The 57671-nt window shown below is 67.9% G+C and carries 39 protein-coding genes (2 of these 39 running past the window's edge); 19 read left to right on the top strand and 20 right to left on the bottom strand.

Features of this window, described 5'->3' with window-relative positions:
* Both GII31_RS00925 and GII31_RS00920 read left to right on the top strand, forming a co-directional pair.
* A protein-coding gene (locus GII31_RS00925) for a PD-(D/E)XK nuclease family protein (RefSeq protein WP_213245950.1) crosses the window boundary here: on the top strand, positions 1-626 show its end. Its footprint begins 2236 nt before the window's first position; 626 of the gene's 2862 nt are visible here — the last part of the coding sequence; its start codon lies off the left edge, out of view; the stop codon is at positions 624-626.
* Positions 623-3880, top strand: a complete 3258-nt coding sequence (locus GII31_RS00920; protein WP_213245948.1) for a UvrD-helicase domain-containing protein — start codon at positions 623-625, stop codon at positions 3878-3880. The genes GII31_RS00925 and GII31_RS00920 overlap by 4 nt, the downstream gene beginning before the upstream one ends.
* Positions 3881-4231: 351 nt before the next feature.
* On the opposite strand, the gene GII31_RS00915 is transcribed toward GII31_RS00920, so the two are convergent.
* The gene (locus GII31_RS00915) at positions 4232-5989 is read right to left on the bottom strand and encodes an ABC transporter ATP-binding protein (protein ID WP_213245946.1); all 1758 of its coding nucleotides are present in this window, start codon (positions 5987-5989) and stop codon (positions 4232-4234) included.
* Positions 5986-8679, bottom strand: a complete 2694-nt coding sequence (locus tag GII31_RS00910; RefSeq protein WP_213245944.1) for an ABC transporter ATP-binding protein/permease — start codon at positions 8677-8679, stop codon at positions 5986-5988. Before GII31_RS00910 ends, GII31_RS00915 begins: the two co-directional genes overlap by 4 nt.
* 245 nt (positions 8680-8924) lie before the next feature.
* On the opposite strand from GII31_RS00910, the gene GII31_RS00905 reads away from it, so the two are divergent.
* From GII31_RS00905 to GII31_RS00885, 5 genes are all read left to right on the top strand, one after another.
* Positions 8925-9530 (top strand): hypothetical protein, encoded by a 606-nt coding sequence (locus GII31_RS00905; protein WP_213245942.1) that lies wholly within the window; start codon positions 8925-8927, stop codon positions 9528-9530.
* Between the two features lie 98 nt (positions 9531-9628).
* A complete protein-coding gene (locus tag GII31_RS00900; protein WP_260839994.1) occupies positions 9629-10633 on the top strand; it encodes an IS481 family transposase in 1005 nt (334 codons plus the stop codon).
* A 94-nt stretch (positions 10634-10727) separates the two neighbouring features.
* Positions 10728-12050, top strand: a complete 1323-nt coding sequence (locus tag GII31_RS00895; RefSeq protein WP_213245940.1) for a competence/damage-inducible protein A — start codon at positions 10728-10730, stop codon at positions 12048-12050.
* A gap of 112 nt (positions 12051-12162) precedes the next feature.
* Entirely contained in the window at positions 12163-14292 is a 2130-nt protein-coding gene (helR, locus tag GII31_RS00890) for an RNA polymerase recycling motor ATPase HelR (protein ID WP_213245938.1), read from the top strand.
* Between the two features lie 136 nt (positions 14293-14428).
* Positions 14429-15472, top strand: a complete 1044-nt coding sequence (locus tag GII31_RS00885) for an NAD(P)-dependent alcohol dehydrogenase (protein ID WP_213249633.1) — start codon at positions 14429-14431, stop codon at positions 15470-15472.
* A gap of 52 nt (positions 15473-15524) precedes the next feature.
* Here GII31_RS00885 and GII31_RS00880 read toward each other — a convergent pair whose 3' ends face one another.
* The 3 genes from GII31_RS00880 to GII31_RS00870 form a co-directional block, all read right to left on the bottom strand.
* Complete coding sequence (locus tag GII31_RS00880; RefSeq protein WP_246222041.1) at positions 15525-15989, bottom strand: MarR family winged helix-turn-helix transcriptional regulator; 465 nt, start codon at positions 15987-15989, stop codon at positions 15525-15527.
* A 157-nt stretch (positions 15990-16146) separates the two neighbouring features.
* Positions 16147-18195, bottom strand: a complete 2049-nt coding sequence (locus GII31_RS00875) for a CocE/NonD family hydrolase (protein WP_213245936.1) — start codon at positions 18193-18195, stop codon at positions 16147-16149.
* A gap of 111 nt (positions 18196-18306) precedes the next feature.
* On the bottom strand, positions 18307-19572 hold the full coding sequence (locus GII31_RS00870) for a GmrSD restriction endonuclease domain-containing protein (protein WP_260840224.1): 1266 nt from the start codon (positions 19570-19572) through the stop codon (positions 18307-18309).
* A 240-nt stretch (positions 19573-19812) separates the two neighbouring features.
* Here GII31_RS00870 and GII31_RS00865 point away from each other — a divergent pair, with 240 nt between their 5' ends.
* A complete protein-coding gene (locus GII31_RS00865) occupies positions 19813-20388 on the top strand; it encodes a TerD family protein (RefSeq protein ID WP_213245933.1) in 576 nt (191 codons plus the stop codon).
* 170 nt (positions 20389-20558) lie between these two features.
* Positions 20559-21683, top strand: a complete 1125-nt coding sequence (locus GII31_RS00860; RefSeq protein WP_213245931.1) for a DUF475 domain-containing protein — start codon at positions 20559-20561, stop codon at positions 21681-21683.
* Positions 21684-21756: 73 nt separating this feature from the next.
* Here GII31_RS00860 and GII31_RS00855 read toward each other — a convergent pair whose 3' ends face one another.
* The 12 genes from GII31_RS00855 to GII31_RS00800 form a co-directional block, all read right to left on the bottom strand.
* The gene (locus GII31_RS00855; RefSeq protein ID WP_213245929.1) at positions 21757-22272 is read right to left on the bottom strand and encodes a TerD family protein; all 516 of its coding nucleotides are present in this window, start codon (positions 22270-22272) and stop codon (positions 21757-21759) included.
* A 37-nt stretch (positions 22273-22309) separates the two neighbouring features.
* A complete protein-coding gene (locus tag GII31_RS00850; RefSeq protein WP_213245927.1) occupies positions 22310-23476 on the bottom strand; it encodes a hypothetical protein in 1167 nt (388 codons plus the stop codon).
* Positions 23473-24522: a hypothetical protein gene (locus GII31_RS00845; protein WP_213245925.1), complete on the bottom strand. Its 1050-nt coding sequence runs from the start codon at positions 24520-24522 to the stop codon at positions 23473-23475. Before GII31_RS00845 ends, GII31_RS00850 begins: the two co-directional genes overlap by 4 nt.
* Positions 24522-27221: a GAP1-N2 domain-containing protein gene (locus GII31_RS00840; RefSeq protein ID WP_260840223.1), complete on the bottom strand. Its 2700-nt coding sequence runs from the start codon at positions 27219-27221 to the stop codon at positions 24522-24524. Before GII31_RS00840 ends, GII31_RS00845 begins: the two co-directional genes overlap by 1 nt.
* 5 nt (positions 27222-27226) lie before the next feature.
* The gene (locus GII31_RS00835) at positions 27227-29710 is read right to left on the bottom strand and encodes a hypothetical protein (protein WP_213245921.1); all 2484 of its coding nucleotides are present in this window, start codon (positions 29708-29710) and stop codon (positions 27227-27229) included.
* 1 nt (position 29711) lies between these two features.
* Positions 29712-32456, bottom strand: a complete 2745-nt coding sequence (locus GII31_RS00830) for a hypothetical protein (protein ID WP_213245919.1) — start codon at positions 32454-32456, stop codon at positions 29712-29714.
* Positions 32456-36082 (bottom strand): tubulin-like doman-containing protein, encoded by a 3627-nt coding sequence (locus GII31_RS00825; protein WP_213245917.1) that lies wholly within the window; start codon positions 36080-36082, stop codon positions 32456-32458. Before GII31_RS00825 ends, GII31_RS00830 begins: the two co-directional genes overlap by 1 nt.
* A gap of 63 nt (positions 36083-36145) precedes the next feature.
* Positions 36146-39028, bottom strand: coding sequence for a vWA domain-containing protein (locus GII31_RS00820; RefSeq protein ID WP_213245915.1), 2883 nt, complete (start codon positions 39026-39028; stop codon positions 36146-36148).
* A gap of 65 nt (positions 39029-39093) precedes the next feature.
* Positions 39094-39417, bottom strand: coding sequence for a hypothetical protein (locus GII31_RS00815; protein ID WP_213245913.1), 324 nt, complete (start codon positions 39415-39417; stop codon positions 39094-39096).
* A 350-nt stretch (positions 39418-39767) separates the two neighbouring features.
* Positions 39768-40529 (bottom strand): AIM24 family protein, encoded by a 762-nt coding sequence (locus tag GII31_RS00810; RefSeq protein ID WP_213245911.1) that lies wholly within the window; start codon positions 40527-40529, stop codon positions 39768-39770.
* Positions 40530-40543: 14 nt separating this feature from the next.
* A complete protein-coding gene (locus GII31_RS00805; RefSeq protein ID WP_213249627.1) occupies positions 40544-41263 on the bottom strand; it encodes an AIM24 family protein in 720 nt (239 codons plus the stop codon).
* A gap of 11 nt (positions 41264-41274) precedes the next feature.
* Positions 41275-41895 (bottom strand): AIM24 family protein, encoded by a 621-nt coding sequence (locus GII31_RS00800; protein ID WP_213245909.1) that lies wholly within the window; start codon positions 41893-41895, stop codon positions 41275-41277.
* Positions 41896-42031: 136 nt separating this feature from the next.
* Here GII31_RS00800 and GII31_RS00795 point away from each other — a divergent pair, with 136 nt between their 5' ends.
* The 6 genes from GII31_RS00795 to GII31_RS00770 all read left to right on the top strand — a co-directional run bounded on the left by GII31_RS00795 (position 42032) and on the right by GII31_RS00770 (position 49033).
* Positions 42032-43243, top strand: a complete 1212-nt coding sequence (locus GII31_RS00795) for a hypothetical protein (protein WP_260840222.1) — start codon at positions 42032-42034, stop codon at positions 43241-43243.
* Positions 43240-44412 (top strand): HpcH/HpaI aldolase/citrate lyase family protein, encoded by a 1173-nt coding sequence (locus GII31_RS00790; protein ID WP_260840221.1) that lies wholly within the window; start codon positions 43240-43242, stop codon positions 44410-44412. The genes GII31_RS00795 and GII31_RS00790 overlap by 4 nt, the downstream gene beginning before the upstream one ends.
* Entirely contained in the window at positions 44409-45710 is a 1302-nt protein-coding gene (locus tag GII31_RS00785; RefSeq protein WP_407649867.1) for a phosphoribosyltransferase family protein, read from the top strand. Before GII31_RS00790 ends, GII31_RS00785 begins: the two co-directional genes overlap by 4 nt.
* Positions 45707-46831 (top strand): cysteine protease StiP family protein, encoded by a 1125-nt coding sequence (locus tag GII31_RS00780; protein WP_213245905.1) that lies wholly within the window; start codon positions 45707-45709, stop codon positions 46829-46831. The genes GII31_RS00785 and GII31_RS00780 overlap by 4 nt, the downstream gene beginning before the upstream one ends.
* 35 nt (positions 46832-46866) lie before the next feature.
* Positions 46867-47664, top strand: a complete 798-nt coding sequence (locus tag GII31_RS00775) for an HAD family hydrolase (RefSeq protein WP_246222232.1) — start codon at positions 46867-46869, stop codon at positions 47662-47664.
* Between the two features lie 94 nt (positions 47665-47758).
* Complete coding sequence (locus GII31_RS00770) at positions 47759-49033, top strand: TerD family protein (protein WP_260840465.1); 1275 nt, start codon at positions 47759-47761, stop codon at positions 49031-49033.
* Positions 49034-49326: 293 nt separating this feature from the next.
* Here GII31_RS00770 and GII31_RS00765 read toward each other — a convergent pair whose 3' ends face one another.
* Both GII31_RS00765 and GII31_RS00760 read right to left on the bottom strand, forming a co-directional pair.
* Positions 49327-50529 (bottom strand): serine hydrolase domain-containing protein, encoded by a 1203-nt coding sequence (locus tag GII31_RS00765; protein ID WP_213245901.1) that lies wholly within the window; start codon positions 50527-50529, stop codon positions 49327-49329.
* A gap of 34 nt (positions 50530-50563) precedes the next feature.
* On the bottom strand, positions 50564-52165 hold the full coding sequence (locus GII31_RS00760) for a flavin-containing monooxygenase (RefSeq protein ID WP_213245899.1): 1602 nt from the start codon (positions 52163-52165) through the stop codon (positions 50564-50566).
* Positions 52166-52400: 235 nt separating this feature from the next.
* On the opposite strand from GII31_RS00760, the gene GII31_RS00755 reads away from it, so the two are divergent.
* Both GII31_RS00755 and GII31_RS00750 read left to right on the top strand, forming a co-directional pair.
* Positions 52401-54233 carry a sigma-54-dependent Fis family transcriptional regulator gene (locus GII31_RS00755; protein WP_213245897.1) on the top strand — a complete coding sequence of 611 codons (1833 nt, stop codon included), beginning with the start codon at positions 52401-52403 and terminating at the stop codon, positions 54231-54233.
* A 231-nt stretch (positions 54234-54464) separates the two neighbouring features.
* Positions 54465-56237 carry a flavin-containing monooxygenase gene (locus tag GII31_RS00750; RefSeq protein WP_213245895.1) on the top strand — a complete coding sequence of 591 codons (1773 nt, stop codon included), beginning with the start codon at positions 54465-54467 and terminating at the stop codon, positions 56235-56237.
* 15 nt (positions 56238-56252) lie between these two features.
* Here the strand turns inward: GII31_RS00750 and GII31_RS00745 are convergent, their stop codons facing one another.
* Positions 56253-56705 (bottom strand): MarR family winged helix-turn-helix transcriptional regulator, encoded by a 453-nt coding sequence (locus GII31_RS00745; RefSeq protein WP_213245893.1) that lies wholly within the window; start codon positions 56703-56705, stop codon positions 56253-56255.
* Between the two features lie 76 nt (positions 56706-56781).
* Between GII31_RS00745 and GII31_RS00740 the strand changes: the two genes are divergently transcribed.
* Together GII31_RS00740 and GII31_RS00735 are read left to right on the top strand one after the other, a co-directional pair.
* Positions 56782-57156, top strand: coding sequence for a cupin domain-containing protein (locus tag GII31_RS00740; protein WP_260840220.1), 375 nt, complete (start codon positions 56782-56784; stop codon positions 57154-57156).
* A gap of 166 nt (positions 57157-57322) precedes the next feature.
* Positions 57323-57671, top strand: the 5' portion of a protein-coding gene (locus GII31_RS00735) for an LGFP repeat-containing protein (RefSeq protein WP_213245889.1). It continues 266 nt past the right edge of the window; 349 of the gene's 615 nt are visible here — the first part of the coding sequence; it begins with the start codon at positions 57323-57325; the stop codon falls past the right edge of the window.

Raw genomic sequence — 57671 nt, 5'->3', positions numbered from 1 at the left:
TCGTCCGGGACCTGCGGCGCTGGTTCGAGGAGGACAGCGCCGACCATGCGGCAGGCTGGACCCCGACGCATGTGGAACGAACCTTCGGGATGCCACCGCACGGACTTCCCTACTCCGAACCACCCGAGAATCCCGTTGTCCGTTTCGATCTCGGCACCACCACCATCGAGTTCCGCGGATCCGTCGACCGGATCGACGCCCGCCGCGACGGACGTATCCGCGTCACCGACTACAAGTCGGGACAGAAGAACCGGTACAAGAACATCACGATCGACAGTCCCACACACGGCGGAACCCACTTTCAGCTCCCCGTCTACGGCCTGCTGGCACAGGAGTTCGGATCCACGGTCAGTGCCCGATACTGGTTCGTCACCGAGAAGGGCAACTTCGACGAGGTCGGCTACGTCGTCACCGATGAGGTGATCGACATCCTCAGAGACGATCTGCGGCTGGTACACCAAATGATCAGCGGCGGCTATTTCCCGCCTCGTACCCCCGACACCCGGTGGCCCGACGCCATCCTCGACCTCGTCGGCAAGGTCGGACTGCAGCGTTCGTGGTCACACCTCGGAAACGTGCCCGAGATCGCCGATTTCGTCGCGAAATACGGAGCAGAACAAGCATGATCGACCCGAAACTCGCCGACGCCGCAGCCCGTGTCCGCATCACCGAGGACACCGCCACCACACTGTTCGTGGAGGCCGGGGCCGGCAGCGGCAAGACCCATTCGCTGGTGCAGCGCATCTGCCGTCTGGTCCTGCACGACGGCATCGAACTCGACCGGATCGCCGCCATCACCTTCACCGAGAAGGCCGCCGCCGAACTCCGCGAACGGATCCGCACCGAGCTCGCCAAGGTCGACTCACCGGCGGCGCATTCCGCTCTGCGGCAACTCGATACCTCCGCGATCGGCACCCTGCATTCGTTTGCCGGACGCATTATCGGCGAGCATCCGCTCGAAGCGGGGGTGCCGCCGCGCATCACCGTCGTCGACTCGATGGGATCGCAACTGTCGTTCCAGCGCCGGTGGCACCGGATGCAGCAGCAGTTGTTCACCGACAACGCCCCGGCCGAGGTCGTCGACGCCATGCATGCTCTGATCGCCGTCGGTGTGTCGGTGGATCAGATACGCAATCTCGCAGATGCTCTCGACCGCAACTGGGACCGTCTGACAGCCCTCGATGCCCCGCGTGGCGTCGCCGTCGCCGACGCCGACATCGACACCATCCTGTGGGAGGCGGAGTCGATCTGCGGCCACCTCACCGACTGCACCGATCAGGAAGACAAACTCGCCATCCAGTTGTATCGGCTCACAGACTGGCTCGCACTGCTACGCGCGGAGAAGAATCCCACCGGCTGGCTCCCCATCGTCGAGGATTGCCCGGGCCCCGGCAGCGGCGGCAGAGGCGGCAACTGGTCGGGCGGCTCCGCACAGGTCAAGCAGATCAAGAGTCACATCAAATCCCTTCGGGACGACACTATTTCGAGGATCCGCAACACATATCTCGACGGAGCGCTGCGGGTTGTCGTACACCATATGGCAACACTGATCGTGGATGAGGCCGACGAGCGTCGGCGCACCGGGCAACTGGAGTTTCACGACCTGCTGGTCCACGCCGCGGAAGTGCTGAAGAACCCGATGGTGGCCGCCGCCACCCACGATCGGTACCGGCGGGTGCTGCTCGACGAATTCCAGGACACCGATCCACTGCAACTTGAGCTGGCGCGGCGGATCGTGGCGGGCGCGGGTGCCGCGAGTATCGCGGGCCGGTTGTTCACCGTCGGCGATCCCAAGCAATCCATCTATCGGTTCCGCCGCGCCGACATCGCCGCCTATATGGGCGCGCGTGAACGACTTCCGGCCGACGACGTGGTGCAGCTGACCACCAACTTCCGCTCCACTCGTGCCGTCATCGACTGGGTGAACAGTGTTTTCGGAGTACTCGTACAGGCGCAGGGACACGTTCAGCCCGGATACGTGAAGCTCACCCCACGACCCGACCGCCCCTTGCCCGCAGCCGGCTGCGGCCCGGGCCCGTTCGTGTTCTCCGATGCCGGCGAGCCCTCCGCCGACGAGTCGGGTTTGAGCAAGGCCGAGCTGTCACGCACCCGCGAAGCCCGCGACGTCGCGCGCATCATCGCCACCGCAACCGAAAATGGTTGGTGCCATGAGAAGTACCGCGGCGACAGCGACTACGACCAGGTGCCGCTTCGCTGGAGCGACATCTGCATCCTCATCCCGTCGCGGGCGGTGCTGCCCCTCCTGGAGCGGAGCCTGGACGCGGCGGGTATCGAGTTCCGTTCCGAGGCATCAAGTCTGGTGTATTCGACACAAGAAGTGCATGACCTGCTGGTCACCTGCCGGGCGCTGGCCGACACCGCCGACTCCGCGGCCGTGGTCGCCGCGCTGCGCACCCCGCTGTTCGGGTGCGGCGACGACGACCTGCTGCGCTGGCGGAACGCGAACGGACACTGGATCATCCACAAAGATCCGCCGGACGGTCAGGACGATTCGCCGGTGGCCCGCGCGTTCAGCTACCTGAAGGCACTCTCCCACGAGATCGGCGATATGAACCCGGGAGCGTTGCTGTCGCGGCTGGCGGCGGATCGGCGCGTGTTCGAGGTGTCGATGGACTCGCCCCGGCACCGCGACGTGTGGCGGCGGCTGCGGTTCGTCATCGACCAGGCCCATGCCTGGTACGCCGAGGATCGCGGCAGCCTGCGCGACTACCTGGACTGGGCCGCCACCCAGGCCGACGAGAACGCCCGCGTCGCCGAAGCGGTACTCCCCGAGATCGGGGTGAACGCGGTGCGTATTATGACGATTCACGCGGCCAAGGGGTTGCAGTTCCCGATGGTGATCGTCGCGGGGATGAGCGGCGGCTTCCGCAACGACTTCGAACCCGTGCTCTGGGATTCGTCGGGAACGTTGCAGGTGCGCGCGGCCAAGTCGGTGCAGACCGCGGGCTACGAGGCGGCCTCGGTCATCGAGGACGCGCACATCGCCGCGGAGCGGATACGGCTGCTGTACGTGGCCTGCACCCGAGCCGAAAGCCATCTCGCCGTGTCCGGCCATTCCGGGCCCTCCCGCTGCTGGACCGCGGTCCTCGCCGACGGGATCGCCGACGTCGCCGATCAGGTTCCCGATCTCATCGAGGCACGCCGTCGGGACGAAGAATCACCGGCCGCGACCGGACATCAGAGCTGGGACGATTGGCGGGCCGAGACCGAACTGATCGCCGGCATGTCCGCGCGCCGTGCGTCGTACGCCTCCACACACATCGCCCATCCCGAAACCGAGAGCGCGGCGACGCTGCTCGCGTCCTACCGGACAAAAGGACTCATCGCCGACGGCATCTACGCACCGATCGCCGACGACGAGGAACGCACCGAGAGCGGACGGCTGCTCGGCATCGCCCTGCACACCGTTCTCGAAGCGGTACCGCTGGCCGACGGTGCCGATGAGACGTTCCGCGACACCGCCCGCAACATCGCGATCGCCGCGGGCATCAAGGACTCCGACTTCTTCGTGGCGCTGGCCTGCTCGGCGATCACCGCCGCACCCGTGCAGCGGGCGGCGGTCCGTCAGCACTGGCAGGAGATGCAACTCGCCGGGCTCGGCCCGGATGGTGTGACCGTCGTCGAAGGCATCGCCGACCTGGTGTACCGCGAGGACGACAACACGCTGGTGATCGTCGACTACAAGACCGACAGGAGGGTGCGGCGGGAAACGCTGGAGGCGTACTGGGCACAGCTGTCGATCTACGCCGATCTGATCGGGCAGGCGACCGGCGAACGGGTCGGCCGACTCGAACTGGTGTTCTGCCGGCCGGGCGGCGCGGCCGTCGTCGACCGGCCGTTGTCCGACCGAAGTAGGTAACGATTGTGGCCCAAGGGTGGACAACCCCTGTGGCATCGGGGTTTAATGCGGTCGGATCGGTCTCGCGGCAGCGAATGCTGCAGTCGGTGGTATCGGGTGCCCGGGTGCCGACCAACGGGGAAGTCGCGGAGTGGGCACGCGCGGGCGTCTCGCCCGCACGTGCCCACTCCGCGGTCGATTCGCGATCAGCCCGCTTGCCGAGGCCTCCGTGCGGGACCCACGCGCGGCCGGGGCCGACATCGACTACCGCAGGTCGACGGTCGGGCACGACGTGGACGGGGCCACCGAGACGGCGGCCGCGACGTGGGCGCGACGGCGGTACCTCGCCCGGCGCCGACGCGGACCGGGTCGTCAGCGGTCGGTGAGCTTCCAGCCGGCACCGGCCTCCTGATGCTCCCAGAACCGGGCGAACAGTCCGCCCGCGGCGAGCAGTTCGGCGGGTGCGCCCTGTTCGGCGATCCGGCCGTCATCGATCACGATCACCTGATCGGCGCGGCGGATACCGGCCTTGCGGTGGGCGACGATGATCCGGGTTCGCGGGATGCCGCCCGTCGACAACGCGTCGACGACGGCCCGCTCGTTCTCGTTGTCGAGGGCGCTGGTGGCCTCGTCGATCAGCAGGACCGGTGCCGGTTTCAGCAGGGCCCGGGCGATGCTGATGCGTTGTCGCTCACCACCGGAGAGCACCGAACCGCCCTCCCCCACCGGCGCCCTGAGTCCGTCCGGCAGTCGGCTGACGATCTCGTCGACCCGGGCCAGCCGCGTCGCGGCGGCGACCCGGTCGGGCCCGGCGGACGGATCTCCGGCCAGCACGTTCTCCTCGATGGTGCCCTGGATCAGGTACGGCTCCTGGAACACCACACTCGACAATGCCCGGCGCGCCGGCAGTTCGAGCTTCGCCACGTCCACGCCGTCGAACAGGATGCGCCCGGCCCGTGGCTCGTGCAGTCCCGCGATCAGACCCAGGATCGTGGACTTGCCCGATCCGGATGCGCCGACGATCGCCGTCGCCGAACCGGCCTCGATGGTCAGGTTCAGGTTCTCCAGGATCGGGTGGTCCCGACCGTAACCGAATGTGACGTTCTCGAACTCGATCCGGGGTGCCCCGACGGGATTGGATGCGACGAGGTTCGAGGTGAGCGCCGAACCCTCTTGCGGACCATCGGTTTCCGCGTCGAGTACCGACCCGATCCGGCGCAGGGTCAGCCGTGTGGTCTCCAGGCCCGCGCCGAGTTCGGCCAGCACCGTGAACGGTTCGAGGTAACGCACGGCCACCACGATCAGCGCCACCGACTCGGCCGGCGACAGGTCACCGCGCACCGTCAGCCACGCCGCGGTCCCGGCGAGCGCGAACAACGCCACTTGGCTTGCCAGACTGAACAACACCTGACCCGGGATCTGGTACATCAACAGCTTGGTCAGCGCGCCGTGCTGACGGTCCAGCGCGTCACCGACCAGACTCCGTTCCGGTTCGGCCCGCCGGGACACCCGCAACGCCTCCTGGGTGCGGGCGAACTCGATGACCCGGCCGTTGAGCTCGGCGTTGGCCTCGTCGGCGACGGCATCGGCCTTCTTGGTGATCGCCGTCGTCGCCCACTGCGCACCCAGCAGCAACGGCACCCCGGCCAGTGCCACCAGCGCCAGTTGCCAGGCCACCGGGAACAGGACGATACCGATCACCGCGGGCAACAGCACCGCACCGGCCACCGGGACCACCAGATACACCACCAGCCCGGCCAGGTCGGGGCCGGTCGCGGCGATCGCCTGCCTGGCGTCGGCGGTGTTCGCGGCGTTGAACCAGGTCAGCCGGACCCGTGACAGTCGTTCGGCCACGTCGCGTTGCGCGTTGTCGACGATGCCGAAACCCAGACCGAAACCACTCGTGGAGATCATCCTGTCGACGATCCAGCCCACGGCGGTCGACACCGTGAGCGCACCGAGCCAGAGCAGTGCCTTGTCGTGATCGCCGTCGAACAGTCCGGACAACAGGGGCACCAGGAACACCACGCTCGCCGCGCGGATGATCACCGACACCACCGTCAGAATTGTGAAACGGCGCACGAACCCGGAGTAGCCGGGTGGGATCAGCGCCAGCACCGTGCGGATCATCGTTGTGCTCCCATACTCAGGTCGGCACCGTTGTCGGGCGCCGCGGTGTCGGCCGGATTCCCGGCGGAATTCCCCTCCAACGAATCCCATAACGCCCGATACCGCCCCCGTGCTTCGAACAGCTGTGCGTGGGTACCGGTTTCGACGATTCTGCCGTCGTCGAGGACGACGATCCGGTCGGCGTCGACGACGGTGTGCAGCCGGTGCGCGATCACCAGAACCGTCCGATCCGCGGCCAGCGTGCTCAGCGATTGCTGCACCAGGTATTCCGACTCCGGATCGGCGAATGCGGTGGCCTCGTCGAGCACCAGGATGGGTGCGTCGGCCAGGAGTGCACGCGCGATGGTGAGGCGTTGCCGTTCACCGCCGGACAGGGCGGCATCGGCGCCGAGGAAGGTGTCGTAGCCCTGCGGCATCCGCTCGATGCGGTCGTGGATATTGGCCGCGCGGGCGGCGGCCTCGACACGCTCCCGGGACGCCTCGGGCACCGCCAGCGCGATGTTCTCGGCGACCGTTCCCGCGACGAGCTGCGTGCTCTGCAGAACGAAACCCAGATGCCGGTACAGTTCGTCGCCGGCCATCGTGCGTATGTCGCGACCACCGATCGTGATGGACCCGCCGCCGACATCGTAGAAGCGGGCCAGCAGCGCCGCCAGCGTCGACTTGCCCGAGCCGGACGGGCCCACCAGCGCGGTCACGGTACCGGGCGCCAGATGAAGCGAGATGTCGTGCAGGACGGGGGCGTCCTTGCGGTAGCCGAAGGTGACCCGGTCGAAGACGACCTCGGGGCTGCGGACAACGGGGGTCCCGGTGACGGCCGTCGGTTCGGCTTCGAGTGCGGCTAGTTCGGGCTCTTCCAGGGTCGCCTGAATATCGCGGGCGGCGATCGTGCCGGACCGCAAAGCGGCCAGACCGTAGCCGATTCCGAGCAGCCGCGCACCGAAGGTGGTGCCCAGGAACAGAAACGGCAGCAGGTCGACGGGCTCGGCCCATCCCCAGATGACGAACAGCGTTCCGGTGAAGCAGATCAGCCACAGGAAGGTGGTGGGCCGGGTGACCAGGTCCATCACGGTCTTGGCCTTGATGAACGGGCGCTGCCAGTTGCCCAGGAAGCCGATGTAGTCATCGAGATTGCGCCGGAAACTCGACGCCATCACTCCGCCGAACACCCGGATCACCGGCTGCGCCTCCAGATAGGCCGCGGCCTCCCCGTTCATGTGTTCGGCCCACTTCTGCGCCTGCGGGATCTTCGGGCCCGACTGCGCCATCATCCGCCACATCACCACCACGTAGGTGAGGACGGGGATGAACATGCACAACGCGATACCCCAGTCGACGGTGAACAGATAGATCAGCACCGCGATCGGCGTGACCACCGCGGCAACGGCGTCCACCACCGCGTGGGTGACCAGATAGTGCAGGGCCAGGGTGTTGTCCTGGATCTGCGACTTGATCACACCGGAATTGCGTGCGGTGAACCAGCCCAACGGCATCCGCGCCATCTTGCCGAGCAGACGATGCCGCAGATCGTGCGAGAACCGGGCATCGACCAGGTGCAGCCACAGCTGTAGCGCGAATTCGAGCAGCAGCCCCGCGCCGAGCAGCCCGAGCGCCCAGAAACCGAGATTCCACAGTTCGGACGTGGGCGCGTCGCGCAGTACGCGCCGGGCGAACTCCACCAGCAGCACGAACGGCGCCAGTTGCAGCAACACCAGGATCGCCTGCGCGAGACCGGCGACGATGAGCTTGCCCTTGAGCGGCGCGATCAGTCTGCCCGCGCCCGCCGCATTCCATTCACCCTGGACCGCCGACGGGGTGGCCGGCTCGGTGGCCGGCGCCGACCGCCCGGCAGCCGATGCGGTCGCCGGGGCCACCTGTTCGGGTTCGGTGGCAGCCGTCCGGGCCGCGTCCCCGGTGTCGGCCTCGGTATCGGCCTGGGCCTGGGCCTCGGGATCTCGCTCCTTGCCCATCGCCTTGCCGTGCGCCCAGTACGCCTGCGCATGTGTTTCCGATTTGGGGAAGCCGAACTCCTTGGCCCGTTTGCGGACCTCCTTGAGGGTGCCCGATTCGGGGCACACCCAGAGGTACCAGTTGGACCAGTCGCGGTTCTCCAGCGCCGAGGCGACCGACGTCGCATCCAGCCGCGGCACCCAGTGCACCCGCAGCCGCGGATGTTCGGGCAGCGGCAACCGGTGGTCGAGCCGGTCGTGTTCCTCCAGGTACAGCTCGATCGGCAGGTCGTCGGGAATGACGGACACGACGGTACGGATCGCCGGCAGGGAGGCCGAGTCACCGATCAGCAGATAGCCGTCCGGACGACCCACGGTGGGCACCTCGAACGGCATCGCGCTCATCCACATGAATGAAATCTCGGCACCGGGCTCAACGGTCGCGGCCCACGTCGACGCAGGTCCGGCCGGTTCATGGAGCACGAAGTCGATGGAGAACTCCCCCGTTTCGGGATCGGCGTCGACGAATGTGTAGCCGCGCTGGAACTCTTTGCCCTCCCCGTCGGGGAACCAGCCCCGCACAAAGGCCGTCGGGAAGTCCTCCGCCTCCTCGAACAGCGTCCCGGACACGAACCACACACGCCTGCAGTGCGGTGTAATATACTGTACGCCAGTAACTTTCGCCCGATGATCGCGCGCACCGAATGCACGCATCAACGCTCCGTTAAAACCTCTCGACATCACGTCCTCCCGGCGGCCGGATCGATGTAAGGCCAGACTCACCTTAGTTACCGGGCGGTCTTGTCAACAATCCCCCGGGCCGAATGCACAGATTCCTCATGCATCGATCCGGCAACGACCCAGCTCAGCGGTAACGATATTCAGACACCGGGCCGGCGATTTGGCAGAGTGGGCAAGACGGACATCCACCCGAGACGGACATCCACCCGAGACGGACATACACCACCGAAAGGCATCGGTTAACCATGAGACTCCTCCGACGTATCGGCCTCGCCCTCGGCGTCACCGCAACGGCCACCGTTCTCGCCGTCGGTGCGGGCACCGCACACGCGGCCCCGGTATCGGGCGCCAACCCGACCGGCATCACCACCGCCGCCCCCGGAAAGCTCACCACAAAGCTCACCAACGCGACATTCCTCCCCTATAGCGGCGGCACCACCCTCGACGTGGCCAACCGCAGCGGCAAGGTCATCGAGCGCGTTCCGCTGACCATTCCCATCAGTGGTGTCGACGTCCCGCTGCGGGTGAACCTGAGCGCCGACCGCACCAGCGCAACCCTGACCCCGATCGTCACCCCGGACACACGCAACATCATCAGCAAGGACGTGCGACCGTACGCGTCCAAGCAGGCCGCCTACAACCGGATGATGCGTGAGGTCATGATCGGCTGGAACAACGGCGGCAGCCTCACCGCCGCCATCGGCGCGGTCGTCGGTCTCGTCGTCGGCTGCTTCATCTTCGTCGGCTGCCTGTGGCTGGCCGGTATCGGCGCTGTCGTCGGTGCCGCCATCGGTATCAACGATGCCAACCCCCGCGCTTTCCACGCGGTGCTGAACTGGCTCAACGCCTAGCTGTACTTCCCCGACACGTTGTGAACATCTGAGGTAAGGCGAAGACCTCCGGGCAGGATGTGGGTTACCACACTCACCATCTAGCCACGGAGGTCTTCGTGACTCACGCTAACGCACCGTTGACGCCCGAGGGGCGTCGCCGTCTTGCTTCCCTGATCATCGATGAGGGCTGGTCTTTGCGGCGCGCTGCCGAACGGTTCCAGTGTTCGCCGGCCACGGCCAAGCGGTGGGCCGACCGTTACCGCGCCGGCCAGTGCCTGACCGACCGCAGTTCCCGCCCCGCCCGCTCACCGGCCCGGCTGCCCCGACGCACCGAACGACGAATCATCTGCCTGCGTTACTCCCGCCGGTGGGGACCGCACCGGATCTCCTATCACCTGGGTATCGCGCGTTCGACGGTCGGTCGGGTCCTGGAGCGCTACCGGATGCCGCTGCTGTCGAACATCGACCAGGCCACCGGACTACCGGTGCGCAGACCGAAACCGAAACGGTACGAGGTCGACCGGCCCGGACGACTCGTGCACGTCGACATCAAGAAGCAAGGCCGAATCCCCGACGGTGGTGGCTGGCGTGCTCATGGTCGCGGATCGGCCGCGGACCGTACTGCCGGTGTGGCCCGTGGCCGGGCAGCACGCTCGGGAGCACCGCACTCGCGGGGCTACCGCTACCTGCACCATGCCGTCGACGACCACTCCCGGGTGGCGTATTCGGAGATCCTCGACGACGAACGGAAAGAGACCGCGGCCAGATTCTGGCGGCGCGCCAACACGTTCTTCGCCGAGCGCGGCGTCGAAGTGACCGCGGTAATGACCGACAACGGTTCCTGCTACCGCTCCAACGCGTTCGCCCAGGCACTGGCCGAGACCGGGATCAAGCACAAGAAGACCAAGCCGTATCGGCCGCAGACGAACGGGAAGGTCGAACGTTTCAACCGAACCCTGGCCGCCGAGTGGGCCTACGCCCGCCCCTACACCAGCGAAGCCGAACGCACCACCGCCTACACCGCGTGGCTGCACCACTACAATCACCACCGACCCCACACCGGAATCGGAGGCCAAGTCCCCTCAGACCGCGTTCACAACCTCACGGGGAAGTACACCTAGCCCTGATCACCCACGACGCCGGTTGAGGTCCGCTTCAACCGGCGTCGTCGGTATCCGGGGTACCGGATAACCCCAGAACGCTAGTCTCGGACGGGTGAACGCACGCGCAGGAATCATCGTCACCGGAACCGAGGTCCTGACCGGCCGGATCGCCGACCGCAACGGGCCGTGGGTATCCGAACAACTCCTGGGATTCGGCGTCGACGTCGCCCACATCACCCTCTGCGGCGACCGTCCCGACGACCTCACCGCGCAACTGCGGTTCCTCGCCGACGAGGGCGTCGACCTGATCGTCACCACCGGCGGACTCGGGCCCACCGCCGACGATCTGACCGTCGCGGGCGTCGCCGGGTTCTGCGGACTCACGCTGCGGCACGACCCGGAACTCGAACAGCACATCACCGACATCCTGCGGCGCTGGCGCGGCATCGACGGCCGGCTGCCCGCGGCCGCCGCCGCCGGGGTGCACAAACAGGCGTATGTCCCGGACGGCGCGCGGCATATCCCGCCGACCGGCACCGCACCCGGCATCGCCATCTCGCGCACGGACTCGGTGCCCGCGATCATCGTGCTGCCCGGCCCGCCTCGGGAACTGCGGGCGATGTGGCCGGCCGCCGTCGCCACCCCGGCGTTCACCGACGTCATCGCCGCGCTGCCGGCGTTGCGGGAGGAGACGATCCGCGCGTATCGGCTGTCGGAGGCCGAACTCGCCGACACCCTGCGTCTGGCCGAGCACGAGATACCCGATTTCGACTCCCTGGAGATCACCACCTGCATCCGGGGCGGCGAAATCGACATGGTCACCCGGTTCGCCGAGGACCCTTCTTCCCCGGTGGCGGGGTCTGCCGAACACTCCCCGCAGCCCCGCTCGCCCGGCGGCCGGGCGTACGCGCGTCTGGTCGATCTGCTGACCGACCGTCACCGCGCACAGATCTTCTCCACCGACGGATCCACCGTCGACGACCTGCTGGCCGCCGCCCTGACGGGACGGATGATCGGGACCGCCGAGTCCTGCACCGGTGGAAAGGTCGCCGCCCGGCTCACCGACCGCGCGGGATCGTCGGCGTATACGGCGGGCGGGGTGGTGTCGTACTCGAACGAGGTGAAGACGAACGTCCTGGGCGTACCGGCCGAGATGATCGCCGAGCACGGCGCCGTCAGCGAGCAGGTGGCCGAGGCGATGGCCGACGGTGCGCGGCGCGTCCTGGGCACCGACATCGCCGTCTCCACCACCGGGATCGCCGGCCCCGATGGCGGGTCTCCGGAAAAGCCCGTGGGCACTGTATGTTTCGGAATCTCCGTGTCCGGTTCGCCCACCCGGACCCACACCATCCGGTTCCCGGGCGACCGCGCCACCGTCCGCGCTCTCACCGTCACGGCCGCGCTGCATCTGATCCTGGAAGCCGTCGGGAGCTGACGCCAAGAATTTCTTTCCCCTTCAACGGTATATCGCGGACGGGGCCTTGCCGCAAGACCCCCCGCGTGGTGCACAATCGTGGATCCCCAGCCCACGAGGAGTTCACCACCGCATGAACCACGCGTTCAATCTCCCGGAATCCCTTGCCCACAAATCTGATTCACGGTTCATCGGCGGCGACGGCGCGCACTTCGCGGCCATCGACGCCGCACTCGGCCACACCGTCGCCACCCTGACCGCCCGCATCGACGCCCTGCGTAGAGCACCCGGCGGAGCCGGACATCATGCGATGGAACGCGACATGGACATCCACCGCACCCACACCCGGCTGGCCACAATCGAGCGGTACGGGCTTGATCTGTGTCTGGGCCGAATGGTCGGCACCGACGGAACCGTCACCTACATCGGCAGACTCGGACTGACCGATCCGATGGGTGAGCAGTTGCTGGTGGATTGGCGCACACCAGCGGCCGAACCGTTCTTCACCGCCACCCTCGCCGACCCGCGCGGCCTGACCAGCAGACGCCGCTACCGCTGGTCGCACGGATCGATTGTCGATTTCTGGGACGAATCGCTGACCGCCGACACACCACCCGATCTCGTTCTCGACCGCGACTCGGCGTTCCTGGCAGGGTTGAGCGGCGGCCGGGGCGAGAAGATGCGGGATGTACTCGGCACCATCGCCGCCGACCAGGACGCGATCATCCGGGCCGGGTCGGCGGGGACCCTCGTCGTCGACGGCGGGCCGGGAACGGGCAAAACCGTTGTCGCCCTGCACCGGGCCGCCTACCTGCTGTACGCGGACCCGCGGTTGAGCGGACAGCGGGGCTCGGTGCTGGTGGTGGGGCCGCACCGGCCGTATCTGTCGTATGTGGCCGACGTACTGCCCGGACTCGGCGAACAGGGCGTACTGACGTGCACGATCGCCGATATGGTGCCCGAATCGGCGTCGGCGGCGGCCGAATCCGACCCGGAGGTCGCACGACTGAAGGCGTCGGCGGCGATGGTGGCAGCGATCGAACCGGCGGTACGGTTCTACGAGGAATCCCCGGGTACCGCGTTGCGCATCGAAACATATTGGGGTGAGGCGACACTCACGCCCAACGATTGGGCCGAGGCGTTCGCCGAGGCCGATCCCGCCGCGACGCACAACGATGCCCGCGACGCGGTGTGGGAGAAGCTGCTGGAGATCATGCTGGAATCCTTGCCCGGCGTCGAATCCGGCGAGCGCGGCCGGGCATGCGCCTCGCTACGCCGCAATAGGGCCCTCACCACCGCGTTCAACCGGGCGTGGCCCCTGCTGGACCCGACCGACATCGTCGGCGACCTATGGTCGGTGCCCGCCTACCTCGCCAGGTGTGCGCCGCAGCTGAACCGCACCGAAGTGACTCTGCTGCAGCGCGACGACCCCGGCGCGTGGACCACCTCCGATCTGCCGTTGCTCGATGCCGCGCGACGACGCATCGGCGATCCCGAGAACACCCGGCGCCGGCACCGCCACGCCGCCGCACTCCGCGCCGAACGTGCCCGGATGGACGATGTCATCGACGACGTGATCGACGCCGACGACAGCGAGATGCAGGTCGCCTCGATGCTACGTTCGGCCGATCTGCGCAACGCCCTCGACGACCACACCGTCTCGCCCGTCGCCGATCCCGACGAGACGGCCGGGCCGTTCGCGCATATCGTGGTCGACGAGGCCCAGGAACTCACCGACGCCCAGTGGCAGATGCTGATCAGCCGTTGTCCGGCACGCAGTTTCACAGTTGTCGGCGATCGGGCACAAGCGCGCGACGGGTTCACCGAGTCGTGGACCGCCCGGCTCGGACGGGTCGGGTTGCGCCACATCGCGGTGGCCGGTCTGTCGGTCAACTACCGCACCCCGGTCGAGATCATGGCCGAGGCCGAGCCGCTGATCCGGGCAGCCGTTCCCGACGCCAATGTGCCCCGGTCGATCCGGTCGTCCGGGCTCCCGGTGATCCGGGCCGGGATCGATGACCTGGACGCCGTGCTCGATGCGTGGCTCCGCGAGAATCCCGATGGAACCGGTTGTGTGATAGGTGGATCCGGTCCGGCACACCACCCCCGGATCAGGACCTTCACCCCGGGCACCGCCAAAGGCCTGGAGTTCGATCTGGTGGTGCTGGTGCGGCCCGAGTCGTTCGGCGCCGGGGTGGCCGGCGCCGTCGACAGGTATGTGGCGATGACCCGCGCCACGCAGCGGTTGGTGATCCTGAGCTGATCGCGGAGCGGGGTCACCGGCCTGGGACCTACGACCCTAAAGACACCCCATTCCGATCCCAAACCCATGCGCGCACGCGCATGGGCGGGTAGACCGGTGAGCAGGACGACTGTCGACAATGAGAGGCAATCCCGCGATGAAGGCGATCCAGTTCATTGCCCCCGGACAACCCCCCGAATTGCGTGAGGTGGACAAGCCCACGCCAGGCCCCGGACAGGTGCTGCTCAAGATCACCGCCGCCGGGGCCTGCCATTCCGATGACTTCGTGCTCAACGCCCCGGCCGGGGCATTCGACTACCCATTGCCGATGACACTCGGTCACGAGGGCGTCGGAGTGATCGCCGAGGTGGGTTCCGGCGTACGGACGGTGTCCGAGGGAACGGCGGTCGCGGTGTACGGGCCGTGGGGCTGCGGCACCTGCTACCGGTGCGCCGAAGGTCAGGAGAACTATTGCCTGAACGCGGCCGAACTGTCCATCACACCGCCGGGGCTCGGCACCGACGGCGCCATGGCCGAATATCTGCTCGTCGATGACCCCCGCCACCTCGTGCCACTCGGAGACCTCGATCCGGTCGGCTCGGTGGCGCTCACCGACGCCGGTCTGACCCCGTATCACGCGATCAAGGCCTCGCTGCCCAAACTGGTCGGTGGCACCACCGCCGTCGTCATCGGCGCGGGCGGACTCGGGCATGTCGGGATCCAGTTGCTGCGCCACCTCACCGCCTCCCGGATCATCGCCGTCGACGTCTCCGAGGACAAGCTGGCGTTCGCGAAGGAGGTCGGGGCCCACGAGGCTGTGCTCAGCAACGAGGACACCGTCGCCGAGGTCCGCAAGTTCACCGGGAAGCAGGGCGCGACGGCGGTCTTCGACTTCGTCGGATACCAGCCGACCATCGACATGGCGATGGCCATGGTCGGGGTGCTCGGCGACGTCACCATCGTCGGCATCGGCGACGGGGTGGCCGCCGCCAAGGTCGGCTTCTTCGCACAGCCGTACGAGGTGTCGGTCCGGGCGCCCTACTGGGGCTCACGGAGCGAGCTCATCGAGGTGCTCGACCTGGCCCGGGACGGAGTTGTGCGGGTCGAGACCGAGAGGTTCGGTCTCGACGACGGATTGGAGGCATACCGGCGGCTGGCCGCGGGCACTCTGCGTGGCCGGGCCGTGGTGGTCCCGGACTAGCGTCGGTCATCGGACTGTCGTTCACCGGGCCGACGGGGTCGGGTGCCGCAGGTCAGGACCGTTCACCGCGCATCAGTGACTCGAGTGCCCTGATCGCCGGCACCGCGTCGGCCAGTGCCCTGCGATCGTCGTCGGCGAGCATCCGCACATAGCCCTCGGCGATCTCGGTGTACTCGCGCCGACGGGCGCGGACCAGCTCGGCGCCGCTTTCGGTGAGCTTGACCAGGGAGGCCCGGCCGTCGGCGGGGTCAGCCCGCCGCACCACCAGGCCGTCGCGTTCGAGCGAGTGCACCAGGGTGGTCATCGTTGGCTGCGTGACCCCCTGCCGGGCGGCGAGGGCGGTGACCCGCATCGGGCCGTCGGTGAACAGCGCCGACAGCGTCGAGGACGAGGTCATACTCATCTCGCGCGGCCGGTGCCGGAGCATCGCGCTCAGCAGCGCGAAGATCGTATCCGCCAGCTCGGCATTGCCCACCGTACCGAGCAGCGTGTCCGGTATTTCCATTTCGCGGGTCACGCTCCGAGTGTAAGGGATCCGAACAGGATACATAGTCTTTTTATATAAAGAATCTATGCACACGTGTCCGGACCCCTCCGCATTCCGACAGCCGACAGCCGTGTGGGCCGCCGTACCCGTTCCCACCCGGCCACTCCCCACCCAGTCGAAAAGTCTTTCAGCCCAGGGGTTTCGAAATCGGCAGGTTCACAAAGCTCGGCCGATCGGGGTCGAGCCGAATGTGCTGCGGCCTGAGCTGGGAGGCGTTGAGCAACGGACGCAACGGCAGACCGCGCGGCAGGTTCATCGCGAACACGTCGACGCGGAGCCGGTGCCCGGCCCTGATCTTTGCCTCGGTGGGCAGCAGACCGATGTCGACGGTCACCGGCCTACCCGGAGTGACCGGTTGCCGTGCACTCAGCGTCATCGTGAGGTGCGGGTCGATGACGTCGCCGTTGGGGGCGAACTCCGACTTGGCGGCGTCGTAGTCACGCAGCGACGCGACCAGCTGACCGGATGCGAGCACCTTGGACGTACCGTCCGGCGCAACATCGTTGAGGGTGGCCACCCAGTAGCCGTCGGTGGCGTCGAGCACCGTGTTCAGCCGCACGTTGGTGTAGCCGGACACGCTGCGGGTGGTGGCCACGGGGGCACTGGTGAAGGTGAGCGCGTCACGCTCGGAGAACCGTGCATCGTCCGAACACACCGGGAGGACGGCGACGACACCGATCGTCTGCTGCGCACTGTCACGGGAACAGACGGTCGCCAGACCCGGCGAGACAGTTAGTCGCCCACGCGAGTTCACCTTCGCGGTCGTGAGCGATCCGTCGCGCACCGCGTACGGTGCCGTGCCCGAACGCCTGTCGCTCAGATATAGGCGCTGACGGTGCATTCCGGCGCGCGGGAACTGGTCGGCGGTGATCCAGTTGTCGCCCACGTTCTGCAGGACCACCGGCCCGTACTCGTCGATACCGTTGTCGATGCCCTTGAGCCACTTGTCGAACCAGGCTCGTTGCAGCACGTCCAGGCGCGACGGGGTGCCGTTCTTGCCGAACTGCCCGGCACCGATCGTGATGTGGTAGCCGTCGCCCATGATCAGCTTCTTCTTGTTCGGCGGCAACGGGATCCGGTTGAACATCCGCACCTCGCTGTTGGTGAACAGATCGAACCAGCCGCCATAGATCATGGTGGGCACGGTGATCTTGTCGGCACCCGACAGCCACGACGAACGTTCGTCGGAACTCTCGTCCAACAGGCTCTTCAGATTCGGCGGGATCGACGCGATATCCGGAACGGTCAGCGCTGCGAGAAGTTGCGGGTAGAAGGTGCCCGGCTCACTCATCCTGTCGGCCAGCCACTTCCAGTCGAAGGTGCCGTTCATCATCGACGCGACGTTCGGGATCAGCTTGGTGGCGTTGACCAATGTCAGCCACAGCGGCAGGAACCCGACACCGAGTCCGCCGCCCGGCGCCACCACGTCGCGGATCAGGTCGCCGCCCGGCTCGACGGGGAAAATCGCCTTGAGCGCCTTGGGCGCCATCTTGGCGGCGTAAATCTGGTTGATCCCCGAATACGACACCCCGGCCATGCCGATCTTGCCGTCGGACCACTTCTGTGCGGCCGCCCAGTTGATGACCTCGATGGTGTCCATCTGCTCCCGGCTGCGGAACACATCCCACGTGCCCTGGGAGAAACCGGTGCCGCGCACGTCGACGACGACCTGGGTATAGCCGCTGCGAATGAGGTTGTCATCGACCATCATCGTCTTGATGCCCTTGTCGCGGATGGTGCCGATCAGGTCGTCACCACCGCGCAACGGGCCGGTCAGGCGCACCTTGGACAGGACCTGATCCAGGAACGGCTCGAGCACCGGGTGCTGGATGACCGCCGACCCCAGCGAGGTGAGCAGTTTGGTGTACGGGGTCAGGTTGACGATGACCGGCGTCCTGGTGTCGACGGGCCGCTGCCGGGCGTCCGCGGGACGGTAGATGTCGGCCCGCAGGACGGTGCCGTCGCTCATCCGGATCGGGACGTCGGTCCGCACACTCACCCCGGCGTACTTTTGTTTGCCGTCGTGTGTGGCCGTCCACTGTTTGCCTGCCGGGCCTCCGGTCGGATCGGCCGTGGCCACACCCGCTCCGCCCAGGCCGACCACGACCGCCGACACCGTTGCCAGCGCCGCCGCTCGAAATCCGATCTTCGGGCGCTCTCCCCGCCGCCGAGTCATGTATCCATTCCCTCCCGCAGAAGAACATGCGATATCACATATTCGGGAGGACAATATCAGTTAGCAGCGTCACATCATACGGATCCCCTGACCCGTATGGCCCGAAGCGGACTATTCACACGCGACACCGTCGCCGTCCCGGTCCAGTGTGCGTGAATAGCCCGGATCACCTGCATGAATAGGCGCCTTGCCCGCCGCCCGGACCTGTGCGCAACTGGAGTAGCGGACGCTGCCCCCGCCGTCCCCTGTCGTCGGGGCGGCAGTCGTCGTCGGGGCCTCGGTCACCTCGTCCGTCGAGGTTTCCAGTACCCGCCTCGGGGTTGCCGTCGTGGTCTCCGAATCCTTCGGCACGGTGGTGGTGCGATCGGTGGTGGTCGGCTTCCGCGAGACCGTCGAGTCGGTCGTCGTGGCACCGCAGGTGGCGAGCACCCGTTGCATCGCCAACTTCTCCGCCGCCGTCACCCACAGGCGGTACTTCGCCTTCACCTCGATCTGACGGGCGACATAGGTGCACCGATACGACCGGTTCGGCGGCAGCCACGTCGCCGCGTCGCCGTCACCCTTCCGCGAGTTGGTGGGGCCGTCGGTGGGCTGCAGGTTGACCGGATCGTTGGCGAGGTTGCGGCGTTCGTCCACGGTGAGCCGCTGCGCTCCCTTCTGCCAGGCATCCGACAGGGCGACGACGTGGTCGATCTGTACCGCCGACGACGTGCCCTCCCCGCGCACGAAGGCGATATCGCGGCCGGTGTACGGGTCGTGCAGGGTCCCCGACAGGACGACGCAGCCGCGGGTGCCGGATTTGACGGTGACTTCGTCGAGATCCTTGAGCATGTCGTTGCGGGTGTCGCAGCCGTTGTGCCCGCCGTCGACGTCGACATCGTCGGACCACCCGCTGCCGAACTCCGACCGGCTGTACCCGGTCTTGGGCGCGCGCCCCTTCACATCGAGTTCGTCGAGCCGACGCAGCGCCGCCGTCGCCTCCCGGCCCAGCATCCGGGTGGTCGACATCGGCTCGGTGGTCGAGGCGCGGTCCGAGACGGACGGGCCGGACGGGGTCGATGGCGAACCGCCGGACGCGGCGGTGGTGGACGCGGTGACGGCAGCGGTGTCGACCTCATCGTCATCCGGTGAGCCGACAAGCCCCACGACGACGAGCAACCCGACGATCAGCGCACCGACACCTGCCGGCCACAGCCATCGACGAGGCCGGCGGCGGGGCGCGCCCGGTGACCCGGTCGGGTCCGGCGGCGGCGTGAACGGTGGCAGGCCGTCGGCGTCGGCATAGCGGTCGGACCATGCGGTCCCGTCCCACCAGCGCATTCGCCCAGTGCCCGCCGGATCGGCGAACCATCCCGCGGTCGGCATACCTGATGGCATCGATTACCTGCTCCCGTTGTTCTCCATACCGTCGTGGCACCGATATCTGTACCGTCGACAGCGCGAGAATTGTTACACGGAACCGGCAGCCGCCCCGCGTATCATCTGCTTCGACGATGTTCGGTTTTTCCGTGTTCGCATAGAGTGGTGTCTGTTGTATGTCGACACGACAGACGTCGGTACACCTCACCGTCGGTACACCTCACCGTCGGCACACTGACCACAGGAAGGGTTTTCACAATGGGCGTGAGCCTGAGCAAGGGCGGAAATGTCTCGCTGAGCAAGGAGGCCCCCGGCCTCACCGCGGTCTCGGTCGGCCTCGGCTGGGATGTCCGGACCACCACCGGCGCCGACTTCGACCTCGACGCCAGCGCCATCGCGCTGGGACCGGACAAGAAGACGCTGTCCGATCAGCACTTCGTGTTCTTCAACAACCTCCGTTCGCCCGAGGGCTCGATCGAGCACCTGGGCGACAACCTGACCGGCAGCGGCGACGGCGACGACGAGGTGATCAACGTCGACCTGGCGGGCACCCCCCCGACCATCGACTCGATCGTCTTCCCCGTCTCCATCTACGACGCGGAGACCCGCGCACAGTCGTTCGGCCAGGTCCGCAACGCCTACATCCGCGTGCTCAACCAGGCCAACGGCCAGGAGATCGCCCGCTACGACCTGACCGAGGACGCCTCCACCGAGACCGCGATGGTCTTCGGTGAGCTGTACCGGCACGGCGCCGACTGGAAGTTCCGCGCGGTCGGCCAGGGCTATGCCTCGGGTCTGCGCGGTATCGCGCAAGACTTCGGCGTCAACGTCTGACCAGCGCACCTCACGTGCTCGGGACCGGCACCATGCCGGGCCCGAGCACGTTTTGCGGGTTATCCTTGCGCCGGACCCCGACCTCCCGGACCCCGACTCCGTAGTGCCCCGGACGATCACCGCATCGTCCGCGCAACCTATTGCCCGCATGAAAGGCCCCGCGAACTCTCGTGCTACTTCGCATCTTCGGACTCTCGTTCGCCATCACGATCATCTCGCTGATCGTCGCGTTCCTCTATGGCGGGCCCGAGGCCCTCTTCCTCACCCTGATCCTCGGTATTCTCGAGGTCAGCCTGTCCTTCGACAACGCCGTCATCAACGCCACCGTCCTGCGCCGGATGAGTGAGTTCTGGCAGAAGATCTTCCTCACCATCGGTGTGCTCATCGCCGTTTTCGGTATGCGCCTGGTGTTCCCGCTGGCCATCGTGTGGCTCACCGCGGGCCTGAACCCGGTCGACGCCCTCGACCTCGCGCTCAACCCACCGGCCCAGGGCGAAACCTACGAATCGATCATCACCGACGCCCACCCGCAGATCGCGGCGTTCGGCGGCATGTTCCTGCTGATGCTCTTCCTCGGCTTCGTGCTGGAGGAGAAGGAGCTGACCTGGCTCACGTGGATCGAACGTCCACTGGAGAAGATCGGCAAACTCGAAGCACTCGAGGTCGTCCTGGCCATCGGTCTGCTGCTCATCACGGCCGAATTCATCGCCCCCGACGACAAGCGGGCCACTGTCATGGTGGCCGGTGCCCTCGGCATGATCACCTACATCGCGGTCAACGGGCTCGGCGAACTGTTCCACACCGAGCAGTTCGAGGAGGACGAGGACGCAGAGGAGGCATCCACCGCGGAATCGTCCACGGCAGAGAACGTCGCCGGCAACAGCCGCAAGGGCCCGAGCGAACTGGCCAAGGCCACCGGTAAGGCCGGCTTCTTCCTGTTCCTCTACCTTGAGGTGCTCGATGCGTCGTTCTCGTTCGACGGCGTGATCGGCGCGTTCGCGATCACCGCCGACCCGATCATCATCGCGCTGGGTCTCGGCCTGATCGGCGCCATGTTCGTGCGTTCGCTGACGGTGTACCTGGTCCGCCAGGGCACCCTGTCGGAGTACGTGTACCTCGAGCACGGTGCGCACTGGGCGATCGGCGCACTCGCGCTGATCCTGCTGTACTCCATCGGTACCCACGTGCCCGAGGTCGTCACCGGCCTCGTCGGCGTGGTGCTCATCGGCGCGGCGCTCATCTCAAGCGTCATCCGCCGCCGCAACGAGCAGGCCAAGGAATTGGCCTCGGTCTGACGGCGTCCGCTCCCGACACATCCCGCCCGGATTCTTCCGGGCGGGATGTGTGTTTCGGGGACAGAATGTTCGGTCAGCCGGTGGTGACGCCGAAGCTCGCGACGGTCGCCGCCAGGTCCGGATAGGCGGTGCCTTCGGCCCAGAACTTCCAGGCGGCAGATTCCCGGACCAGGCGCCCGTACACCACCGACCGGGCGTCGGGCACACCCGAGTTCAGGTTGTAGTCGGCGAAGACGGCATCGTTGCGGCGCAGGGTGATCCTCGCTCCCGGGATCCGGCCGAAGCCCACCTCGGCGCCGTAGACGGTGACCGCGACCGCGACCTGCGCGACCTCCACGTCGAGCGTGGCCAGGTCGATCACCAAGGTCTGCTCCGGTCCCTGCTTGTCCAAGCTGATGGTCCCGTCGGGTGTGGCGGCGTTGTTGAAGTAGACGAAGTGCTTGTCGGAGATGACCTTTCCCGTCCGGTCCAGCGCGTAGCCGGACAGGTCCACCTCGTAGCCGAGCGAACCGACCGGGTCGACCTCCACGGTGACGGTGACCCGGTCCGGTGCCGGGCCGCCCCGGTCCCTGCTCATGTCTATCGCCATGCTGCCCTCTCCCCCGTCATGTGTGTGCCTGCCCGGTTCACGATCTGGACACGCCGCCGTCGGCCAGTACCCATCCGATCGGGTCCAGACAGCGGAACGGCGAGATCCCACTGCGGTGGAGTTTTTCGCCCACCGGCGGCATCCCGAGTGCCGAGACCGCGAAAAACCTGTTCTCGTAGTACTGGCCGGTGACCGGATTACGCAGTGTCCGCAACATCGGTCCGGCATGCAGCCGCTGCAGCAGGCTCACCACCTCGGCGTGCAGGAGGATGCCGTCATCCTCGTCATACTCGGTACCGATCAGACCAGGGTCGCGGTTGAAGGCCGCCCCTGGATTGGCCATCACCCGCCCCCACGAGCTCTGCTCGACCCTCGACAGGGCTTGCAGTGCGTCGAATTTGGACAGCACCAGGCCGATCTTCGGGTTGCCGGCCCCGATCAGGGCCATCACCTTGCGCAACACATCACCCGGATCGCCGCCGATCAGAGTGGTCGGCGGCACCAGGTCGAGCAGCTGATCGGAGACGTCCCGCACCCGCAGCGGGTCGAAGAGGAACAACACCGCGTGCGCGAGCCCGAAGAACTCCCACGACGGTCCCCCGGTGTCGGCGTTCTCCAGATCCTCGCCGGCGACGTCGCGGATCACCAGGTACCGCTGCCGGTCGCCCCAGAAACCCATGGCGAAGATCAGCGGCGGCTGATGGGCGGCGACGGCGGCCGCCGGAGTGGCCGCGGCGATGCCCCGCTGCTCGAACAGCGGCCGCTCGTAGGTGGCTGCGTACGTGCGTTCGGTGACCGCGTCGGCGGCGGTGATCTCGGCCTCGGAATGGGCGAGGAACTTCTTGAGCTGCTTGATCAGAACCGCGATATACACGGTCTTGCCGGTGTAGCGGGCGCCGGCCATCGCGATGCAGGTGGCCTCGCCCGACCGCCAGTGCGGCGGAAGTTCGTAGTGGCAGATCGGGCACACCTCGATCCCGTTGGCCTCCGAGGGTATCGGCGTCCAGGTGTGGTCGGCGCCCGCCGGACGACGCACCGACCGCACCGGGCGGCCGTGCACATCGCCGCCCGCGTACCGGGAGGCAACCGGATCGAGTTCGATCCGGTTGTCGGTGGAATCCCCCGTCGCTTCGCTCGCCCCGGTGTCGGTCCAGGCGAAATCGTCCTCGGGAAGATCGTGAAAACATCGGGGACATTTGATCATCGGATGTCCCTCGCCACACTGCTCGATGCCACACTGCTCGATGCCGCGAGGCCCGCCGCCGCGAGCAACTCCCCCACCACCCGCGAGACCAACTGCGGTTGCCCGGCGAGAAACTCCCGGCCGTCGACGCCCGGCGGCGGCAGCGGACAGCGGGAACCCGCGAATCCGGGTCCGTCGGTGGCCGACGAACAGTCCGAAAGCACCAAGGCCAAAACACCTTTCACCGTATCGACCACTCCGGCGCCGTCGGTGAGCACCACCGTCAGCGACCGTCCGCCGGGCCGGGTGATCGCCGCATTGACGTCTACCGAAAATCCCAGGCCCGGCGCCGGGACCGCGCCGAGATGACCGCCGAGGGCGTCACCGGCGAACGACTGCTGCCCGGCTGTCGCCGGACCCGGAACAGTGAGCGTGATCGGCTCCCCGGTCGAGAGCACCGCCGCCATCCCGGCCACGATGTCGGCGGCAGCGGCCACCATCCCGGAGGCGAACAACGGCGCCATCGACACCGACGTGTCGACGACGCAGCCCATCGTGACCCGGTGCGCCTCATCGATCTGGTCGGCGTGCAGCACCCCACGGCAGGCCACTCGCGCCTGCGCGGCGACCGGCGGCAGCGGGGCGTCCGGTATGGCGAGCCTCGTGGTCACCCGCACCGAGGCGCCCTCACCCAGATGCTGATCCTGCGGCGCCAGGGTGGCCAGTTCGAGGAAACTCAGTCCGGACACATCGCGCGGGGCCAGCTGGATCACATCGGCGCCGATGTCACCGGAGTCGTCCGGACCCAGGGTCACGTGCAGCACCGTGCCCTGATCGAACCTGTCCCGGCCGCCGTCGGGCACAGCGGCGACCACGACCTCCACGTCGACCCGCGGCAGGATCAGCAGACTCCCGGTGTGCTGGACAACCCGGACCTCCCGCCCGTCCCGTGCCCGCGCCAGCAGCCGGGCACCCGGGCCCACGGCACCGCCCACGGTCAGCGCCACGGCGATCGGCCTGCGCGGCAACTCCGCCGACGCCTTGCCGTCCAGAACAAAAGTGGCCATCAGCGTATATCCTTTCCGCTTCGGGGCGACAACCCACGATCACGCGCCTGGTGACCGAACTCCTTGAGCCAGTCCTTCGCCGCGTTCCGGTACTCATCGAAAAACGCCTCGGCCCGCGCCGCATCGCCGCGGGCCACGACGGGCCACGCCGTATCGCGCAGCGCGCTCTCCGAGTCGGCCACCGGATATCCGTCGGCGATCAGCCTCTCAAGGATACGGTCGACCCAGGCGGGATCGGCGATGTCCATGAGAGTGCGGACGGGCGGCCGTCCGTCGACGAACCGCAGAAATGATTGCGCCACCAACCAGTTCGTGTCGATGACACCGGTCTGACTCAGATATTTGAGCAGTTGGTACACCGGCTTGCGGATCGGGCTCAGCGCCGTCGACATCGGTGTGGGCGCCACCCCGGCCGGCGGTGCCCACGCCTCGCCCGCGAGTTGCCCGACGACGTAGCCCGCGCAGATCGTCTGTGTCAGGTCGGGAGCGCACGCACGCATCGACACCACGTCGTCGGCGACACACAGGCGAACCGCACCGAGCAGTTGCTCACGGGTCAGCGGGGCCCGGTTCGGATCGGCGCGCCAACGGCGCAGCACGGCGGCGGCGACCGTCGCGTCGGTGCCCTCCGGTTCCCGGCCCGGATCGCGCTCGGCGGTGATCACCTGGTCGAACAGCCGCTGATCGACCGGCCCGGTGAACACGGGGGTACGCAACAACGCCGGGCCCGTGCGTTCGGGTTCGCTACTCGACCAGTTGCGCAGGTCCTCGACATCGGGGCATTCGAGTTCGATGATCGCGGCGACGAGCCCCCGGCATTCGGCGTCGCTGTAGTGCTCCGAGGCGATCGCCGAGTTCACCGCGTCGGTGGCCCATTCCCGTCGCGTGGCGCGGTCGGTGCGCACGGTGAGCGGATCGCCCAGAACCTGGGCCACCGCAAGCGGATACAGATAGGAGTCGGCGCGGGTGGGATTGGCGGGCACCGGAATGCCCGGCTCCGTACGGGAATCGGCGAACACCCACATCCAGTGGGCGGCCGGGATCGCCCACAGGCCATCGGCGCGATACCGGGCCAGGAGCGGACGCACATACCCGGCGCGCACGTCCGGGCCGATCAACGTCGGTGCTAAGCCGACCGGCCAGTTCTGTTGCGGTTCCCAGAAGAACTCGCCCAGTCCGCTCACGTCCAGCGCGCCGACCAGTTCATTGCTGATCCGGTCGAACTCGTCGCCGCGCAGGGCCACCCGGTCGATGACCTCGGCCAGCCGCAGTCCCTCCGTCAACAGTCCGGCCGAGTCCTCCCCGCCACGGCGACCGGCGAGTGCGGCAATACGTTCGTCGAGGTCCGGACGCAACACGGTCAGGTCCACCACCCGCACCGACGGCACCGACTCCACCGGTCCCGTCACAACCCATCGTGGGTCGGCGATCACGGCCGCCAAGAACCGGATACCGCGCGCATCGACCGGTCCGCCGTGCTCATGGGCCTGCACGAACTCGGCCAGCAGCTGATCGGCGGTGCGAGGGTTGGCCTCTCGGGCTGTGGCAACACGCCGGGCGGCCCACGGCACCCGGTTCACACCATCGGGGGCGTCCTCCGCGATCGCCCTGAGCGCATCGGCATGGAACTCGGCCAGATCCGGAACCTCTTCGACTGCGATCGCCAACGGCCACAACGGGGTCAACGTGCCATCGGCGAACTCCTCGGCCACCTCCTCACAGCGGGTGAGCACGCTGATCGCGATGTGCTCGTCGGCGAGCACACCCTCGGCGAGCACCGAGAGCAACCCGACCGGCACCTCGCCACGGGCGACCCCGTGCGTGGAGCCCAGATCACCGAGGTCGGGCACCTCGGCCTCGTCGATGACGACGGCACCGGTGGGACGTCCGGGTTCGGGGTCGGCGGTCCTGGGCATCGCTATCAGATGCACGCCCCGGCCGATGTCGGCCTCGGCGTACTCGAGTCCGTCGTGGGTGGCCCACGAGAATCGTTGTGCGACCGAAAGCGGCAGAAAGAAACTCACCGCGGCGATCCACCGGGCCGCGGTGCTCTGTCCCGGGCTGCCCGATTGCGGGCTACCGGGGTCGGCGGTCAACAGCACCACCGACGGCCCACCGGCGAGGGCGCGGGCAACCGCGTCGAGCAGCACCCGGAACACCCCCTGCCGATCGATGGCCTGCCCGAGCAGGAACTGAACCGCCGACACCAGGTTGATCTCCGGATTGGGCCGGGGTAACCCCTGCCCGTCGATGGTCGCCGCCGCGACGTTCACCGGACCGTAGGGGATGAGCCAGTCCGCCGAACGCCAGCGGACGATGGGCCGGTCCGCGCGGGCAGCGACCGGCCGCCGGTCGACGGCCACATGTGCGAACACATTGCCCGGACGTCCCGACGCGTCGCGCCCGGCATCTACGGTGTGCCAGTAGGCACCCGACCCGTCGAGCATCTGGTAGCTCAATCGTCCTGGGCGCGAGTCGATCTGATTCTGGGTGGGGAATTGCGGCAGCCTCGGTTCGAGATCGAAGACCGTCGGGATGCGCTTGATCAGCACATCCTGCTCGGCTTGATGCAGTTGTCCCACAACCTGTTTGATCTGCCATCCACCGGGCCCGGAACCGTCGTCGAAACTGGTGTAGGTCAACTGCGCCGCCGGAGACGGCGCGACACCGCTACTACTACCGGCTGCCGCGATATCCATCACCGCTATCCCCACATTCCGGGTGCCGTCGGGGGCATGGGGTTCTGGGACACAGGATTGTGGGACATTTGATCGGGGATGTACAGAAACCGTAGCGGCGGATCGAAGAGCGCGACCTGGCGTGTCCGCCGGCCTCCGGTGACGAACAACCGTAGATAGCCACGGAGCCTGCCGATATCGAACGTCCACTCCGTGGGCACGACCCGGCCCGCCCGGAGCACTCCGCCGATCCGGCAGTGCGGCACCGGTCCGGCCGGGGAATCGAGCTCGATGTGCTGTCCGTCGTGCTGTTCGAGCGGTAACCGGGAGGGATTGTTGACCAGCCCCAGTGTGGGCGGCGCCTCGATGTCGTTGTCGGCCCGCAGGAACAGCCGCACCCGCCGAGACCCGGGCTCCACCGCCTCGAACCAGTACGACAGCCGTTCCAGACCCGGATACAGCAGCGAGGCGACCTCACCGCGAATAGTCTCACCGCGTGAATAGGCAACCGGCACAAGGCACACCTGACATCCCGACCAGTGCAACAGCCGTGGCCGGAAGGTGAGCGCACCGTCGCTTTCGTGGACCGCCTTGGTGATCTCGGCCGACGGATATTCCTGGGCGCAGATCTCCTCCGGCGACAACGACACCGACCCGACGAAGGCCTGCACGGCGGCTGCCCCGGCGGGCCAGCCGAAGGTGACCAGCTGGGTGTGGAAACGCTCGACGATCCGCGGTTCGGACACCGCCGCGAGCGGCCTGGTGTGCACGCGGGTGCCGCCGACCCGCACCCGGCCGTTCGACACCGTCACCGGGGTGATGTAGGCACGCTCCCAGTCCTGCGGCCAGATCACCCCGACCATCTGCGACCGCGTCGGATCCAGGGCCACGATCGGGTCCTTGATCAGCTTCTCGTCGGTGAATCCCTCCGCGACGATGACCGATTCGTCGCGGTCCTCGCTGTCCAGGCCCGCGGGCGGCTCGGCCGGGAACCGGTAGATGCGCACGCTCTGTCCTGAATCCGGTGTGGTCCACTGTAATCCGAAGGTGCTCCGGTCATCGCCCATCTCCACGTGCAGGTCCGTGATGGGTGTCAGTTCCACGGGCACGAGGACTTCCTGCTGGCGCGGGCGCGAGAGCCGCACCGTGCCGGCCAGATCCACCTCGGCGATCGCCCGGTACAGAAAACGCAGACCGCGTGGGGCGTCGACGTCGACAAAACCGGTCAGGTTGGGCCGATCCACACAGATCTGGTTGTGCGGGTTGCTCGCGGGCGGCGCGGAGCCATCGAGCGGGATCCGGTACACCCGCACCGCACGGGTACCCGGAAACACCGTCCACCGACCGATGATCCGGCCACCGTCCTCGGTGATCGTCATCGAGTCGACCGGGCTCAATTCGTGGCCGACCGCCCATCTGACCGGTTGTCGTGCGCACGCCGACGACACGTCGGCCCCGACGTGGCACCACACCTCGAACAGCCGCACCGCCGAACTCAGAAACCTGCCGTCGGCAGCCGTTGTCGATGTGGTGGTGGTGATCAGTTCTCCGGCCTCGGGCCGGTAGACCGTCGGGGGCGCGGCCCCCGACCCGTCGGCCGACACCAACCGGTACACCACCACCTCCCCCGGCTGAGCCGGCCACGGATCCCACGACAGCGCGACGCCGTCGGCGTCACCGGTGATGGTGATGCGACCCGGTTCGACATCGGTCTCGGGATAGTCATAGTCGCAGAAGTCGCGGTGCGTCAGGTTCAGCAGGCCACCGTCGACCGGCGCCGCGGGCTGTACGGGTGCCGGGGGCGCGGCCGGTGTCGGCACGGCCGCGACCGGGGTCGTCGCTGTCGGAGTGGCTACTTTCGGGTTCGTCGGGGTGGAACGTTGTCCGGCAGCCGGTTCGGTGGTGCTCGGCTCGTCGACGGCGAAGCGGGCGAACACCGCGGCGATATCGGCGGCCAGGCCCTTGGCCTGGCCGGGCAGTTTCACCCGGATGACGTCCTCACCGGTCTGGTTGTATTTGACCAGGTTGCGCAGGGTGATGTCCTTGATCGCCTCGGCACCCTCCACTCCGGCCGCGATCTGCCCGGCCCGCCAGTCGATGAGAGCCTGGAAGATCAGCGTCCGACGGTCCGGAACCGGCTGTGGTGGTTCGGGTTCGGACTCGGGCTCAGCGATCGGGGGTACGGCCGCGGCGGCCGATGCCGGCATCCGGTCCTCGGCCGCCGGGGCCTCCGGAACACGTGGCACCCCCGGCGGGGTGCGCAACGCGTCGGGCAGGAAGTCGACAGCAGCCGCCGGAAACACCCCGAGGCGCACCTGGTGGAACAGATGGTCGACGGTGGGCCGCCAGGCGAGCTCCACCGGATCGGTCGCACTCATCCACCAGTCCGCCGGGTGGCGCGAGATCTCGGTCAGGCGTTTCGATTCCGGCACCATCAGGCCGCGGTCGGCCGCGTCGCGAAACCACCTGAGCAGAACGTCCAGATTGCCGTCAGTATCACCGGACACCATGTCAGAACTCAAATCCCTTTCCGAGGTCCGGGGCCCGGAACTCATCGGACCGGCCGGCTCCCGCCCTGTCTGTTCCCGCCCTGTCTGTTCCCGCCCTGTCCGCACCGGTCTTGTACAACGGCGGTGGGCCCGAATCGGGGGCGCTGCCCGCATCGGCGGCCCAGCCGGCATCGGGAACCGCCGGGCCGGCCACCGACCGGATCTGGTCGGGCCGCAATGCGTCACTGAACTGGGTTGCCGCACAGACGATGCCCAGACCCAGTCGGGAGCTGTGCCGGATGTCGGTGACCACGCGGGCCGCCGATCCGGCGATCGCGGTGTCGGTGAGTAAGCTCGTCGGGAACGAACCGGCGGGCGCGGCCGGACGGTCGAGCCCGGCCAGGAAGTCGGCCACCGACACCTGGGGTCCGCCGGTGACGGAGACACTGCCCACCAGTCGCCCGGTCAGGCCCGCCAGCGAACCGTCCAGCAGCCCGAGCGACTCCTGCCACACCAGTTCGGCGCCGGTCGAGGTGATGGCCCTGCTGTACAGATCCGACGACCAGCGATCCAGTTCCGACCCCGAGCCGCTCCCGTTATCGGTCCACAATGGCGATGTGGTGGCGGCGAACTCGTAACCGAACTGCTGCGGCGCGGCCACCGCGAGCAGCTTGTCCCAGGAGTCGGTGAGCCAGCCCGGACGGAATAGGTCGCGGCGCAGATAGCCGGCGGCGGTGGCCGTCTCGGCCTCGTCGGGCACCACCGCCCCCAGCCCCGCCGCCATCGGCAGGCCCCACGCGATGGGCACGGGGTCGGCGTCGGTGTGTGCGTCCGGACCGAGCGGTCCGGCCAGGAAGGCGCCGATCGCCCGGCTCCACGACAAGAACTGTCCGTACGCTCGGGACAGCCTGCGCAGGTCGGCCAGTGCTGTCTGCAGGTTCTGCTGGTCGATTCTCTGCTCGCTCGTGACCGATGTGCGCTGATGGATCAGTGCGAACAGTCGGCGCTGAATGTTGATGAAGGCGACGGCGAGACAGGTCAGTGCGGCCGCGATCGATCCGGCGACGATGCTGACGGCCGTCCAGACCCCGATGACCTCCCGGTAGCCGAGGTAGCCCACGACCACGGCCAGCACCACGAGCACCGCGACCGTCACCTGCACCCACCGGGCCAGGCGCAGATCGCCGGCCGGCGCCTGCGGGGCGGGCTGGGCATTGCGCAGCTTCTCCCACAGGTGCGCCGCCTCCTGGTTGCAGTTGTGGAAAGCATGTGCGAGTTGATCGCCGACCTGCACACCGAAGCTGCGGGCGTGAGCTCGCTGCCACTGGCCCAGCGCGGTCAGTGTCGACGCGGCACCCAATCCGAGGTCCCGGTCGCGCTGCAACTCGCTCAGGCGGCGGCGCAGATCCCCGATACCGAGCGGGTCCGTGGCGTCGACTCCGTCGAAGCCGGTTGCCGCGGCCACCACGCCGGGGATGTCGCTGAACCGGGACTCCTTGCCGGGCACCGCATCCTGGGCGCGTGGCAGGATTCCACGGGCCGCACCCACCCTGATCGGCGGGAGCTCACCGGAGCGGTCGCCGGCGTCGCCGAGCGTCATCGCCGCCCGGGCGTAGTCCTGCCATACCCCGGACAGATCGGCCGCCGCCTCCTGCAGCGGCTGCTGACCGGAGTTCGCACCCGCGGCCATGGTATCGCTGATATAGCCTGAGGCGGACCCGATCTCGTTCCAGTTGGCGTAGCCGCCGTCTGCGCGGCGACCACGCACCACCACCTCGTAGGCGGCGTTGCCCTCGGAGAACACCGCCTGCTGGACCTGTGCGGCCATCCGGCCCGCGGCATTGCCGACCACCTTGTTGTACCAGGCCGATGGCGCGTTCTTCATCGCCGCCCAGAGGAATCCGAAGAACATCTTCAGTGCCGCCCAACCGCTGAGGGCGTCGACGGTTTCGGTTTCGTACGCGATCCTGGGCCCGCGGAGCACGTCGGCGTGCTTGCGCCACAACGCCGTCGCCATCGTGTGTGCCGCCATACCCACGTCGTCGACGTAGACCACCCGGGTCCGTTGTTGATCACCGGGCAGCGGAAACCGCCCGTCCTGGGCGAGCACCTGATGGCGCAGCGCCGCCTCGGCGGCAGTGGCGTCCAGTCGCCGATAGTACGAACGGGCCAGGCGGACAACACGTCCGGGAAGCACTGCGGTGTCGTCGAGGGGTGCGTGTGCCGGGCCCGTCCACAACCCGCACAGGCCGGCCACCACCGGCGCGGCGGTGCGGCCGATGTCGGCGGGCGATGGATCGGCGGGTGTGGCCACCCGGCCGAAATCGGGTCCACGCGAATCCTCGGGCGAGACAATGATGTTGTGCCAGCCCTCGACCACGGTGGTGCCGAGATCGGCCGCACAGCCCTGCGGCCCGGTGAGCAGACAGCGGATGCGCACCACGCCGGCGGCTGCCGTCGCCGTCGCCAGCGCCGACACCACCGACAGTTCCGCGGGCACCGACAGGGTGCGCTCGGCCTCGTAGGCGGGTACCAGCGAACACACCCGCAGCAGCGAGATCTGTTGCGCGGTGACGAACTGATCGAGCCGGACATCGGTGGACCGTCCCGCCTCGATGACCGTCAGCCCCTCGATCGGGACGTCGGCTGAGGGATCGGAGATCCAGGCGAACCGGTCGACGATACCCGCGGCTGACAGGTCGACGAGGGCGGCCAGCACGCCGTCGGTGCGGCCGCCCGGCGCGATGAACACGGTGAACGCCACCATCAGAGCATCCCCCCGAGCGGACCCTCGAAGCCCGAACTGAATGTGGGCGCCGACCAGTCCTCACCCTGGGCGGTGGGCAGGGGTGCGGCGCCGTTCGTCTGCGGGGGCCGTTTGGCGGCGGCCACCGCGGACGGCATCAGGGCGAGCAGTTCGTTCGCGGCCCAGTACACGTCGGGGGCGAGGTCGCGGAAGAACGGGGTCTTGGCGGCCTGAGCGCGCACCCCGATCACCGAGAACACCCCGCCGCCGCGGGCGGGCGGGACACCGGCCACGACCGCGTCACCGGGCGCCATGAAGTGCTGGGAGACGAAACCGGCGTAGTCGCGCAGGTAGGCGCTCGCCCGTTCGGCGCGTTCATCGATGCCCAGCCCCTCCCCCGTGTCCTTGACCACCGACGCCAGTCCGGTGCCCGAGTCGCCGGTGCGCAGCCAGTCGGCGAGGTTGCGGTGCCCGGCGAGCAGGGTGCGCGCTTCCGGTCCGGTGGTGGAGTTCTCCTGCGCGCTGTCGAAGATGTGCCGCAACGCCCGGTAGGGCTGCATCGAGGTCATCACCGGTGGCTGATGCGACTGCGCGATGGCCAGCAGCACCGATTCGAGGACCGCGGGCAGCCAGTCGTAGTCGGCGAGGAACTCCGACGGCGGGGTGAGCAGGGGGTGCGGGAAGGGCAGCCATTGCCGGGTATCGGTGTCCCACACCCGCACCGGCTGGCCGAACGGCGGTTCGGGGGTACGGACGAAGCCGACGACCCGCCCGAGCAGCCAGCCCGCCACCATGGCGCGGCGTTCGGCCTCATGCATCGGCAGACTCGCCTCCAGCGGCCGGGCGCGGCGGTACGTCCAGAACGCCGACCGCTCGGCCGGCGAGGCTGCGAGCCACTGCCGGGCTGCGGGTTCGACGACCGACTCGTAGGCCAGCGGCGAATAGTTGGGGTACGAGCCGAAGATGTCGATCCGTTTGATGTTGCGTTCATCGCTGAGCGCGTTCTCGAAGGCGCTCACACTGTTGCTGTCGACCTTGCCGCGCTGGGCCAGCGCGGTTCCCAGGCGGTCGCCCACCTCAAGACCGTGGAAGGGGGCCGCCGAGAACTTGTAGCGGTACACCATCTCCGACACTCCGTGGATGGCCTGCATGGCGTTCTCGTTGACGCTCGCCAGCGGCCGGGCCAGGTCGACGGCCTCCCCGAAGCGCAGCAGCAGATCCTGTCTGCGCCTGTTCAATTCCGTCTCCGGAACCCTGCTTTCGGAGCCGGTCACGTATTCGCGCAACGACACCGCACAGAACCGATCGAACGACTCACCCGTTCGGGCGATGAATTCCCTTGCTCTGCTGAGCAGTTCACCGGGCGCGGTGTGCACCTTGTACGCGGCGGGTGCGGCGATGAGGGTGTCGCCGGTCTCCGGGTGGCGGGGAAAGGCCCGCGACACCCACGCGGTGGTGCGTTCGACGACCGGACACAGCTCGCTCGGCGGGCGTTTGCCGCCGACGGTGGTCCACGACCCGGTGATCACGTGGTGCGAGGCCCTGGTCACCGCCAGGACCAGCGCCTGGGCGTCCACCGAGGTCAGCCCGACCGAACTTGGCAGGTCGGTTTCGTAGCGCTGCTGGAACTCGCCGGAGCGGGTCAGCATCACCTCGTTGTCGGCCTCGGCGAACCGTTCGGACACCCGCTCGTCGGCATCCGACGGCCAGGCCGCGTACTCGTCCGTCTGCAGATGGGCCAGGCCCGCCTCGCGGCGCGGCGTCGACGCGGCCTGGCGCAGCAGCGACTGCGACTCGTTGAGCGCGGTAATCAGCGGCTCGATGACCTCGGTGACCAGTGCCCCTGCGGCGGTGGAGATCTGGTATGACAGGGCGGCGTACAGCTGCTGGTTGATGTTGGCCTGCAGCCCGGAGAACACCTGATCGGCAACCGCTCCGGGGCTGGCCAGGGTGCCGCGCAACGCGGACAGGGTGCGCTTGACCTCAGGGGTCGCCTCGACGACGTCGGCGGGGGTGTAACTCGAAAGGTTGTACGCCTCGGGCATCACCACGTCCTGCAGCATCCGCGAGACCCGCTTGACAAGGCCGGTGGCATAAGGCAATCCGAGTGTGGCCAAGGCATGGGTGACCGCGCGTTCGAGGGCATCGGCCAGCCGCTGCTGCCAATGGTAGGCGATCGCGTACGCCGCCGAGGCAGCATCGCTCTTGACCGTTTCGCGCTGCTCGGCCAGCACCCGGTACACCTGTCCGGCCCACTGTTCGCCGTTGACACCCGGCGAGACGTCCAACCGCGGGCGCACCGTCTGGTTGACGATCATCGAGGACTGCTGGTTGACTTGCTGGGCGGGCAGCACCACATTCGACAGCCACTGCGCGGTACCCGCCCCGGCACTTCCCGTCGCTCCACTCGCCCCGGGCAATCCCAGGTTGCGGCAGATGTTGTCCCACTGATTGTCGAGGGCGGCGTTGACCTGTTCCTCATCGGAGGCGGGGTTGCCCGGACGCAGGTGACCGTGCAGCAGGCGGTCGGCGCTGCTGCGCGCCAGTCGCTGGGCGGCGTATTCGGCGTACCGATCGCGGCCCATACTCAGACTGGCGAAACCGAAGGTGCCCCAGGGGATGTTGTTCCACTGCCGATTGCCCCAGCCCAGATATTCCAGCGAACCCTGGTCGCCGACACCGTTGGTGAGATCCCACTCGACGAACTGCTGCATCGCCGGCGCGGACAGCGTCAGGCCGGCCAGGCCGCGGCCCAGACCCCGGTAGACCGCATCCGGGGTGCCGTCGCCGAACACGGTGCGCTGCGCGCCGACGTACCGGCCGACAGGGAAGACCCGCGCGAACGGGATCCGAGCGCCCTCGCCGTGTTCGTGGCCCAGTGCCCGCAGCAGTTCCACATCCGACTGGCGGGCCGATCCCGTCTGCGCGGCGACGATCTCACCGAGCATCGCCAGCGCGTTGGCCCGGGTTCCGGTGACCGCGGACGGTGGCAGCGTCTCGAAGATGTCGGGGGTCACCATGAACACCGCCATCAGTCGCGGGTCCACACCCTGCACGAGGGTCAGTACGCGGCAGATGTCCAGCGCCATCGACGCCCCCGCCCCGCCCGCCATCGACGAGACGACCAGCACCAGCGGCTGATCGTCGGGCCGGTAGGCGCCGGCGCCCGGGATATGCAGCGAACGCATCTCGGTGTCGGTGGAGGTCAGATACAGCTGATCCCAGGCCCGCTGCAACGACTCGCGCACCTGGGTGACGCGGCTGAGTGTGATCATCCGGCCCAGCGCCCGGTACTGTCCGGCGCCGGTCGACAGCGGCGTGTACACGGTGTCGGGTTCGCGGGGTGCCCAGGTGGCGATGGTGTCGAGCTGTTGACCGGCGGCCAGTCGCTGCGACAGCGCGTTGTCGAGAACCTTGTAGCTGTCGCTCTCCGGTCCGGTCCCCACGTACACGCCGCCCTGATCGCGGACCGAGCCCACGCCCCCGACCCGCGACGGTGTGGTCGGCACATCCAGGTGCACGAACTGCCAGCCGGCCGGAATCCGGCCGATGCCATGCGCGGCCAGTTCCGAGCGCAGCTGATCCATCATGTAAGCCAGCGTCGCGCCGCCCGAGCCACCGCAACCGACGATCAGTAGTCGCCTCATATGTCCCTCAACCCTTCGCGGTGGCCGGTCCGGTCACCTGGTTATGCGTACGTGAAAGAGTCATCACCCGAACGGATTCGGTCTGCCCGTGGGTCCGGGTGGAGTGCCGGGAGCCGGCGGGTTCCCGGGATGTCCCCGTCCCCCATAACCCCGTCCCCCATAACCCGGACCCCCATAACCGGGACCCCCATAACCCGGACCACCGGGAGGTGGCCCGAACGGGTTCGCGGGCGCGCCGCCACCGGATCCGCCGCCCCCGAAGGGATTTCCGGGCCCCGACTGCGGTGCCGGACGCTGATCCTCGGGAACATTGCGCAGCGCGTCGGCGCGCAGCTGCGGCAACACCCGCGGCAGGTATTCGGTGACGTCGGCGACGAGCCGGTCGATCACCTCGCGGCCCGCGTCGCCGCCGACCAGCAGGACCACGGTGGCCTCCTGTTCAGGACCGCGCGGGTCGTGCAACACAAACCAGGTGTTGTGCACGGCCAGCGGCAGCCGCGCGTCGGGGGTGGGGCCGGTCCGGTCACCGGATCGGCCGGCGGCCCCGGCCATGCCCGGCGCACTCGCCACCACATATCCGGTACCGAACGGGGACCGGCCGATCCGGGCCCGCAACGTGATCCCGCCGAGATCGAGTTTACGGGTGGACGACACGATACCCGGCACGAGCCGCACGAACTCGTCGTCGCGGACGGCGAACGGGGCGCCGCCACGGGTGACCGCGGACCCGTCGAGGCGGACCTGGATCTGTTCGGCCCGCAACGCCCGCCCCGGAATCCGCGCGGTCAGCCATTTGGCCAGGTACAGCACGAGCAGCGGGATGAGCGGGCCGAGGATCAGCCCGACGATCAGCGCGATCGCGAAACTGGTGGTGTTGAGCGGCTTCTGCAATGCGGCGGTGAACGGCACCTCGGTGGCGATCGGTTCGGCACCGGCCCGGTCGGGTCCGAGCAGCAGCCGCAGAGTGCCGTTGACATCGCCGTTGACGGCGGTGGGCACCGCCAGCCGCAGGGTGATCCCGCCCTCGGCGCCGTCGGCGACCGTGACGCACGTGTCCTGCGCGCGGGCATCGGAGGTGACGGCGAGGCCATCGGTGCCGTCGGGGGCCGCGATGACCGTGCTCTTGTCGAGCCAGACGCAACCCGGACCGGTCACCGTGAGGGTGGCGGTCGCGGTGCCGTTTCCCTCGAAGGTGCCGAAATCGACCGTGCCGCCGACCTTCGGATACCCGACCGGCGGGTCGATCGTGACCGGCAGCTCCACCGTCGACGGTGACAGCGCGGTGCCCGGCACGAGGGTGCCGTCGTGGTCGCGGGCCGAAGCGGTGGTGACCGCGAGGGTCATCCGCAGCGTGGCGCGGCCGGGGGCCACCGAGCCCAGGTCGAGCCGCTGGGCATCGGCGATCTCGCGTTTGGGCACCTCCCGCGCGATCGTCACCGAATCGCTCCCGTCCTGCCGGTGTGCCTCGGCGGGAACGAGTTCGGTGGTCAGCCTCGCGGTGCCGGGGATATCCGCGGGCTCGATCTGCTCGCCCGTGCCGTTGCGCAGGCCGAAGGTCATCTCGACCGTGTCACCGGAGCGCAGGGCGGTGTTCTTCGGGCCGAGCCAGGTGGGTGCGAGATCGCCGCGGATATGAATCTGCGATCTGGTCCTGGCGGCGGACTCGGTGTCCGGGGCGATGAACACCAAGGCCCATGCACCCCGCCACTGGTCGGCCCGCGGGTTGGTCATGCGGATCGCGACGGCCTTGTCGCCGGGGAAGCTGTAGCCGACCTTCACTCCGCCCACCGTGACATCACCGCCCTCGGTGCCGGCCGTCGGGTTTTCGTCGACTCCGCCCACCGTGACATCACCGCCCTCGGTGCCGGCCGTCGGGTTTTCGTCGACTCCACCCACCGTGACATCACCGGATCTGCCCGCGGCCATCCGCGTTTCGGTGCCGTCCGGCGACACGAGCACCGGGGTCAGACCGGTGCGGTCGGCGCTGGCCAGGATGTTGACACTGCCGACCGACGAGTCGAGCACAAATCGATGTTTGCCCGAGTCGCACACCTTGACCGCACACGCGCCGGCCTCATCGGTCAGCGGCGGCTGCCCCGGCGTGCTGAGTTTGTCGAACGCGAACAGCAGTTCGTCGATGTTGTCGGCGAGGTAGAAGTCGCCGGGCACCGGGCTGAGCACGTCGCCGCAGGCACCGGTGGAGGTCTTTTCGCCGGTCGCGATGGACTTGAGCAGATCGAAATCGGCCTCATCGACGTCCTTGCCCGCCAGGCCGATCGCGACGGTGATGATGTCGGACGAACGCACCTGGTCGACGAGTCCACCGGGACGGCACAGGCTGGTCCTGGCCGCCTCCACCATCGTCGCGCGGTCCTGCTCCGTGTTGAGGGACACGCCCGGCGCGTACGGTTTGTCGGCGTTCGACCGGATGGTGAAGTCGAGTTCGCCGTCGGTGAACCAGGCGATCATCCGGCACGGCGGTGCGTCACCGGACTGCATCGTCGTGCGTGCGCCGTCGAGCGCCAGCCAATAGTCGGTGTCGGTGCCGCCGGTCCGGTCGGCAAAGCCGTCCAGGGCCGAGGTGAGCGAACCGAGCGAATCCTTCGACAGCCTGGTCCAGCCCTTGCGCTCGGTGTAGGTATCGGAGAACCCGGCGATCGCCACGTCGAGGGACGCCCCGGTGTCGTCGGCGTAGGTGCTGAGCTGTTCGGTGAGGAATCGGGCGGCCGTGACGCGCGCGGCGTCGGGGTCGGTCGAGGCGAGGCTGCGCGACTCGTCGACCAGCAGCAGCACACGGCCGGTTTCGCCGCCGGCCACGCATGCGCCGAACCTGTCGACCCCGGACTGCCCGGGGTCGGGTGCGGCGAACGCGGCGGGTGCCCCGGTGAGCACGACCAGGAATGTGGCCAGGATCGTCGCGACGGCGACCCCGAACCGCCCCGTCACACTGGTTGAGCTGCGGGCACGCGCACGTTCGCCCGTCGACCGGCGGAGCCGGATCCCATGCCTGTTCACCGGCGTCCCACCCAGATGGCGAAACCGCAGGCACCGACGATCACACCGGCCGCGACCAGCACCATCACCGCCGCATAGGCAGCCATGATCCAGCCGGGACGCAGGTACACCGCCGACGTACGGCGCAGGGTATCGCGCGAGGAGAACAGGGCCACCACGCCTATCGCGACGGGACCGGCCAGCAGCCAGCCGATCAGGGCCTGCCAGTGATCCCAGAACAGCACGCCCACGACGGTCCCGGCGGCGGCCAGCGTTCCGGCCACCGCCAGCAGCGCGGCCGGCGGCCCGACCGGGGTCAGATCGGTAGTCGGCGCACCCACCGGACCGGGGGCCGGTGACGTCCCGGAACCCGGAAACCCAGAACCCGGAGACCCGGGGCCGAACGGCGACTGCCCGCCCGCGGGCGTGAACGGCCCGGGGCCGAAGGGGCCGGGTGGCGGACCGACCGGGCCGCCACCGGGCGGACCGAACGGCGACCGCGCGCGGCCGTCGTTGCTCGCGGGGCCGCCGCTGCTGGGGCCAGGCCCAAAGGGATTACCGGAAGACACCTTCGCATCGTTCCACATCGGACCGACACGGTGGCGTTGCCGACGCCGGATTTGAGCCCTTCGATAGTCAACGTCCCAGAGGTCAACGTCCCAGAGGTCAACGTCCCACGGGACGCCCTGCGCTACTGGTGCTGGCCGAGTTGCTGACTGATCTGCGCGTTGATCTGTTGCAGCCCCGGAACCGACAATCCCGGCAGCTGCCCCTGGATCGAGCGGATGATCGAGCTGTCGTTGATGACCTTCTCGCTCGACTGCACCAGAACGGTCCCGGCGCCGGTGAAGTCGAACTGCCGTTCCTCGCCCGAGTTCACCCCCATCCGCCGGCCGGCGGCGGCGATGAAGTCGTTGACCCACGCCTCGTCGTAGTGATGGCTCGGCGACGGACAATCGGCCCAGCCCACAAGAGCTTCCGGATCGACGCGGACCGGCGGCTCGACAAACATCACCGGACCGTTGGAGGAGGCCAGGAATTTGCCGGTGCCGATCAGGGTGACAAAGCCCGGCACGATCGACTGATTGAGCGACAGCGTCGGCTGGAACGCCAGCAGGTTGGCGGCCCGGATCGTGAGATTGCCGTCGTCGAGATCGTAGGCGTTGATGTCGTAGCCGCGGTCGCCGATGACCAGTTTGCCCTGACCTTCGGCGACGATGAAATCCACCAAATGCAAAGGAGCGGAAAACTTTTCCGCCACCATCTGCAAGAGATGCCCTTGCAGTCCGTGCTGCAGCGAAGTGAACCGCATCTGCCCGTAGTAGGCGATCATCGCCCCCTTGGACATGAACCACGGCTGGTTCAGGTCGATGGAGAAGGCGTACTGGTTGCCCTCGATGTTGTCGTCGGCGGGCAGGGTGTGCGGATTCCACACCGTGTTGTAAACGCTCACAGTCGATTCTCCACTCACAGCTTCTGTTCTGATGCCTGCACGTACACCACGCCCTGTCCGGTGCATTCGAGCTGCATGGACTCGCCGCCGCCACGGCCCACATTGCGCCAGCTCATCGCCGATTTGAGCGTCGAGCTGACCTGACCGGCGGAGGCGACGAATGCCTGCGGATCGACGAACACCGGCCGGTTCGGATTCACCGGCAACTCAAAGATGCCCCCGTGCCCGAGGAGGACGGCGCTGCCCGCACCCATCAACTGGGTGGTGAACATGCCCTGACCGGTCATCGCACCCGACGCCGCGTTACGCAGCGCGCCGAACAGGCCGCCGCCACCGCCGCCCGGCTGGCCGCCCGCCCCGGAGGCCACCGACACCACCGACGCCTGAACGCCCGCGGTGTAGGCGAGCAGCCGGGACGCCTCCACGCGCATCTGCCCGCCCACCGAACCCAGATCCACCACCAGCGCCTCGATGCCGCGGAATCCGTAGTGCACCACGCCGCTGCCCTGCGCGATCATCGTCGCCTCGTGTTCGCCGGAGAGCATGCGCCCGGCCATGCCGCCGAATCCGCCACCGCCCCCAAAACCTCCTGCGCCGCCACCCATGCCGGGCACCTGGTGGGGCTGGAAGTGCACCTGGCCGGTGTAGAAGAGCATCGCGCCGCGCCGCGCGACGACCGGCCCGGAATGCGCCAGGTTGACGGAGACGACCTTGCTGTTGACCGCTGTGAACATCACTCGCCCTCCTATCGTTCGGCCGGCTGGATGGATACGACGCCGGTACCGGCCCAGCGCAGCGAGAACGCCTCCCCGCTGCCCTGCCCGACCATCGTGCGCCACGACACGTCGGTGTCGAAGGACTGCGTGAGCTGGCCCCGGGCGCACACGAACGCGTCCGGATCGACGACGAGCGGGTACTGGGGACTCACCTCCAGGTGGATGAGCGGACCGCCACGCGAGAGCAGCGCCACCTGCCCGTGCCCGCTCACGGTGGTGGTGAACAGGCCCTGGCCGCTGCTCGCACCGCGAACACCGGCGAAAGTGACATTGGTGGACAGGTTTCCGGCGAGCAGCATCAACTGCTCGGACTCCACCTGCAGTGCTTCCCCGTTCAGGTCGAGGATCGACACCTCCGCGGCGTCGTGCGCGAAGTACACCACGCCCTGCCCGGTGCATTCCATCAGCGACAGCGATTCGCCGGTCGCCTTCTGTTTGAGGCCGGCCACCACGCCCGCGCCGCCGCCGAAACCCGCCGATTTGAATGTGACCTGACCTTCGTAGGCCACCATCGAGCCACTCAGCGCACGCACCGACGTACCCGCCAGATGCGCTTCGAGTACCCGTTTGGATCGTTGTACCAGTTGCACAATCCCGATAGTGACATACCCACAGGCGTCTGAGGACAGTGCGGGACCGATACCCGCAGGTCGCGTCGACTGTCCGATCGACGGCGCCCGCACGTGGCACTCCGGGCGGGCACCGGGCATTGGATAGCATCGTGCCGTGGCCGGGAACTTCGTCAGACGCATGTTCGGGGGCCGAACGCGCGCGCAGGAGTCGCGCACCCGCGAACAGCTCGACGCGCTGACCGACAAGTTCCTCGACTCCGAGCGCCAACTCTCACAGATCGATATCGCCGTCGGGCTGGCCCGCCAACTCGACCCGAACACGCGGACGACCCGCGACTGGCAGTCGCTGCGTGACCGGCAACTGCAGATCGTCACCGAGTACCTGCGACTCACCGCGACGCCCGACCCCGGGGCGCGCGACCGGACCCCGCCACCGACAGCGGCCGAGATCGCCGCCTGCACCACCGCGATCGACGCCCTCTCGACCGATATGAGTGGCTTCGCCCAGCACCACCACGACGAACTGACCGCGGCCTCCGGGGCCGGCAGCCTCGCCCACCAGGAGACTCATCGGGCGAGGGTGGCCGCCCACGAGAGTCTTGCCCAACTCGAGCGGGCACCTGACGGGATCCGCCGGCTCCGTTCGGTCGAGTCGGCCGCGCGCACGGTGCGTGAGGGTCTGTCACGGCTCGAGGTGGCCGCCACTCTTCCCGAGCGGCGGCGTGCGGCCGCGGCCCTGTCGGCGAACGCGCACCGGCTGCGGGCGGCGGTCACCGAGGCGGTGACGCTGCCCGAGCAGGCCGACCGGGTCATTCGGTCGGTGGAAACCCGGATGTCGGCGATCGGCAACCGGGCGGGTGCCCTGCCCGATGCGCTGTCGGGGTTGCTACGCGAGTTCAGCAGTGCCTGCTCGGCCGATCTACGCGACAACCGGCGTGAGGTGGACCGCCATCTCACCGACGCCCGCGACGATGTCGAGCAGGCCCGCCGGCACGTGCGCACCGACCCTGACGTGGCGATCGAGGACGCCGGACGGGCGCGCGAGCATCTCGACTCCGCCGAACGGGCGGTCGATCAGGTGCTCGACAGGCTGCGCACCCTGCGCGATGTACGCGCCGATCCCGCAGGACACGAACGCAAGGTGAGATTCCGGTTGCGCGACGCCCAACAGTTTGCCGTCAATCACGCACTGGTTGACGATTGGGGCTCGGTGCTCGACGCTCAGGGCGACCGTATCGACCGGGCCACCACTCTACTGACTCGGATACACTCCGACTACTGGGCGTACTGGACCGAGCTGCGCGCGGTCGACGCCCGGATCACCGAGATCATCGACCGCATGAGAGGACAACTCGCCAAGACATGAGCACGCCCCGACTCCGGCACTTCCGCCATCTCGATGACGACGTGATCGATCACCTGTTCCTGCATCGCCCCCGGCCGGTCGGGCACGACGATGCCACGCGCGTCCTGGCGCTGGCGCTGGGGGCGACGCTGTACGTCCCCGGTGACCGCGACGATCTGGCGGGCACGATCGGCAGACGATTCGCCGGCGGGCTTACCTCGATGGTCATCGACCTCGAGGACGCCGTCGCCGATCACGACGAGGATCACGCCGCCGCCTGCGCCGTGGCGGCCCTGGACGAGCTGGCCGGTACACCGGCCGCGGCGATGCTGTTGTTCGTGCGCACCCGCAGCCCGGAACGGATCCCGAAGATCGCCGCCGAACTGGGTGCCGGCCGCACCGCGCTGTCGGGCTTCGTGTTGCCCAAATTCACCGCGGCCGCCGCCCACGACTGGCTCGACGCCGTGACGCGGGCCTCGCAGGTGCTCGACAAGAAGCTCTACGCGATGCCGGTGCTGGAGTCACCGGAGATCGTGCACCGCGAGACCCGGGACACCGAACTCGCGCGGATATCCGAGTGCCTCAACACCTATCGCCGGCATGTGCTGGCCGTGCGGATCGGCGCCACGGACATGTGCGGGATGTTCGGCATCCGCCGTGACCGCGACCTGACCATCTACGACGTCCGGGTGGCCGCCGACGCAATCGCGAGCATCATCAACTATCTCGGCCGGTGCGACGGCACCGGGCATGTGGTCACCGGCCCGGTGTGGGAGTACTTCGCCGACCACGAACGGTTGTTCCGGCCGACGCTGCGGCAGACCCCGTTCGCCGAACACGACGCGGTGCTGTTCCGCCAGCATCTGGTGAGCCGCGATATCGACGGGCTGCTACGCGAGATCGCGCTCGACCGGGCCAACGGCATGCACGGCAAGACCGTCATCCATCCCACCCACGTCGCGGCTGTGCACGCCCTTTCGGCGGTGACCCACGAGGAGTACCACGACGCCGTCGACATCATCGGCGGGCAGGCTGGCGGCGTGCGTCCGTCGACATACCGCAACAAGATGAATGAACTGAAACCGCACCGTCATTGGGCACAGGCAGTGCTCGACCGGGCGCATGTTTTCGGCGTGACCAATCCAAACATCACCTTCGTCGACCTCCTGACGGCGCTGGTTCCGGCGTGAGCGCCGGGATCGATCGCGATACCGGCCGGACCTGGGTGGGCGAGGCATTCGCGGTACGGCTCGAGGGTGAAGGGGTCGGCGACCTGGTGCGTCTGGGCCTGCGCCGCAATCCCAAACGGGCACATCTGCTGGTGTCGACGGTGCTGGGCAAGCACATCCCCACCGACCCGGCGCTGGTACGCGGTGCCGCCGACCGGCTCGCCGACCTCGTCGTCGACCGCATCGGGACGGAATTATCCGCTACGGCAACGGTACTCGGCTTCGCCGAGACCGCCACCGGACTGGGACACTGCGTCTCCGACCGGATGGGCGCGGCCTGCTACCTGCATTCGACGCGCCGGCGCGGCGACGGGGTCACGGTCACCGCGACGTTCGAGGAGGGGCATTCGCACGCCACCACCCACCTGATCGAACCCACCGACGCCGCACTGTTCGCCCCCGACGATCCCGCCACCGAGGTGCCCCTCGTTCTGGTCGATGACGAGATATCCACCGGTGCAACGGCTCTGGAGGCCATCGCGGCCCTGCACGAGCAGTATCCGCGGCCGTTCTATGTGGTGGCCTCGCTGGTGGACATGCGTGACGCCGGGCAGCGGCGACAGTGCGAGACCGAGGCCGACCGGCTGGGGGTGCGGGTCGACTTCGTGGCCCTCGCGCACGGAAGCATCGACCTGCCGGCCGGGTTCACCGAGCAGGTGTGCGGACTCGCCGCACCGCGACTCAACCCGGCCGGCCCGGTCGCCGGCCGGCTCACCACGGTACGGACGCCCTGGCCGGCCGGCGTCCCCGACGGCGGTCGGCACGGGTTCCTCCGCGCCGACGCCGCACCGTTCGACGAGGCCGCCGTCGCGGTGAGCAGCGCGGCGGCGGCGCCGCTCGATCCGGCGTCGCCGGTGGTGGTGATCGGGCACGAGGAGTTCATGTACCTGCCACTCTGCGTTGCCGAACATCTTGCACAGGAGGGATTCTCGGTGACCTACCAAACCTCGACGCGCTCACCCGCGTACGTCCTGGACGAGCCCGGATATCCGCTGCGGCGCGGCTTCGAGTTCCCCGCCCCCGAGGGCGACCACACCGCCAAACGGTATCTGTACAACGCGCTGGCACCGGGGGAGGCGGCCGATCCCGGCGCCTCGCAGGTGGTCTTCGTGTGCGACCGGCCCGCCGACACCGACGAACTGTACGCGCCGGGCGGCCTCACCGACGTCCTCACCCGTTCCGGGCACGATGTGGTCGTGGTCGTGGTGGACACGCCTTCCCAACGGTCGCTGCGCATGTCCCGGGAGGTGGCCCGTTGAGCACACCGACCACACCGCCCCTGTCCGGCCCGGAGTTCGGCTCGTACGGCCCGGACGAGGTGACCTGGCTGCTCAAGGACCTCTCACACGTGGCGCTCGAGGGCGCCATCGCCGACCGGGAGAAGGCCATCCAGTCGGGTCGGGCGCACTACGCGGAGTCGCTGCCGGTGGAGTTTCAGCCCGACGCGGAGTACCAGAAGCTGTTTCGCACGACGCTGTCCGAGAGCGCCGACCGCCTGGCCGTCGCCATCGGTGCCGTCACCGATCTGCTGATCGCCGACCGCGGCACCGACCTGACTCTGGTGTCGTTGGCCCGGGCGGGCACCCCCGTCGGCATCCTGATGCGCCGCTGGGCCGGTCGCATACACGGGCTCGACCTGCCGCACTACACCATCTCGATCGTGCGGGATCGCGGAATCGACTCGGTGGCACTCGATTACATCACCGGTCGGCATCGCCCGGAGTCAGTGGTGTTCGTCGACGGCTGGACCGGCAAGGGTGCCATCGCCCGGGAACTGAGCGCGGCCCTGGCCGGATACGCCGCGGCGGGTGGCCCGGCGCTGTCCGACGATCTGGCCGTCCTGGCCGATCCAGGGTACTGCGTGCGCACCTTCGGCACCCGCGACGACTTCCTCATCGCCTCGGCGTGCCTCAACTCGACGGTGTCGGGGCTGGTGTCGCGCACCGTGCTCAACAGCGACCACATCGGTCCCGGTGAGTTCCACGGCGCCAAGTTCTACCGCGAGCTGGCCCCCTATGATATGTCAAATCTACTGCTGGACACCGTCACCGATCGTTTTTCCGCGGTCCGGGAGGCCGCCGCGCACCAGTGCGCCCAGGTACTGGCCACCGATCGGGAGCCGACGTGGGCGGGCTGGCGGTCCATCGAACAGGTCCAGCATCGGTACGGCCTGGGATCGATCAATTTCGTCAAACCCGGAGTCGGCGAAACCACCCGCGTACTGCTGCGCCGGGTGCCGAGGAAGATCCTCGTCGACGCGCCCGATCGCCCTGAACACGAACATATCCGGCTGCTGGCCGCCCAGCGTGAAGTGCCCGTCGAAGTCGTCGACAGGCTGGCGTATTCGTGCGTCGGACTGATCAAGGAGAGCACCGAGTGACCATCCCGCTGATCGCCACCGACCTGGACCGCACGATGATCTTCTCCGAGGCCGCGATGGGCCCCGAACAGTTCGGGCGCCTCGACCTGCGCTGCGTGGAGATCCATGAGGACGCGCCGCTGTCGTACATGACCGCCGACGCGGTGAACATGCTCGGCAACCTGGCCGCGACGGCCCCCGTAGTTCCGGTGACCACCCGAACTCCCAAGCAGTACAAGCGCATCGAGCTTCCGGGGAGCCCGTTTCGGTACGCGGTGGTGTCCAGCGGTGGGCGGATCATCACCGACGGGGCGGACGACAAGCGCTGGCGGACGCAGATCGACGCCCAACTGTCGGATGCGGGCGCCGATCTCGACACGGTGGTAGCCGAACTGACGTCGCGGATCGACCGGTCGTGGGTCAAGAAGTTGCGCATCGCCGACGACCTGTTCTGTTACATCGTGGTGCACACCGAACGGCAGCCCGCCGGATTCATCGCGGAGTGGACGGGCTGGTGTGCCGAGCGCGGCTGGACCGTCTCCCAGCAGGGCCGCAAGATCTACGCCCAGCCCGCCACCGTCACCAAGAGCGCGGCGCTGGCCGAGGTACGCCGCCGCCTCATCGACGACGGCGCCCTCGACGCCTACGCGCCCGTGCTCGCCGCCGGTGACGGCCTGCTCGACGCCGACATGCTCGAGGCCGCCGATCGCGGCATCCGGCCCGCGCACGGCGAACTGCACGAGCTCGGATTCCACCGTGAGCACGTGCGGGTCACCGCGACCGCCGGCGCGCTGGCAGGCGAGGAAATCCTGTCCTGGTTCCACGCCGCGATACCCGGTACGGGCGCCGCCTGAACCGCAACGCCCGACCCACCACGCCGCACATGCCCGATTCCTGATTAGGGTGGTGGCAACCACCCGCGCGCCGACACCCGAGGGAGCCACCACCGTGACCGCATTGTCGAAGGGCCAGAATGCCCCGCTGCCGACACCCGAGGTAATCGTCTCCATCGACGTCGGCGCCTCGGCGGATGTGTCCGCGTTGCTGGTCACCGCCTCCGGCAAGGTGCGCACCGACAACGACTTCGTGTTCTACAACCAGACCACCGGTCCCGGTGTGCGCCTGCTGCCGGGTGCCGGACTGTCGCAACTGCATATCAGCACCGGCCAGATCCCTGCCGAGATCGATGCCGTCCGGGCCGTGATCACCCTCGACGACGCGACGTCGTCGTTCGGCCGGTTCGCACCGCCCACCGCGCGGGTCGGCGACAGCTCAGGCCGTGAGCTGTACTCGTACACGATCGGCGAGCTCTCGTCGGAGTCGGTGGTGATCGCGCTGGAGATCTATCGCCGTAACGCGGACTGGAAGGTCCGGGCGGTCGGGCAGGGTTATGCGGGTGGCTTCGCCGACCTGGTCCGTGACCACGGTGTGAGCGTCGACGACACACCCGCCGCGCCGCCGGCCCCGTCCTACCAGCAGCCACCGGCCCAGCAGCCGCCCGCGCCGCCGTATCAGCAACCGCCCGCGCCGTCGTACCAGCCGCCGCAGTCGTCCTACCAGCCGCCGCAGTCGTTCCCGCCGCCGGCCGGTTACGGCGCTCCGCCCGCGGCCGCCGGAGCTCCGCCGGAGGTCAACCTGAGCAAGAACCGGCCGGTCAGCCTCGTCAAGGGGCAGAAGGTGACGTTACGCAAGGACGGCGGCGTCAAACTGACCGACGTGCAGATGGGTCTGGGCTGGGATCCGGCGCAGGCCAAATCGATGTTCGGCCGCAGCCGCGCCAGTTCCATCGACCTCGACGCGTCGGTGCTGATGTTCTCGCAGGGCCGCTGCGCCGATGTCGTCTACTTCGGTCACCTCAAGAGCGAGGACTTCTCGATCCAGCATTCGGGCGACAACCTCACCGGTGAGGGCGACGGCGACGACGAGGTGGTGAGTGTCGCGCTGCAGAACGTGGCTCCCAGCATCGACGCCCTCGTCTTCATCGTCACCTCCTACCGCGGCCAGACCTTCGAGGAGGTCGACAACGCCTACTGCCGCCTGGTCGACATGACCACCGGCGCCGAGCTGGCCCGCTACACCCTGCGGGGCGGGATGCCGTTCACGGGTGTGACGATGGCGGTGATCAAACGCGAGGGCGGCGACTGGAAGCTCACCGCCATCGGCGAGGGCTTCCAGGGCAAGACCCCGAAAGACGCTCTGCCACACGTGCAGAAGTACGCGTAGTGGTCGGTCACCGGCCGGTTTGCCGGTGGTACTACCAGTATTCCTGCGAGATGACGGTGCCCCACGGGTTCCGGATCTGCAGGCCGGCCGGACTGACCCGGTAGCTGTACCCGTTGTTGTAGGCGTAGAAGGTGCGCACTTCCTCGTCACGGGGAACACTACGACCGCTGCCTAGGTGTTCGTCGTCATACCAGAGGCCGTCAGCTGATCGAAGGAGAGCATTCGGTTGACCGACACGCCGAAACGGTCCCCACGGCAGCACCTATGCCGTGGGGACCGAATGGTGGAATCGATCAGCCGAGAGCGTCGTACAGGGCAGTCTCCAGCTCGAGGTACCTGGTGAACGACGTCGGGTCACCGAATGGCAGGATCTGGGTGGCCCAGTAGCCGCCGTAGCCGTTCTCGCGGTCGATCCAGTAGAACAGATTCGCCAGCCCCGCCCAGCCCTGCGCACCCGCAGGACGTCCGGTCGGGGCCTTCTCGTTGTTGATCATGAACGGCAGCGACCACGACTTGGACTGCCCGGGGAAGAACTCGGCGTCGTTGGACAACGACGGGATCACTCCGGGCAGCGCGGTCACCGGAAGATCGCCGAGATGATTGCGCAAGGCCATCTCGACGGTCGATTCGGCCAGCACCCGGCCGTTTTCGCCCGCACCGTCGTTGAGCCACATACGGATGAACTTCATGTAGTCGCCGACGGTGCCGTACAGGCCGTGGCCGCCCATGTCGACCTCCGGCGGCGACGGCAGTTCCAGATCCATCGGGGTGAGCGAACCGTCGTCGGCGCGACTGTGGATCTGCGCCAGCCGCGGCCGGAAGTCAGCGCGCAGCTCGAAACTCAGATTCTCTATGCCGAGCGGGGCGAAGATCTTGTCGGCGAATACCTTTCCGAGTCGGTCACCGACGATCCCCTCGACGACCTGACCCACCCAGTCCAGGTTACTGCCGTACTGCCAGCGCTCACCCGGATCGAACAGCAGCGGCGTGTCGAGCGCGGCCGCCGTCGCGGTGATGACACTGGGCTGGCCGTGTTCCACGGCCAGCCGGCAGTAGTTGACGTCAAAGAAATCGTATCCGAAACCGCCTGTGTGCGTGAGAAGCTGGCGGGTGGTGGGCTGCGACCTGGGTGCGCGCTGAACCGGGTTGCCGGCGTCGTCGAACCCTTCGAGCACCTGCAGCTCACCGATCTTGGGCGCGTATTCGGCTGCCGGTGCGTCGAGATCGAGCCGACCGGCCTCGACGAGTTGCAGGGCCGCCGTCGCGGTGATCGCCTTGGTGGTGGAGAAGAGGGCGAACACATCGTCGGTGGTGATCGCGTCGTCGGTGCCGACACGGCGCACACCCGCGGCCCCCTCGTAGAGGTTGCCACTGCGGTCGGTCACCATCGCGACAACGCCGGGGACACGGGCATCGCCTTCGGTGGCCGCGGCCAGGACGGCGTCGGCGGCCGAACCGAATGCGGTGCGATCGATTGCCTGGGAGACACTGGTCATGATCGGAAATCCCTTCACAGAAGTCGGGGGCTGGTCAGCTGAACTGGAAACTCTTGTAGCCGGCAGCCGCGTCATCGAGCGTCGCCTGCCGGTAGGCGCCGACCCCGCCTGTGTAGGAGAGCACGCGGCGCGGCTTTCCGGGCACGTTCGCACCGTTGTACCAAGAATCTGTCCGACTGAACAGGGTGGCACCTGCCGTTTCGTCGTGGTGCGCGACCCAGACCTCCTCCCCTTCGGCGGTCGGTTCGATCACCGACTTGCCGTGCGCACGCATGTACCTGACGGCCTCGGAGATCCATTCGGCCTGATGCTGCAGGCAGGTGGTCATGTTGCACAGCGCCGCCGACGGCGCGAGTGGGACGGCGGTGGTCAGCAGGTTCGGGTAACCGTGCACCATCAGGCCCATGGTGGTGCGGATGTCGCGACCCCAGTCCTCGGTGAGCGAACGTCCATCCCGGCCACGGATGTCGATCCGGGTCAGCGCCCCGGTGCCGGCATCGAACCCGGTGGCCATGATGATCACGTCGAGTTCGTGCAGACTGCCGTCCTCGAGCACGATCCCCTCCGGGACGATGCGGGCGATCGGGTTGTTGCGCACCGGAACCGCGGTCACATTGTCGCGGTGATACACCTCCAGGTAGTCGGACTCGAGTGGAACCCGGTGACTGCCGAAGCTGTAGTCGGTGGGGATGAGCAACTCGATGAGGTCGGAATCCTTGAGCCGCGCCCGCATCTTCTCGCGCACGAATTCGGAGATCTCCTCGGCGATCGCGGGGTCGAAGAACAACTCGGAGAACGAGGCCAGCCACAGCTGGAGCGATCCGCCGGCGTAGATCTCCTCCAGGCGCTCGCGGCGCTGGTCGGGAGTCAGTTCCTCCCAGGTGTCGGTGAAGTCGTATTCGAACCCGGTGAACGTGTTGGGCAGGTTCTGCCGGAACTCCTCGAGCCGGGACTGGTACCAGGCGACGTCCTCGGGGCCGTACGGGGTGTTCTTCATCGGCAGCGCGTACTGCGGGGTGCGGATGAACACCTCCAGCTCGGTGACCTGGTCGGCGATGGTCTGTACAACCTGGATGCCGGTCGCGCCATTGCCGATGACGCCGACCCGTTTGCCGGCGAAGTCGATACCTTCCTTCGGGTAGCGGCTGGTGTGCACCAGGGTGCCGGCGAAGTCGTTCTGCCCGGGAAACAGATCGGTCATCGGCGCCGACAGCATGCCGCAGCAGGTGACCACGTACTGGGTGTCGATGGTGTCACCGGTGTCGGTGGTGACCAGCCAGCGGCCGGTGTCCTCGTTGAACACCGCGCTGTCGATGCGGGTGTCGAACTGGATGTCGCGACGCAGGTCCAGGGTGTCGGCGACGTAGTTGAGCCACCGCTCGATCTCCTCCTGCCCGGGGAAACGGCAGCTCCAGCTCCAGTTCCGGTACAGGTCCTCGTCGAAAAGGTACTGGTAGATGTAGGCTTCGGAGTCGAACTTCGCGCCCGGATAGCGGTTCCAGTACCAGGTGCCCCCGACTCCGGACGCGGCGTCGTATGCCCGTACGGACAGTCCCTGCTCGCGCAGCAGGTGCAGTTCGTACAGGCCGGCGACGCCTGCCCCGATGACGAGTGCGTCCAATGTTGTATCGGCCATGGCGGCTTCTCCTTCGAGTGATGCGGGTCACGTAGTGGACGATCTTCGCGGTGTCTCAGCACGCCGTGGTGTCCCAATCTGGGACATCCGGACTGACCGTTCGGATGGGTGCGCGATGCACCGATAGGCGGATAATCGGATGTTGTGCGCCACGTCACACCGGCGGCACGCCCATCCGGTGGGCCGCCCGGCGACGACCGGAACGACCGGTCACGAAGGGAGGCCACCGGCGACGATGTCCGACACCTATGGGCAACAACTGCGGGTGGCCGCGGCCCGGGCCGACTTCCTCGAGTACGGACCGGAGGGCGCGGCCGGCGTCGACGATATGGTTGTGGCATCGTGGCGGCGCAGCCTGTCCGCCGGGGTCGACGTCGATCATCACCGCGCCACCTATCACGCCGACATCGACTTCGACTCCCGACTGGCACGCTGCGCACGGCCGGTGATCGAACGGCTCACCGACGACATGACCGACATCCCGGTCACTATCGCGCTGACCGATTCGGCGGCCCGCATCATCGACCGGCGCGACGGTTCGCCCGCGGTCGGCAGGATCCTGGACCGGGTGGAGTTCGCACGCGGATACTCCTACGCCGAGGGCGGGGTCGGCACCAACGGGGTGGGTACCGTGTTCGAGGTCGGTGCACCGGTCACGGTCATCGGTTCCGAGCACTTCACCCAGTCACTGGTCCAGTTCGCCTGCACGGGGGCGCCTGTCATCGACCCGCTGACCCGGCGGGTGGCCGGTGTCCTGGATGTGAGCACCCTGGCCGAGAGCTGGAATCCACTGGTCACCGCGCTGGTACGGTCGGCCGCCGCCGACATCTCCCGCAACCTGCTGTACGACCGGAGCCAGGCCAAACGTGCTGTGTTCGAATCATTTCTGCGCGCCGACAACAGATTCCGCCACGCGGTGGTGGCCGTCGGGAAGTCCGGCCCCACCCCGGGTGCGGGCGGGACGGTGATGCTCAACGACCGGGCCCGGGCGCTGCTCGGCGACGACGCCCAGCAGAAGGTGACCCAGTTCGCCGAGTATCTCGCCGAAAAATGCGACAGCTCAGCGCATTCGATGCCTCTGGCGGACGGCCGCAGGATCCGGCTGCGCGCCCACCCCGTCACCTGCGGGCCCGATATCGTCGGGGTGGTGGCTGTGTTCGACGACGAGCGTTCCGCACTGCCCGCATCCCCGGACAGCCCGCGGACCTCGCAGCGGCCACGGACCCCCGACCGCCCGGCCGGCGATGAGCGCGGGCCGGTCGCGGAGCGGACCCCGGGCACTTCGGCGGGCAATGCCGGTTGGGCGGCCGCCGCAGAGGAGTTCACCCGTGCCGTCCACGCGCATGAGGGCGTGTTGATTCTGGGCGAATCAGGTTCGGGAAGAACAACACTGGCTGCCGACACGTTCCGGGGTGTGTATGAGCTCGGGGAGGTGATCGTGCTTGACGCGGTGCATCTCGACGACGTCGGGGCACCCGGGACGCCTGAGAGCGCGGGCCTGCTGGTGCTCCGCCACGTCGACAAGGTCGGACCGGACGCCCTCGGCACCCTCACCTCCGTCATCGACCGCGCCCGCGGGGCCGGCTACCAGGTGGCGGTCACCGCCGAACCCGTGCGCGAGGGTCCGGCCGTTCACGCGGCACTGCTGGGACACCTGAACCGCACCGTGCTGGTGCCGCCGTTGCGGCTGCGCGGCGACGAGTTGCCCGGACTGGCCGGGAATCTTCTGAAACAGCTTTCCCCGCAGGGTAAAAGCCGGATCGGACCGGACGCGCTGGAGGTCATCCGGGGGTACGCGTGGCCGGGCAACATCCCCCGGCTACGCCAGGCACTGATCCACGCGCTGCGCAGCCGCCCGGTCGGCGAGATCCAGGCCGGCGACCTGCCGGGATTCTGCCGGACCACCTCCACCCGCAGACTCACCACGCTCGAGATCGGTGAACGCGACAGCATCATCGCCGCGCTCGCCGAACACGACGGCAATCGGGTGCGGGCCGCGGCGGCGCTCGGAATCTCCCGCAGCTCGCTGTACCGCAAGATCGGCGCATACGGGCTGTCCGGGGTATAGAACCCATCCGGGATACCCGACCGGCATCAAGCCGTCCGGAAATTTCACACCGGAGCGTAGCCAGACCTCGGAACCATGGCACATATCAGGCAATTCGGACATATGGGATCCCTGGGCATAGTCGCAGGCCCAGACCATATCCGGTCGGTGATTAATGTTAGGCTCACCTACATTCTGGTGGCGTATCGGGGATCGCCGCCGCGACCATGGGGACCGTCAGGAGATGTGACGTTGAAAGTTGCTGTCATCGGGGCCGGGCCATCGGGGCTGACCACCATCAAACAACTGCGCGACGAAGGCCACGAGGTGGTCTGCTTCGACAAGAACGGCGGCGCGGGCGGTATCTGGTATCGCGACGACGTGGATCAGGACAACCCCGGCCAGGACAACCCGGGCCAGGACGTCGCGGGCCAGGACGTCGCGGGCACCGACCACCACCAGACCACCAAGGCCTACGACAGCCTGTACCTGACCATCTCGATGAAGATGATGGCCTTCTCGGACTACCCCTATCAGGGTCCGCAGCGCGTGTTCTACACCCGCAGCCAGTACCTGGAATATCTGCGAGAATACGCCGACAGGTTCGGCATCCTGGAGTGCATCCGATCCAGCAGCGAAGTCACCGACCTCACCCGCACAAAGTCCGGCTGGACGGTCACCGCCCGTACCTCGGGAACCGAGACCCGCGAGGACTTCGACGCGATCGCGTTGTGCTCCGGGCCTTTCCAGACCCCCAACCGCGACATCCCCGGCCTGGAGAATTTCACCGGCGAGATCATCCACTCCGGCGAGTACCGGGACGCCGAGCGGTTCCGCGGCAAGCGGGTCCTGATCGTCGGCCTGGCCGAATCGGGCGCCGACCTGGTCCGTGAGGTCGGCGAGGTGGCGCAGGCGTGCACGCTGTCGATCCGCTCGTACACATGGCTGCTGCCACGCGTGTTCAACAGCACCAAGAGCACCGACAACGGCACCGTACGTTCGCACGTTCATGAGATGCTGCGCCGCTCCAGCGAATACCCGTTCGTCTACGAGTCGTTCTGGGGCCGCAGCGCCGTCGCCAAGTTCCTGTTCCTGGCGGCGTCCGTGGTCTACGGCGTGGCCACGACCGTCGCGGCTGTCGTCCGCAAGCTGCTGGGCAAGGAGTTCGCCCAGCCCAAACTCAATCCCTTCGGCGCACCGGCCGATCCACCGATGCTCGATCTCAACACCCCGCACACCGACGAGAACTGGGAGATGATCCGCACCTGGAATCACCGTTCGCAACCGGACGGCAGCTGGTGCCAGCGCAGCATCTTCTCCAAGAACGTCACCTTCATCCCGAGCCTGGTGAACGGACAGGTGGTCCTCAACGACGCCGGTATCGACGGTTCCGACGGCGCCACCGTACGTTTCAAGGACGGCACCACGCACGACTACGACGCCGTCGTGCTGTGCACCGGGTACCGCCGCACCGAGCAGTTCCTCGGCGATCTCACCGTCAAGGACGCCAATGTGCGCAATCTGTACAAGCACTTCTTGCACCCCGAGCACGCCGGCACCGCCGCGGTCATCGGGCTGACCCGGCCGTTCTCCGGCGGTGTGCCCATCTGCGCCGAGATGCAGGCCCGCTACTTCGCCCGGGTGCTGAGCGGAAAGCTCTCGGTGCCCAAGGATCTCGACAGGAGGATCGCCGCCGAGAAGGCATGGGAGGAGCACTTCACCGCGCTCAGCCCGCGGCACACCGAAGCGATTCCGTCGCAGGTGATCTACCTGGATGAGCTGGCCCGGGAGATCGGCTGCCTGCTCCCCTGGTGGAAGCTGGTGCTCAACCCGAAGCTGTTCATTCAGGTGTGGTTCGGCAGTTTCAACCAGTCCTGCTACCGGATCGTCGGACCGCATAACCTGGGCAAGGCCGCCGTCGATGACCTGTACTCGGAACCGGTGGAAAACCGGCGATTCGTGGCCTGGGACATGTCGGTGCTGCAATGCGCACCCAAGCGCATGCACCCTCGCGACATCATGTGACGGCTCGGCCCCCGGTCACCACACCGGCCGGGGGCCGGCCTCCGCGGCGAGGTCGTCGAGCATCTCGGTGAACGAGTGCAGCGCGTCCGGGCCCCAGCTGCCCTCCAGTCGCGCGACCTCCGCCGCCGCCGCCCGCGATGCGGCGAGCGTGACCTGCCGCCCCTGGTCGGTGAGTTCGATGATCGAGGCGCGTCGATCCGTGGGGTCGGGCCGACGATGCACGTAACCGTTGCGGACAAGCGTGTCGACGATGGCCGAGGCGGACTGTTTGGTGATGCCGAGGTGTTCGGCGATCCGGTTGACCGAGGCACCGGTGCCGGAGATCCGCGCGAATACCAGCCCGTGCACCGGCCGCAGCCCGGGATGGCCGGCGGCCACCACAGCGCCGTTGATCCGTTCGGCGACGGCGGAACCGGCCCGCATCAGCAGCAGCGACAATTCCTCCGCGTGAACCGGATCCCTTGACATATGGACAGTTTAACTGACTTAATTATAGTCAGTTTGACTGTCTATCTACTTCAGCCACTCCCGGAAGGATCCCGGCATGCCAGTTCTCACCATGGCCGACGCGCGACCGCACCACCTGCACGGCGCCCGATTCGAATCGCTGGTAGCGCCGTCGTCCGGCAGCACCGAACTGTGCGCGTGGCGGACCACCGTCGCGGCCGGAACCCACGGACAACCGCACACCATCGACCACGAGGAGGTGCTTCTCGTTCTCGCCGGCACCCCCACCGTCACCCTCGACGGCACCCCGACGTGCCTCGCACCCGGATCGGTGATCTTCGCCCCGGCCGGCATCGACATCCGCCTCGACAACGACTCCGACGAGCAGGCGCAACTGTGGGTGACCACCGTCGTCGGACTGACGGCGTCGACACGGTCCGGCGACCGGATCGTGCCACCCTGGACCCTGTAGGCCCTGGTCGGGTGGCCGGCACGGCCCACCCGAAGGCCATCGCCATAACACAACACGCCGTTATTTAATATCTCCAACTTTCTTGTTTGCTGACGTACCATCACCGGGGGTTCGCGCAGCCGTGCGGACCCGACCGACAGATCGACCGGAACACGTAGGGGATTTCATGCATCAGGTCTTTCGACGCTCAGCCGCAACCGCAGCCGCGATTGCTGCCACCACACTCATCATCGCCGGGTGCAGCGACGACGATGACGACAGCAGCAGTTCATCATCGGCAACCTCGTCGGTATCGGCCTCGACCGACGCCTCCACGGACACATCGGGCAACGCCTCGGCCGCCGAGGACGTGAAGCTCGAATCCGCCGACGGCACCGAGGTCACCCTCACCGGCGCCATCGCGGCCAAGTTCACCGCCGCCACCGACCAGCAGAGGGCCGATCTGGGCAAGCCGCTCACCGGTGACGATGCCTCCGGCACCAGCGACAGTGGACTCACCTTCCAGCAGTTCGACG

Source organism: Gordonia pseudamarae, from assembly GCF_025273675.1.
GTDB lineage: Bacteria > Actinomycetota > Actinomycetes > Mycobacteriales > Mycobacteriaceae > Gordonia > Gordonia pseudamarae.
This window is presented reverse-complemented; position numbering and strand designations above follow the sequence as displayed.

Excerpts from the sequence above, each read along its gene's own strand:
- GII31_RS00920 (WP_213245948.1), top strand. The coding sequence starts at position 623 with ATGATCGACCCGAAACTCGCCGACGCCGCAGCCCGTGTCCGCATCACC.
- GII31_RS00915 (WP_213245946.1), bottom strand. The coding sequence starts at position 5,989 with ATGATCCGCACGGTGCTGGCGCTGATCCCACCCGGCTACTCCGGGTTC.
- GII31_RS00910 (WP_213245944.1), bottom strand. The coding sequence starts at position 8,679 with ATGTCGAGAGGTTTTAACGGAGCGTTGATGCGTGCATTCGGTGCGCGC.
- GII31_RS00905 (WP_213245942.1), top strand. The coding sequence starts at position 8,925 with ATGAGACTCCTCCGACGTATCGGCCTCGCCCTCGGCGTCACCGCAACG.
- helR (WP_213245938.1), top strand. The coding sequence starts at position 12,163 with ATGAACCACGCGTTCAATCTCCCGGAATCCCTTGCCCACAAATCTGAT.
- GII31_RS00885 (WP_213249633.1), top strand. The coding sequence starts at position 14,429 with ATGAAGGCGATCCAGTTCATTGCCCCCGGACAACCCCCCGAATTGCGT.
- GII31_RS00875 (WP_213245936.1), bottom strand. The coding sequence starts at position 18,195 with ATGACTCGGCGGCGGGGAGAGCGCCCGAAGATCGGATTTCGAGCGGCG.
- GII31_RS00870 (WP_260840224.1), bottom strand. The coding sequence starts at position 19,572 with ATGCCATCAGGTATGCCGACCGCGGGATGGTTCGCCGATCCGGCGGGC.
- GII31_RS00865 (WP_213245933.1), top strand. The coding sequence starts at position 19,813 with ATGGGCGTGAGCCTGAGCAAGGGCGGAAATGTCTCGCTGAGCAAGGAG.
- GII31_RS00855 (WP_213245929.1), bottom strand. The coding sequence starts at position 22,272 with ATGGCGATAGACATGAGCAGGGACCGGGGCGGCCCGGCACCGGACCGG.
- GII31_RS00850 (WP_213245927.1), bottom strand. The coding sequence starts at position 23,476 with ATGATCAAATGTCCCCGATGTTTTCACGATCTTCCCGAGGACGATTTC.
- GII31_RS00845 (WP_213245925.1), bottom strand. The coding sequence starts at position 24,522 with ATGGCCACTTTTGTTCTGGACGGCAAGGCGTCGGCGGAGTTGCCGCGC.
- GII31_RS00840 (WP_260840223.1), bottom strand. The coding sequence starts at position 27,221 with ATGGATATCGCGGCAGCCGGTAGTAGTAGCGGTGTCGCGCCGTCTCCG.
- GII31_RS00835 (WP_213245921.1), bottom strand. The coding sequence starts at position 29,710 with ATGGTGTCCGGTGATACTGACGGCAATCTGGACGTTCTGCTCAGGTGG.
- GII31_RS00830 (WP_213245919.1), bottom strand. The coding sequence starts at position 32,456 with ATGGTGGCGTTCACCGTGTTCATCGCGCCGGGCGGCCGCACCGACGGC.
- GII31_RS00825 (WP_213245917.1), bottom strand. The coding sequence starts at position 36,082 with ATGAGGCGACTACTGATCGTCGGTTGCGGTGGCTCGGGCGGCGCGACG.
- GII31_RS00805 (WP_213249627.1), bottom strand. The coding sequence starts at position 41,263 with ATGTTCACAGCGGTCAACAGCAAGGTCGTCTCCGTCAACCTGGCGCAT.
- GII31_RS00790 (WP_260840221.1), top strand. The coding sequence starts at position 43,240 with ATGAGCACGCCCCGACTCCGGCACTTCCGCCATCTCGATGACGACGTG.
- GII31_RS00775 (WP_246222232.1), top strand. The coding sequence starts at position 46,867 with ATGATCTTCTCCGAGGCCGCGATGGGCCCCGAACAGTTCGGGCGCCTC.
- GII31_RS00765 (WP_213245901.1), bottom strand. The coding sequence starts at position 50,529 with ATGACCAGTGTCTCCCAGGCAATCGATCGCACCGCATTCGGTTCGGCC.
- GII31_RS00760 (WP_213245899.1), bottom strand. The coding sequence starts at position 52,165 with ATGGCCGATACAACATTGGACGCACTCGTCATCGGGGCAGGCGTCGCC.
- GII31_RS00755 (WP_213245897.1), top strand. The coding sequence starts at position 52,401 with ATGTCCGACACCTATGGGCAACAACTGCGGGTGGCCGCGGCCCGGGCC.
- GII31_RS00745 (WP_213245893.1), bottom strand. The coding sequence starts at position 56,705 with ATGTCAAGGGATCCGGTTCACGCGGAGGAATTGTCGCTGCTGCTGATG.
- GII31_RS00740 (WP_260840220.1), top strand. The coding sequence starts at position 56,782 with ATGCCAGTTCTCACCATGGCCGACGCGCGACCGCACCACCTGCACGGC.